At 27.6% G+C, this 51,595-nt stretch carries 32 protein-coding genes (1 of these 32 running past the window's edge); 24 read left to right on the top strand and 8 right to left on the bottom strand.

What is annotated here, in order from left to right:
• Nucleotides 1–52: 52 nt before the first annotated feature.
• The 7 genes from ACXYRP_RS01210 to metK form a co-directional block, all read right to left on the bottom strand.
• Nucleotides 53–1,072, bottom strand: coding sequence for an MFS transporter (locus ACXYRP_RS01210; protein WP_458615052.1), 1,020 nt, complete (start codon nt 1,070–1,072; stop codon nt 53–55).
• Between the two features lie 54 nt (nt 1,073–1,126).
• Nucleotides 1,127–3,241, bottom strand: a complete 2,115-nt coding sequence (gene dcm / locus ACXYRP_RS01205; protein WP_458615051.1) for a DNA (cytosine-5-)-methyltransferase — start codon at nt 3,239–3,241, stop codon at nt 1,127–1,129.
• A 93-nt stretch (nt 3,242–3,334) separates the two neighbouring features.
• The gene (locus ACXYRP_RS01200) at nt 3,335–15,634 is read right to left on the bottom strand and encodes a hypothetical protein (protein ID WP_458615050.1); all 12,300 of its coding nucleotides are present in this window, start codon (nt 15,632–15,634) and stop codon (nt 3,335–3,337) included.
• Nucleotides 15,635–15,994: 360 nt separating this feature from the next.
• Nucleotides 15,995–17,920 (bottom strand): ABC transporter ATP-binding protein, encoded by a 1,926-nt coding sequence (locus ACXYRP_RS01195; RefSeq protein WP_458615049.1) that lies wholly within the window; start codon nt 17,918–17,920, stop codon nt 15,995–15,997.
• An 8-nt stretch (nt 17,921–17,928) separates the two neighbouring features.
• Nucleotides 17,929–19,710, bottom strand: a complete 1,782-nt coding sequence (locus ACXYRP_RS01190; RefSeq protein ID WP_458615048.1) for an ABC transporter ATP-binding protein — start codon at nt 19,708–19,710, stop codon at nt 17,929–17,931.
• A 17-nt stretch (nt 19,711–19,727) separates the two neighbouring features.
• Entirely contained in the window at nt 19,728–20,993 is a 1,266-nt protein-coding gene (gene obgE / locus ACXYRP_RS01185; RefSeq protein ID WP_458597504.1) for a GTPase ObgE, read from the bottom strand.
• A 48-nt stretch (nt 20,994–21,041) separates the two neighbouring features.
• Nucleotides 21,042–22,166: a methionine adenosyltransferase gene (gene metK / locus ACXYRP_RS01180; protein WP_458597503.1), complete on the bottom strand. Its 1,125-nt coding sequence runs from the start codon at nt 22,164–22,166 to the stop codon at nt 21,042–21,044.
• A 385-nt stretch (nt 22,167–22,551) separates the two neighbouring features.
• Here metK and mnmG point away from each other — a divergent pair, with 385 nt between their 5' ends.
• The 15 genes from mnmG to ACXYRP_RS01105 all read left to right on the top strand — a co-directional run bounded on the left by mnmG (nt 22,552) and on the right by ACXYRP_RS01105 (nt 39,661).
• Nucleotides 22,552–24,372, top strand: a complete 1,821-nt coding sequence (gene mnmG / locus ACXYRP_RS01175) for a tRNA uridine-5-carboxymethylaminomethyl(34) synthesis enzyme MnmG (protein WP_458615047.1) — start codon at nt 22,552–22,554, stop codon at nt 24,370–24,372.
• A complete protein-coding gene (locus ACXYRP_RS01170; RefSeq protein WP_458607265.1) occupies nt 24,372–24,806 on the top strand; it encodes a 23S rRNA (pseudouridine(1915)-N(3))-methyltransferase RlmH in 435 nt (144 codons plus the stop codon). The genes mnmG and ACXYRP_RS01170 overlap by 1 nt, the downstream gene beginning before the upstream one ends.
• Before the next feature lie 144 nt (nt 24,807–24,950).
• Nucleotides 24,951–25,382, top strand: coding sequence for an LSm family protein (locus ACXYRP_RS01165; protein ID WP_435128526.1), 432 nt, complete (start codon nt 24,951–24,953; stop codon nt 25,380–25,382).
• Between the two features lie 7 nt (nt 25,383–25,389).
• The gene (locus ACXYRP_RS01160) at nt 25,390–27,150 is read left to right on the top strand and encodes a NusA N-terminal domain-containing protein (RefSeq protein WP_458615046.1); all 1,761 of its coding nucleotides are present in this window, start codon (nt 25,390–25,392) and stop codon (nt 27,148–27,150) included.
• Nucleotides 27,131–27,433, top strand: a complete 303-nt coding sequence (locus ACXYRP_RS01155) for a YlxR family protein (protein WP_458597499.1) — start codon at nt 27,131–27,133, stop codon at nt 27,431–27,433. Before ACXYRP_RS01160 ends, ACXYRP_RS01155 begins: the two co-directional genes overlap by 20 nt.
• A complete protein-coding gene (gene infB / locus ACXYRP_RS01150; RefSeq protein WP_458607263.1) occupies nt 27,408–29,213 on the top strand; it encodes a translation initiation factor IF-2 in 1,806 nt (601 codons plus the stop codon). Before ACXYRP_RS01155 ends, infB begins: the two co-directional genes overlap by 26 nt.
• A gap of 163 nt (nt 29,214–29,376) precedes the next feature.
• Nucleotides 29,377–29,673, top strand: coding sequence for a hypothetical protein (locus ACXYRP_RS01145; protein WP_458615045.1), 297 nt, complete (start codon nt 29,377–29,379; stop codon nt 29,671–29,673).
• A complete protein-coding gene (locus ACXYRP_RS01140; RefSeq protein WP_458615044.1) occupies nt 29,627–30,352 on the top strand; it encodes a hypothetical protein in 726 nt (241 codons plus the stop codon). The genes ACXYRP_RS01145 and ACXYRP_RS01140 overlap by 47 nt, the downstream gene beginning before the upstream one ends.
• A gap of 425 nt (nt 30,353–30,777) precedes the next feature.
• Nucleotides 30,778–30,924, top strand: a complete 147-nt coding sequence (locus tag ACXYRP_RS01135) for a hypothetical protein (protein WP_458615043.1) — start codon at nt 30,778–30,780, stop codon at nt 30,922–30,924.
• 228 nt (nt 30,925–31,152) lie between these two features.
• A complete protein-coding gene (locus ACXYRP_RS01130; RefSeq protein ID WP_458615042.1) occupies nt 31,153–32,034 on the top strand; it encodes a hypothetical protein in 882 nt (293 codons plus the stop codon).
• 97 nt (nt 32,035–32,131) lie between these two features.
• Entirely contained in the window at nt 32,132–33,307 is a 1,176-nt protein-coding gene (locus ACXYRP_RS01125; protein ID WP_458615041.1) for an IS256 family transposase, read from the top strand.
• A gap of 216 nt (nt 33,308–33,523) precedes the next feature.
• Nucleotides 33,524–34,648 carry a S8 family serine peptidase gene (locus ACXYRP_RS01120; RefSeq protein ID WP_458615053.1) on the top strand — a complete coding sequence of 375 codons (1,125 nt, stop codon included), beginning with the start codon at nt 33,524–33,526 and terminating at the stop codon, nt 34,646–34,648.
• A complete protein-coding gene (locus ACXYRP_RS01115) occupies nt 34,632–35,942 on the top strand; it encodes a hypothetical protein (protein ID WP_458615040.1) in 1,311 nt (436 codons plus the stop codon). The genes ACXYRP_RS01120 and ACXYRP_RS01115 overlap by 17 nt, the downstream gene beginning before the upstream one ends.
• A gap of 457 nt (nt 35,943–36,399) precedes the next feature.
• The gene (locus ACXYRP_RS01110) at nt 36,400–38,388 is read left to right on the top strand and encodes a S8 family serine peptidase (RefSeq protein WP_458615039.1); all 1,989 of its coding nucleotides are present in this window, start codon (nt 36,400–36,402) and stop codon (nt 38,386–38,388) included.
• On the top strand, nt 38,372–39,661 hold the full coding sequence (locus tag ACXYRP_RS01105) for a hypothetical protein (protein ID WP_458597488.1): 1,290 nt from the start codon (nt 38,372–38,374) through the stop codon (nt 39,659–39,661). The genes ACXYRP_RS01110 and ACXYRP_RS01105 overlap by 17 nt, the downstream gene beginning before the upstream one ends.
• Before the next feature lie 156 nt (nt 39,662–39,817).
• On the opposite strand, the gene ACXYRP_RS01100 is transcribed toward ACXYRP_RS01105, so the two are convergent.
• The gene (locus tag ACXYRP_RS01100) at nt 39,818–41,695 is read right to left on the bottom strand and encodes a ribonuclease J (RefSeq protein WP_458615038.1); all 1,878 of its coding nucleotides are present in this window, start codon (nt 41,693–41,695) and stop codon (nt 39,818–39,820) included.
• Nucleotides 41,696–41,884: 189 nt separating this feature from the next.
• On the opposite strand from ACXYRP_RS01100, the gene ACXYRP_RS01095 reads away from it, so the two are divergent.
• From ACXYRP_RS01095 to ACXYRP_RS01055, 9 genes are all read left to right on the top strand, one after another.
• Complete coding sequence (locus ACXYRP_RS01095; RefSeq protein WP_458614514.1) at nt 41,885–42,586, top strand: hypothetical protein; 702 nt, start codon at nt 41,885–41,887, stop codon at nt 42,584–42,586.
• 208 nt (nt 42,587–42,794) lie between these two features.
• A complete protein-coding gene (rpmF, locus tag ACXYRP_RS01090; protein ID WP_435128492.1) occupies nt 42,795–42,998 on the top strand; it encodes a 50S ribosomal protein L32 in 204 nt (67 codons plus the stop codon).
• Nucleotides 42,999–43,072: 74 nt separating this feature from the next.
• Nucleotides 43,073–43,666 carry a Holliday junction branch migration protein RuvA gene (gene ruvA / locus ACXYRP_RS01085; RefSeq protein WP_435128490.1) on the top strand — a complete coding sequence of 198 codons (594 nt, stop codon included), beginning with the start codon at nt 43,073–43,075 and terminating at the stop codon, nt 43,664–43,666.
• A complete protein-coding gene (gene ruvB / locus ACXYRP_RS01080) occupies nt 43,647–44,600 on the top strand; it encodes a Holliday junction branch migration DNA helicase RuvB (protein WP_458597482.1) in 954 nt (317 codons plus the stop codon). Before ruvA ends, ruvB begins: the two co-directional genes overlap by 20 nt.
• Before the next feature lie 114 nt (nt 44,601–44,714).
• Nucleotides 44,715–47,153: a protein translocase subunit SecDF gene (gene secDF, locus ACXYRP_RS01075; RefSeq protein WP_458615037.1), complete on the top strand. Its 2,439-nt coding sequence runs from the start codon at nt 44,715–44,717 to the stop codon at nt 47,151–47,153.
• 89 nt (nt 47,154–47,242) lie between these two features.
• The gene (locus ACXYRP_RS01070; RefSeq protein ID WP_458607252.1) at nt 47,243–48,268 is read left to right on the top strand and encodes a glycosyltransferase; all 1,026 of its coding nucleotides are present in this window, start codon (nt 47,243–47,245) and stop codon (nt 48,266–48,268) included.
• Nucleotides 48,268–48,921 carry an RDD family protein gene (locus ACXYRP_RS01065; protein WP_458615036.1) on the top strand — a complete coding sequence of 218 codons (654 nt, stop codon included), beginning with the start codon at nt 48,268–48,270 and terminating at the stop codon, nt 48,919–48,921. The genes ACXYRP_RS01070 and ACXYRP_RS01065 overlap by 1 nt, the downstream gene beginning before the upstream one ends.
• Before the next feature lie 9 nt (nt 48,922–48,930).
• On the top strand, nt 48,931–51,108 hold the full coding sequence (locus ACXYRP_RS01060; RefSeq protein ID WP_458607250.1) for an ATP-dependent helicase: 2,178 nt from the start codon (nt 48,931–48,933) through the stop codon (nt 51,106–51,108).
• A 1-nt stretch (nt 51,109) separates the two neighbouring features.
• Nucleotides 51,110–51,595 carry the 5' portion of an MHO_4530 family protein gene (locus tag ACXYRP_RS01055; RefSeq protein WP_458615035.1) on the top strand. Its footprint extends 1,128 nt past the window's final position, so the window shows 486 of its 1,614 coding nt (coding positions 1–486); the start codon lies at nt 51,110–51,112; the stop codon falls past the right edge of the window.

Raw genomic sequence — 51,595 nt, 5'->3', positions numbered from 1 at the left:
TTAATAAAACAAAAAGATTAACAGAATTAATTGTTAATCTTTTTGTCCTACTTTACAGTTTATATGTTTCATCATAATAATTCGGAAGCATAATACTAAAAAGAAATTGTTGAATTACATTTATGATAATATAGTAAATAGTAGATATAAATTTCGAAGATGATAAATCTACAAAAAATCAACTTAGATTAATTAAAGTCATTATCAAAATTAGCCAACTGGTATTGATATTTATTTTGACATTTTTATTATTAAGAATTATAAGGATTAGTCCTGTTACAAAAGCAACTCCAGACATTAGTATTGTTAAATAAAACATCCATTGTGAATAATCAAAATTAGTATACTTAAAGAAAGGAATTAAACCTGAATTCTTTGGATATAAAAATATTCCAATAAAAATTGATATTGATATGATATAAACCCATTTATATCATATCGGTTTTATATTTACATCAGTGTTTGTTTTTACAAATTCATAAGCTTTTTCGCTAGGTTTGCTTGAAATATAAAGAAATCCAGAAATTAAATAAGTAGATATGTTGAATAGGATTAATAAATAAAATTCCAGATACACAAAAAATAAAGAAAGTATTGGTGATATGAATATTCCAAGTGAAATAGCTATCGAAAATCCAGTATTAATGTTTCTTAACTCTTTTTGTGAACTCGCATAATGATATACAATATTTTTTAGATGAATAAATCGATATGAGTGAATTAAGGAAATTAATATATTAATAGAAAGTAATAAGTAAGAAAATCAAGGTGTATGTGCATTTTTGAATATAAAAAAGAAAGCAACAAAGGGAATGATAAGTGTTATAGCACTTAAAATATCTACCAAAAATAAAGCATTTTTATCTTTTAAAAATTTTATAATTTTATTAGCAAATAAATAAATAATTAAGGCAGGAAGTTGCATTAGAATATAAAGTAGAGACACAACCCAAAAATCACCAGTAAATTTAAAGATATATAATGAACTACTAAGTTTAAATGCTTCAGAACCGATAGAAGAAAGAGAGATAGCTAATATATATTTTAATAAGTTTGACTTAAAATATTTCATATCATCCTTTCTCGAAGTATTATAATATTATACTCCTTTTGTTGTTAAACATATTTATGTATTTTTAAAATCATTAATTATATGATTTCAAGCAATTTTATGCTCAGAATTTATCTCGTTGTTTTCTTTCATATTGTTAATATAATTTTCGATGAAATTTTCAGTATTATGCAAAAGTCTTAGATAATACTTTATCGATTCTAATACACCATTTACAACTACTTGACAACCGTGTTCAAGTTTGATTTTATTGATAAGTTGATTAATTCTTTCTGTTTCATCTTGCTTTACCGTAGAAAGCAAATAAAATCTTTGGATACTAGTGTTTTTAAACTTTATGTATGAATCGGCAAGTAATATATCATTAGCTTTTATATTAAATTTAACTTCAATTGCTTCAAATAGTGAACCATCCTTATTTTTGATGATTATATCAGCAACATTCTTGGAACTTTTATCACTACTGTAATGTGAACTAAGTGGATTTAAAATTTTGTCTTTATATCTATGATTTTCTTTTAGGATACATTGATAGATGCTATATAAAGCAATAACAGGTAGAATTGATGCGCCGCGTGATTTATAATTGTAATAAAAATGTTGATTTAAAAGATTAATAATATCATCAATTGTTATTTGTGTCTTATTAGTAATGGGATTTAAAATATTCACAGATTTTATCTCTTTTTGTTTAATACTTAATGCAAACAGAGATTTTAAATATAACCGTGGATCAATATTTAATTCTTGCACATCATATAAAATACTTAAAAATGCATTCTTGATATCTATGTTACTTATTTTACCTGGATAATCTAAATTATAAGCGAAATTTTGTTCTAAGGTTCTAGTTGTTCATCCTGATTCCTTCATTGCACCTAAAAACTGTTTTTGTTTTAAAAAAGGTGTAATATATTTTGCATCAAAACTTCTTCCACTATATCCATTTTTCATATTTGCTTGATGTAATCTAATGTCTTGGTGTGGATGTAGAATTTTATAGACTAAGGAAGTAACTAAAACTGTAAAAACCCCTTTATAACCTTCTTCGTGATCAACTATTATTTGAATATTATGTTTTTGTTTATTATTTAAATTTGTTTTGTCAACTGATGTGAAAGTCAAAGACTCTTTATAAATATTTTCTAAAAATGTTGTTATATCCATATTCTCCCTATTATCTCAAAACTGATGTATCATTTCATTAGCAATTTGCCTTATCATTGGTACACAAACACTATTGCCTATTCTTTCATATAATTTTGAAGTTGGTTCGATTTTCTTAAAGTAATCAGGGAAACCCATCAGCTTATAACACTCATTTAATGTTAATTTTCTGACTTTATTGTTATTATGAATAAAGTATCTTCCACTTTTTTCTTGCGATGTAATTGTTGGAACTAGTCCTTTTGAAGAATAAATCCGATTCACTTGTTTATGCACTCTTGATAGATGCATGGTTTCTTTATCAATGCCTTTATTACGAATCTTTTTATTTCGATATCCGATAAAAATTAATCCAGATTTTTGTATTTTTATTTGTGATTGATCTAATAATGTGTATTCATTTTGATTTAGATATTCGTTAGCATCTTTATCTAAAAATTCTTTCATTGAACTAACTGGATTGATTTTGATTTTATCAAAATCAAACACTTTCCCTTGGTTATTTCCTACGATTACAATTCTTGCTCGATTTTGAGCAACACCAAAATCTTTTGCATTTAAAACTTTGTATGAAACTGTATATCCTAATTCAGTTAATGTTTTTTGCATAATAAAGAAGGTATTTCCCTTATCGTGTTTTAATAAATTAGCAACATTTTCTAAGATGAATGCTTTTGGTTTCTTTTCCCTTAAGATTCTAATGATATCAAAAAATAAGGTTCCACGAATTGCATCGTTGAATCCTTTTTGCTTTCCTGATATCGAAAATGCTTGACAAGGAAACCCAGCACATAGGATATCAAAATCTGGAATATTCTTAGCATCCAGATTGCTAATATCGCAACTAGGATCATCACCAAAATTTGCTTGATACATTGTTGCTGCATGTGCATCAATTTCGCAAGCAAAAACACACTTGGTTATATTACTTTCTAAACCAAGTCGAAATCCACCTATACCAGCAAACAAATCAATAAATTTTATTTCTTGCTTTTTATCCATTATTTTTATTATATCATACCAAAACAAACAAAACAAAAATTTTTCTAAATCAGATGTAAAAAACTAACGCAAATTGCATTAGTTTTTTACATCTTATTTAATTTTATCAAAGTTCATATATACTCCACCATAACTTGTGTCAATACTATAAAGTTGTGGTCAAGCTGGATCAAGTCTTGAACCAGGTATATTGTTTCGAATTCAGTCTGTATCTTCATATTTTCAATAATGTGAAGCAGAATAGTTTGGCGAAATAGATGTTGGTAAGGTTGGATCATCTGCATTTACTTTTCTCAATACTGTTAAGATGTCATTTCTAGAAACGGATTTAGCCAATAAGTCTAAATATTTAACTTTTTGATTAAAGGCAAGTCGTTTTGATTCTACAATAACATTACGAGCAAACTTCTTAGCACGTGGGTTCATAACTTCTCCAATCATGAAGTTTGCTTGTTCTTTGGTAAATAAAGTAACTTGTGGTTGATTTGTAGTTTCCTTACCAGGTTGTGGTCTAGTTACATAGTGATATCATTTTAAAGCAAGTTCTTTGTAGTAATTTCCGATATGTGAATCACCTGTTTCTAAACCAGATATTTGGGTAGGGGCTCACTCTTTGATTTTTTTACTTACATCAAAAGTAATATCTGCAGTAAGTGGTTGTGGATTTACTTTAAAGAAGTTGTTTAATAGATATTCCTTAAAGACTTGGAATGAACGGTAGTCAAATAAAGAATTTAAGAATTTCTTTTGTGCAGCAATTTTTGCATCACCAGTCGAATTTGCAATTGCATTCGAAAGTTGTTTTTGTACATTATCAGGTAATCTAAATTGTTGTCATCCGAATAATGGATTTGATTTGGTATCAAAGAAATTACCATTAGCAACATTAGCGTCGTGATCACCTTGTTCACCAACATATGCATCAGTTTGTGAATTTGGTGAATATTTATCAATTTCATCCATAATTGCTTTAAATGCTTTATAAGTATTAGTAGAACTGCTGTTATTGATACGGTTGTTTCAATCAGCACGTTTATTATTATTATTATTAGCTGCTGTAGCATCACCAAGTTTTGCAGTAACTGCAGCAAGAGCTTCATGTCTTAATTTTTCAAGTCTGTCATTAACTATGTTTTGGAATTTGGATACTAATGAGTTATCTGTAGTAGAATCTGCTTGTGTAAGTAGTTGTGAATACATTGCATCACCATCTAAAGGAGCAATGATGTTTTTAAGTTGATTTCTTAGATTTTGAATTTGTTGTTTTTGATCATTAAATTGTGATTCATTGTATTTCTTGATGATCGCTTGATATCTAAATGTTGAATAATCGATATCTCTAATACTATTAAAAGAATCGATATATCCTTTGTAGTTATTATAAAATGATGGATCTTTTGTTTTAATTACCTCTAAGTCGTGAGATAAACGATCATTTATACCCATGAATATAGCATTAGCTTGTTTTTCAATGTCTGTTAATTTAGTGATTTTTTCATCTTGCGATAAAGTATTATCTTTTATTATTGATTCTCGCTTTTTATTTAAACTTTCAGCAAGATTTTTTAGTTCATCTGTATATATATTAGAATATCCACTATTAGAACCTAATAATCCATGATTATCAAATGCTTTTTGTGATTTGCTTACAGCATCATTATATCTTTTTTGTTCTTCTGCTTTGGCTTTATCAGCGATTTCTTTTTTCTTAGCATCAATTTCTTTTTTTATCTCTGCTAACTTAGCACTATCTCCATCAGATATTGCTTTTTCAATTTCTTTTTTCTTAGCATCATCAATTTGTAGGATATTTTTATATGTTTGATCTTTAGTTTCACCACTACCTTGTTGAATAATCTCAGATATTCCTAAAGCATCTTTAATATCATTAATGGTATTAGTATATGATGCTTGTGCTTTATCAATGATATCTTGCTTTTCTGTATCAGTTTTAGCTTTTGATAATTCATCTGCTAATTTGCTTTTACTTTGCTCATCGATTCCATCGAGACGTTTAATAATCGTATTAGCAATATTTTCCTTATTTTTTTGTTGAGCTATTGCTAAAGCCTTTTTATTTTCGATTGTTTGTTGTGTTACATTAGTAGCATCTAATCCATCCATTAAATTATTTGATTGAATAATTTCTTTTGGTAGTTTATTAATTTCTTTTAAAGCATCATCTTTAAGTTTATTAATTTCTGAATTTACATCAGTAACTACTTTTTGGTATTGGCTTTCGGTGGTATTATCTGAATTAACTAAATTCTTCAATGAATCATAGTTAGATACTTTGGTAGCACCAGTTGAACTAAGACGGTTAAGTTGATTTTGTGCTTCAGTTTTCTTTTGATTTAAATAATTTGAAACTTCTGCTTTTAAATTATTTAAAGTAGATGTATCACTATTATAAGTTGATTCATTGGTATAATCGTGATTATTTACTGCATTGTTTTTATTGGTAAAATCATTTTTCTTACTTTGATCACTTAGGCGATTTATCAATCCAGATATTTGATCTTTAAGTTCTTTTATTTCTTCACCACGTTTATACTTTTTAGCTTCATTAACAGCAGAATCTATACTATTTTTATCAGTTGCATTATATAATGAATTGTTAATTAAGTCATTTTTCTTAGATGCATATTTGCTGTCGTTTAAAATAGTATCAATTTGTGATTTAGCAGCATCAACTTGTTGTTTTAAAGTAATTGCATCATTTTTAATTTTTGTTGCAGTTGATGAATCCTTAGCATTTGATAATTTAGTTTTTAAATCAGTTTGGTTACCAGATTGTAATTTATTAATTTCACTTTGAGCTGCATCGATATCTTTTTTAAGTTGTACTGCTTTATTTTTGATTGTATTATATGAATCAATGCTTTGGGTACTATTATTTGTCAATTCACTCTGTAAGGTTGATTTTTGATTATTATCTAATTTATTTATTTCATTTAAAGCATCATTTTTAGCCTTAGCAACTAAGATTTTGTTTTTTAAAGTATCTAATGTACTTTCATCATGTGCATTACCTAGTTCAGTAGTAAATTGTGATACTTCATTATGTGGCAATCCAGCTGAATTTAATGTATTTTGTACATCAGTAACCTTAGCAGCAACCTTAGTAATTTTTGCTTTTAATGAATCTAGTTTTGTTTCGTTATCTCCGTTTGTTGAATTTACTTGATCTTTAAAGTAAGTTTTTTGAGCATTATTATTTGCAAATTGTGAATCGATATAAGAGCTAACATCATCTGATTTGGTTTTAATTCGTTTTGCTTCTTCTTTTAGATATAATAATTTTTGTCCGTCGTTGTTTTCTTGATTCTTTTTGCTTTCTAAATAAGATTTTTGTGAACTACCAAGTTTATTAATTTCAGTTTGTACATCATTACGAATAGTATTTAAAGCAGACTCTGCTTGTGTTTTTTTAGCGTTGACATCAGCTACTTTTGTAAGTGAATCAATTGAATAATTATTTCGTTGTGATACAGGAAGTTTATTTATTGCAGCTTTTGCAGCATCTTTAGCAGCTTTTAAAGAATTTTTAATTTCATTAAATTTATTATCAACTTCTTGCTTTATTTGATCAAGATTTGCATTTGGTTGTTTTGCTTGATTAATAAAGTTATTTTTATCAGTATCAGGGATAATGTTTTGATTATTCACCCCATCAGCATTTAATTTTTTATTATTAATATATGTAATAGTATCATCAACTTGTTTTTGTCTTTTGGCTTTATTTTCAATATCTACCAAAGTATTTTTAGTTAAATCAGTTGATTTAAGTTGATTTTCTAAATTGGTTTTTTCTTGCGATTGTGTTAGTGCATCAACTTGTGCTTTTACATCAGATTTTTTATTATTAAGTTTTTGATTTACTTGATTAATGATGTTATTTAAATCACTTTCGGTTGCTTGATCATTAATTTGATTATTGGTAATATATTTATTAAGTGCTTCTTTTAATTGATTATAATCGTTATTTTCAGAAGAATCATTTGTTGCGCTTGTATTAACTTTTAACTTCTCAACAGCAGCAGATGCGTTATCCTTAATTTTTGCTAATTCGTTTTTTAAAGCAGTAGTTGCATCGGTAATTGCTTTTTCATTATCAGCCGGATGTTGGTTTGTTACAAACACTGAATCTGTTGAATTAGCATCAAAACGGTTTTTAGTTTTGGTGAATTCATTATTTAGATTATTTAAAATAGTTTGTGCTTCTTGACCCTTTGCTTGTGCGACGGAAGGATCAGTTGCTGCATTTATTGCATTTTTTAATTCATTCTTTTTGTTATTTGTATCTGCTAATTTATTAACAATTTGCAATGCGTTACTTTTAGCACTAGCAAGTGCTTGGTCATGATTTTGTTGAGCAACAGCTTGCTTTTTGATTTCATTAGCTTGTGCAACTGATGCAACATTATTAAGTTGTGATTCTAACTTAGTTTTTTCAGAATTATTTGTAGCAATTTTATCTACTTCAGTTTTTGCTTGTTTTTTAGCTTCTTCAATAACTTGTTTCTTTAAATTATTTAAATCACTAATGGTGTCTTTACCAGTTGTAGAAAGACTTGAAGGATTTGAAGCAAGTTGATTGATTTCGTTTTGAACTTCGTTTTTCTTATTTGCAAGAGTTGTTGCAATAGTGTTTTCAACTGCTTTAATTTGATCTTCGGTGGTAGCATTTTGTAAGTTTTGTTGCGCTTGCACATGTGCTACGTCACCAGTAATTTTATTTAAATCATTAGTTGCTTTATCTTTAATAGTTTTTAAAGCATTTGTTGCAGCAGTTTTTTGATTATTTACATCATCAGATGTAGTAGCATTATTTATAGCATTAATAATAGTTTGTTTTTGAACATTAGAATCTGAAAGTTTATTTGCTTCGTTTAGTGCAGATTCTTTATCTTTTTGCAGTTGTATCTGAGTTTTTATTTCTTCGATTTTTGCTTTAGTAGGTGCTGAATCAATTTGTTGTTGTAATTTTGCTTTTTCAGAATTATTAGTGATACCATCCAAAGAAGCTTTGGTTTGGTTCTTAAGGTTGTTAAATTCTTGGTTTATTTTGTTAGTAAAATCTGTATATGCTTTTTCGGTATCGGTTGTTTTAGCAGTATTAAATTCTGAATTTTTTTCATTACCAAAGATTTTGTTTGCAACTTCAGCATTTGCTTTAATATCGTTAAATTTAGCTTCAATTTTTGCTTTTAAAGCATTATATTCAGATTCTTTGTGAGCACCTTTTAAATCATTTTCAAATTGCTTACGGTTAGCTCCGTTCTCATTCACTGGAATAAATTTATTTAGTAAATTATTAATTTCTTGTTGTTTAGAATTTAGATATTCAGTAACTTTATTTTCAGCATCTTTAATAGTTTGTGGATCACTGCTTCCTGCTTGGTTTTTAAATTCATTCTTTTTATCAGTCGATACATCAATTTTATCTACTTGTTGGTTAAATGCTTGTAAAGCAGACTGGATTGCAACGGTTTGTTCGCGATTTTTTGTAGTTACATCAGCAGATAATTGATTAAGTTCATTAAGTTTCTGATTCATATCTGCTTCAGATGTCGGATGAGTAGAAGTGATGCTAGTTAATCGAGTAGTATATGGACTTTGGTCTCTTGATAAAATGCTTGAAATACTTGTTTTAATTGGGTCGGCTTTTTCTTGAACCTTAGCAGCATATTCAAGTGATTTAATTTTTGCATATGTATCTGTTTTAGATGTATCCTTTAATTCTTTAATTAATTCTGCTTTATTAGATGCAGATGTAGCATTAATAGCATTTTCAGCATCAGTGCGAGCTTGTGATATTTTTTGTTCAACATTAGTTTTAAGTTGATTTAAAGCACTTTCTGTTTTAGATGTATCGTTGATAAGTTGATTATAGGTATTATAATCTGGAGAACCTTGTAGTTTATTTAGTTCAGCTAATGCAGCATTCTTAGCAGTTTCAACATCTTTAATCGCTTTATCTTTAACAGTTTTAACAGCATCTAAGGTAGTAGCATTTTGTAGCTCGTTATTATATTCATTTGCTTTGCTTGCTTTATCAATATATTGTTTAGCCTCGGTTTTAGCTTGAGCTAATTGAGTATCTTGATTGCGTTTAGCAGCTTGAACTTGCGATTCGATGTTGTTTAATTTATCTAAGGTAACATCGGTGGCGTTAACTTGATTTTGGTAATTATCTTTGTTTCATAATTGATTAATTTCTTTAGTAATTTGTTCTTGTTTGTATTTGATTTGTGCTTTGTTTTTGATGTTAGATAATTCAGTATATGTTTGTTTGCTGGTATCATTTACTTCACTTGTTAATGTGGTTTTAGTAGAATTATCTTCAACTTGATTAATCGCAGCAGTAACTTCATTTTTATAGTCATTTAAAACTTTGTTTGCTTCAGCTTGGATGGTATTGATGTTATTTAAATCATTACTTTGGTCAAGTCTTTGTTTTAAATTATCGTATCTGTTATTACCTTTTAATTTTTCAATTACTGCTGTTGCTGTAGTTTTAGCATCGGTAATTTCTTTTTCTACTTTTGTTTTTACATCATTTGCTTTAGTAGATGTATCTGCTAATTTTAATTCATTTTCTAATTCAGTCTTTTTAGCAGATTTAGCAGAATCATTAAGTGATGCATTAATTTGGTTAGTAATTTGTGCTTTCAGATTTTTTAAGTTAGTTTCTTCAAGTTGTCTTTGTGTTTGAATCTTGTCATAAACTTCTTTAATCTTTTCAAGTTTATTAACAAATACTGAACCGGTATTAGTTTGATTATATGCATCATTTAATTCTTTGGTAAATTCTGCTTTTTTGCTAGCATCTTCAACTTTATTGTTAAGGGTTTCTGCATTTTGTTTTAATTTATCTTGAGCTTGTTTTAGAACATCATCAATTTGGTTGACAGTAGATAAATCTTTGGTAGCAGGGGTAGTTGAACTGGTAGACCCACTTCCAGGTATTGTTGAACCACCTTGTGAACCCCCAGAACCTTGAGTTGCTGCAGTAGGAACAAATTTTTCAGCTGTTTGCAGTTTTGTATCAAATTCTTTTGCATCGGTTGCATCTAAACTGCTATCGATTTTACTTTTATATTGTGCAACAACTGATTTAAGGTAATCTGGGATAATAGTATTTTTAATTCTTAATAAATCTTCATCAGTTCGAGCATTTTTAACTTGTTCTTGAAGTTCGTTATACTTATTAAGATGACCTGGGTTTTCATTATTTCGATTAGTAGGTTGAATCTTTTGGGTAATTTCTTTTTGTACTTCATCGCGAATGCGTTTTAGTTCAGTATCAATTTTTTGTGAATCCTCTTTTAGTTTAAAGATTTGAGTTTGGTTATCAATAGTTTTTTCAATTTCGGTTCTTACACTATTAGAACTATTTAAAACATTTAATTTTTCTTTAACTTGCGCTTTTAAAGCAGTAACTTGATTACTTTGATTTGTAAGTTTACTATTAACTTCAGTTTCGACTTTTTGTAAACTTTCTGCATTTTGAGCTTGATTTAAATCATTTTGCAGTTTTGCTTTATCAGTACTTTCTTGAATTGTATCAATTAATTTTTGAATACCTTCACGAGTCTTTTGATTATTGATTTTAATGCGTTCTGCATCTAACTCTCCCATATTAGCAGCATTATCAATTGCTTTTAATGCAGCATCTTTAAAACTTTGATCACTTACCCCTGTTACACTTTGAACTTTTTGATTATTATCAGTATATGTATATCCATTTAATAGTTTTTTTAAATCAGCTTGTTCATCTGAGAAGATTTTAGCAGCTGCATCTTTAATTTGTTTATATCCACTTTCACTTTGGGTGCTATCAAGATTACCTTGCTCGGTTTCTCTAGATTGTCTACCAGTAAGTTTATCAACTTGAGTTTTTGCTTCAGCCTTTTTAGCATCTAAGAATGCTTTGATTTTAGCCATAACAGCAGCAACATCCTCGTTGCTTCGAGCATCATTGATTAATTGTGCATATTCATCTTTGGTTGCTTTTGATTCATCCAAGTCGATATTATTATTAGCAGCAGTTGCAGCATTAATTTGTGGTTGTAAAGCACGGTTATATACATCCTTGACTTCCAAGTCCTTGATTACTTGATTCAATGCATCTTCGCTTTGTGCTCCATTGATAGATACATTAAATGAAGTCTTTTGTTCAGGGAAAAGTTTTTTAGAATCTAAGGTTGCTAAAACTGCTTCTTTATGAATTTGTAATTGGATTGCAGTTTTAGCATCGTTTAAATCTTGAATGGTTGCTGCAGTATTAACCATTTGATTCAAGACGCTTTTTTGTTCGTTGTTTGTAACGGAAGAAAGTAATCCTAAATCATTTTGTTTTTGTCCTTCAAAAGCAGCATTCATTTCAGAAATATAGTCAAGAATTTGTTGTTCTTTAACTTTTGATGTATCCATAGCCGCTTTAATATCAGCATATTTTTTATGCATTGTATTATCACCGACTAATTTAGCGAGGGTAGCATCATATTCTGAAAGTCTAGAATTTATTTTATCTGAAACACGATCACGTTGTTGTTTTGAAATGGATTGGGTAGTTCAGTGTTCGGAAGTTATGATGTGATCAGCATCGGGGTTATTCAAACGGGCTACATCGGCTTTAGTATCAGCATTATAAGCAGCTAACTTAGCATCAATGTCATTATTTACTTGATTAATTTGTGTTTGATTATCAGCAGCAGCTAAAGCATCTTTTAATGCTTTATTATCAGCAGCAACAACATTAATTACTTCATCGATTCGATTCGATACTTGTGCCTTAGCATCGTTTAAACGAGTAATTGCGGTTTGTTTAGCTGCAGCAATAGCTGCTTGTGTTATTGCAGCATCAATATCACGGATAAGACCTTCGTTGTCGTTAAGTTTTAATGCTTGTGCTTTTGCATCATCTTTTAAAGATTGTAAATATGCATCAACTTCTTTAATAACACCATCAACAGCTACTTGAGATTGTGCAGCTTGGATTTTTTCTTTAAATTCATCAAGTTTTGGGCCTGCTAATAAACGAGCTTGTGTATCTTTACGAGCTTGTGTTTTTTTGTTAGCTAATTCATCTTGTTCTAAAGCAATGGTATTTTTGATGGTTTTAAGCATATCACGAGCATCTAATAAACCTAAGTCAGGTTTATTTGCACGTTTATTGAATAAGTCGATATTTTCTGGTTTATATAATTTCTTGATTTGTTCTTTAGTTTGTGCTACTAAATTAGCAATTTCATTGTGTTCAGATTCTATTTGTTGGTTAATTTTATCTAAAATTGCATTTGCACCTGGAGTATCTTCATTTGCTTTAGTTGCTTCTAGTTCCTTAGCTAATTCAGCAGCTTTTTGTGGATCTTGTACATTTTGTAGTTGTGCATCAGCAGCATCATGAGCGTGCTCATATGCAATAGATTTATTAATTTTATCTAAAACATTATTTAAGTCTTTAATGGTATTTGAATTAATGATATCTTGTGCATATTTAGCTTTTTTGTCAGTATCTTTAAGACCAGGATTTGCTGTGCTTCCATCTCCATCTAATGTATCAATAACTTTATCATGAACATCTGAGAATGCTTTGTTAGCTTGATCGATAACATTTTGGATAGCGGCTTCAACTTGTGATGCACCAAAAGAAGATTCTAAATTTTGCTTTAAATCTCCGTTATATTCAGTTAATCCACCTTCGGTGCGAGCAATAGCCTTTTTAGCTTGATCTTTAAGTTCGTTAATATATGAATCAACTTGATCAGAAATAGTTTTAATTTCTTGTGGTGTTTTAGCATTAGAAAGTTGGTTATATAAATCTAGTTTTTTTGGATTAGCATTCGATAATAAACCTAATTTATCTTTAGCAGCAGTTTTGGCAGTCGCTAGTGCTGCATCTTGGTCTGCTAAGGATTTATTAATTTGCTCTGCTAAAGCAGCACCAGCAGCAGCATCAGGTAGTGAATTTATTTTGTTTAAAAACTCTTGTTTTGTTTTTGGATCAATGATATTATCAGCTAGGTTGCTTAAATGTGATTGTTCGTTTTGTAATTTAATTTGATTATCAATCGAACCTAATAAATCGTTTGCAGCATTTGGATCGTTGACATCAACTAATTTATCACGAAAAGCAAGTTTTTTAGCAGGATCGCTAATTCGGTCGATTAAAGCACCAATTTGTTCTTTTTGTGAATCAAGTTGGTTTTGTGCATCAATACTATTAGTAATTTCATTACGGATTTTAGAAAGATTATCAAAAATGGTATTTTGATTATCAATTGTCTTTCCGTTTGAATCACTTGTAGCATTTTTAAGGTTATTTAATAATTCTGCTTTCTTCTTAGGATCTTTGATGTATTTATTAATAATATATTCAAGTTGTCCGTTGGTAAGTTTATTATCTGATTCAAGTTTGTGGTAGTTTTTAATATCTGAAATTAATCCTGCTAATTCAGCATTGTTAGTTACTTTTAATAAACGATCTTTAAATTCTGCTTTTTTAGTAGCATTTTCAATTTTATCGATTCCGTCTTGTGCTATTTTTTTGTTTTCTTGGAAGTTATAAATATCTTCGATTTTTTCCTTAGCATCTAAAACTGCTTTAAAGGCTTGATTAGTGGTTTTATCATTAGGATCAAAAAGTTTTTCAGGATCGAATTGTGCTGAATTTATAGTGTTATATTCTTTAGTAATTTTGGCTTTGTTTTCATCATCTAATTTATTGTAGTATTCATTAGCACGCTTTTTAGCTTCTTCATAGTTATCAACGGTGTTTGCTTTTTTAGATAAGTCTAAATAGTCTTTTGCTATAGCGTTTGGATTATTATTTAAATCAGTAAGTTTGCTTTGTAGTTCTTTTTTAAATTGACTAAATTCACCATTAGGATCGATTTTATTAATATCATCTTGGGTATTATCTTTAATTTTTTGGAAAATACGTTCTGCTTCTAATTCTAAATCAACTACATCTTTTTGTGTTTTAGCATCAACAAGTGCAACATCTAAACGGTTTTTATTATCATAATCACCATCTAGTAAACGAATTTTGGTTCTGGCTTCTTTTTTAGCAACATTTAACAAATCAAGTGCTTTTTGTCCTACCTTATTAATATCTTCTAAGGTATTAGCATTATTAAGTTCGTTTAAAAGTTCATTTCTAGGTGGATTATTCAGTGCTTCAATTTGAGCACGTGCAGCATTTCTAGCATCTTCAATTGCTAAAACACCTTTTAATTCAGTTTCGATGTTATCTAAATCTGATAAAAGGTTAGCATTATCGATATCATCGAGATATCTTTGTTTAATAATTTCAGGTAAATTTGATTTGTTAACTCTGTCTTTTAAAATTTTCTTTTTAGAATTTAACAATCCTTCAACCCCAGAAATTGCTCTAAGTTTATCTTCAATTTGTTTTTGAATCTCAACAAGTTCAGGGATGTTTCCAGCTTTATCAATTTTATCTGAAAAATCTTTTTTAGCAGCTTCATCATCAAGAGCATTATTTAACTCATGTACTTGCTTTCTTAAGTCTTCTAAATCACGATTTTCTTCTGAATTTAAGATTTCATCTACTTTTTTGTTAATGGTATCAAGTTGTCCACCAGGTAGTTCATCACCTGGAGCTAATGTAGTCATATCTTGATATACATCATCTCTTTGATAGATATTTTGAATTTCTTTTGCTTTATCAGCAACTAACTGAGTTTTATCTAATAAAGTAGATAACTCACGTAATTTTTCTTTATCATCATCTGCTCTAGCACGTAAATCTAAAAAGTTATCTTGTATTACTGCTGGAAGTTTAGCAATCTTAGCATCAACACTTTCTTTTAGTTTTGCTAACTCTTTTGCTTGTTTATCAATTAATTCTTTAAGACGATCAATTAAAGGTTCTACTTGCTCTGGTTTGGTTGCTTGTGCAGCCTGAGCAATAAGTTCATCCTTATCCTTAGAATCATTAAGTTTTGGAAGTAATTTATCGAATTCAAGTAATTTATCAAGAGCATCGTTGAATGTAATCAAATCATCAAGATTGGTAAAAGTAGTAACCTTAGAATCAAAATTCACAAGTTCATTTAACTTGTTATTTACTGAATTAACTGCTGCATCGGTGATTTTCTTATTTATTTCTGCAAGATATTCAAATTGTCTTGGGGTCTTATATGTAGTTGGTAATTTAGATAAATCTGCAAAAAGCAGCCTCTTAGTTTCATCAGAGATGTTTACCCTTTTTATATCATTTAAAGTTTTATTATATAAGGTTTTATATTGATCACTTGCTTGTTTGCGATCATATAAAATTCCTATTGTTAGTCCTGTGACAGTTGTAGCAGCAACTGCAGCAGATGAAACAAAAATTATTCCTTTTCTTTTGTTAGTCATAATTTCTTCCTTTATATTTTACTTATTTAATTTTGTAGTTTTTGTTATTTTTATATATATTGACTGTATAAAAATTGTATAACAAAAAAAACACACAATAAATTCATAGAATAAAATTATACTCTCTTATATATATATATATATATGGTAAAAAAATTTTTAGTGCTATAAATTCAAGTAAAAAGTTAATTTTTCAAGAATGTTAAAATCCAAAAATGCTTATGTTGTGTATTTTAAAAACAAGCAAAGATATTGATTTTACTTGTTAATAAAGTTGTTAATAAACATAAATTAACTCAGATAAATGATATCAAATTTTAGTATAAACAAACATTATTAAAAACACAACCATAGGTTGTATTAGTTACTAAATTGTGACCGATATAGATTATTATAAAAGCCTTTTGCATTTAGAAGTTCTTCATGTGTTCCACTTTCAATAATCTCTCCGTCATTTACTACTAATATCAAATCAGCATGTTTAATGGTGCTAAGTCGATGAGCAATAATAAATGAAGTTTTATATTGCATCAGATGCAGCATTGCTTTTTGAACAATCTGCTCAGTACTTGAATCAATATTAGATGTAGCTTCATCCAAAATTAAAATATTACGATTTGATAAAATTGCTCGCGACAAAGAAAGCAGTTGTCTTTGACCTTGTGAAATATTCATTCCATTATGTTCAATTTGTGTTTGATATCCTTTTTCCATATTTTGGATAAAGTGGTGTGCTTGTGTCATTTGGGTTGCTTGTTCAATTTGTTCCATACTTGCATTTGGATTGGTCATTTTAAGATTTGCTAAAATAGTTTCATTGAATAAAAATGAATCTTGTAGCACAATAGTTAAGATGTCTTTCAAGTCTTTTGAATTGATTTCTTTTAGCTCATTTCCATCGATTTTAATGCTTCCTTGTTGGTAATCATAGTATTTTGAAATTAAGTTAATAATTGTGGTTTTACCAGCACCAGTTGGTCCTACAATCGCAATCACTTTTCCTTGCTCAGCTTTAAAGGAAGCTCCTTTAAGTTGGTAATTAGAAGAATTTGGATTATATTTAAAGAAAACATTATCAAAAACAACTTCCCCTTTCACTGATGCATAACTAACGGTATTGTTTTGATTATATTTATATGCTGCAAACGCGTATGGATCATTTGTGTTAGTTTCAATGAATTTTTGCTCATTTTGATCAAATCTGATTTTAACAATGCGGATTTTTTCATTTTGATGCGATTCAATTGGTGCATCTAAAATGCGAATAACTCTGGTAGTTGCTGCAATTCCAACTTGTGCTTGAAATACAGTTCCTAATACCGCTTGAAAAGGTCCCATAAAGTTTCAATTCAATGATGTATAAGTAAAAATTAATGCAGCAGTTGCTTTTCCATCCACCCCTGCACCTAACCCAGGTACACCTAAAACAGGGACTGAAAATAAATAAAATACTGCTGAAATGGCTGTAATAATTAAGATAATTAAGTTTGAAATCACATAATAAATAGTTTCAAGACTCTTGGTAATTAAATCACCTCGAAAAGCAATTTGACGAATTTTTTTGGTTATCTTTTTTAACTCACTATTAATTAATTCTTGACGGTTAAATGCATTTGTAACCTTAGTATTTGCTAACATTTCTTCGACAAAAGAGTTAAGTTCTCCAAATGCTTCTTGAACTTTGATAAAGTATGGTTGTGAACGTCTAATTACAATTGCAACTGATGCAAACATCAAAAGTGAAAACGGAACAACAATTAATGTTAAATAAACAGATACCATTGACATAACAATAATAGCAATCGAGATGTTAAATATCGCATTAATAACTTGGGTTAGCCCTTGATAAAGCGATAAAGCGATGTTATTGCAATCAACAATTAAGCTTGAAATAAGGTTCCCGGTTTTATTATTATCATAATAACTAATTGGCATTTCTAACAGCGAATGCATTAATTTGTTTCTCACCCTTGCCGCTGCATAAAAGGCAACTTTAGCATAAATGCTATTTTCTAAATAACGAAAAATGGCATATATTAAATAACATCCACCTAATCCAGCAAGAGTCAAAGCAAACTGTGTGATAGAAATATTTTCAAAAGCGATATTACCTTTTGCTAGAGGTTCAAAAAAGTGGTTAATAACAAATCCTATTAAAAAACTGCCACCAATATAAGCCAATGCATTTAAAACAGAAAACAATAATGCTCAATAAATAATAGTTCTATCTTCTTTAATAAAAGAAATTCAAACCTTAAAAGCACGTCAATTTGAATGTTTAGTCATTATGCTCCTTATTGTTGTAATTGGTTAAAGTTAACATCAGCATATCATTGGCATGTTTGTAGGAGTTCATCGTGACTGCCTTGTCCAATGATTCTACCTTTGTCTAAAACGATAATTTTATCAGCATGCTTGATAGAATTAATTTTTTGTGAAATGATAATATTGGTGGTTTGATAATTTGTTGACAAATTATGAATAAGGTTTTTAGTAGTTATGTTATCTAAAGCACTGGTAGAATCATCTAAAATTAATATTTTTGGTTCAATTAATAAGGTTCGAGCAATCGAAAGACGTTGTTTTTGTCCACCTGATAAGTTTTTGCCACGTTGTCCTACAATATGATCAAGTTTATCTGCAAACGAATTAACAAATTCGTTTGCACATGAAGAATCGAGTGCTTTTTGAATTTGTAGTTCAGTAGCATCTTCTTTAGCAAAAAGTAGATTAGATTTAATGCTACCTGAATAAAGTAAAGCATCTTGGTATACAATCCCGACATCTTTACGGATTTGGTTGGTATCAAGGTTATTAACTTCTTGGTTATCGATTAAAATATTTCCGTCAGTATATTGCATATTTTTAATCAATAAGTTTGCTAAGGTAGATTTTCCAGCACCAGTTGGTCCGATGATTCCTAAGGTTTGACCTGCATCAATTTTAAAATTAATATCTTTTAATACATAATCTTCAGATGTTTGAAAATATTTAAAATTCAAGTTTTTAAATTCAATGCTGTAGCTGTTTTTATCGTTATTTGTATTAAGATGTGTTGGAAATAATTTATCTGAACTTTTGAAGTTATAGACATATGAAATTCTTTTAGCAGAAACACGAGCGCGGAAAAAAGTTCCTAAAAATTGACTAAAACTACTGATACCAAGTGCGATAATAAATTCATATTCAATAAATGTATTAATCTTAGCAATTAATTGTGGGATATTAGTATTTGGATTTTTTTGAATTGTCACAAATGCGACAGCATAAATAATAATAATTATTAAGTTAGTAATAAAGAAAAATGCAGGCATTGCTAATGAAAAGAGTGAAAAAATTCCACGTTCATTAACTTTTCATTTATTGGTTGCGCTTTGATATTTGCTATATTGTTGCTCTTGCAGGTTATATGCTTTAATAAATCTGATTCCTAGGATGTTTTCATCAGATTCTTTGGTAATTGCATCCAAGTTTTTACGGTTTTGCGCAATTAATGGTCGAACAAATTTAAAGATAAAATACATTACAAAAACTAGCAAAGGAATTACGGCAATAATCGCTCATGTTAAAGGAACATCAGTTAAAAATGCAAAAACTAAACCAGCAATGATATAAAAAGGAGCTTTAACTAAGGTAGTGCTTGCTCCAACTAAAAACTCTCAAAAGACTGCAACATCGTCGTTGATCCGAGTGATAAGACTTTCTGGTGTAATTTGTGCAATTTCTTTTAATGATAACTTTTGGTATTTAGCAAACAGTTTATCGCGATAAAAATTTGATGCTCTTTCTCCTGATCAGACAATGATTAAAAGACCCATCATTGATACAAAAGAAGAAAAAGCGATTAATCCTAAGGTAACACCTAAAAGTAGACCTAATGTATTAGAAAAATTTGTAGATTGATAAATTATATGATTGAAAAGTACTATGTGATATGTTCCACTTTTATTAATCAACAGAGGTAAAAATTGAGCAATAAAAATTGGAATAAACATTGTTATAATTACATTTAATAAGATTAAAGATACTCCAAATCAAATCCGATTCTTCAGATTTTTCGGGAGAATCTTAAACATAGATATCATATTACCCCCTATTCTTGGTCATCTCATTCGAACTCAAAACCATAAATTGCAACGATATCACCTTTTTGGATGTTGCGACGAATTAGTTCGTCTCATACACCGATTTTTTTAAGGATGTTATTAAAGCGAACTAAGTTATCATAAGTGTTAATAGGAATTTTATAATAAAGTTCTTCAACTTTCTTTCCATTAACATCAAAGTATCCTTTATAAGGATTTTTTACAATAAAATCTGGTTCATAAGTTATAACCTTTACTGAATCATTTTCTTCAGTAATTGTTTGAAATTGAGTAGTTGAAATAAGTTCTCATAAAGCAGCTTTAACAGCTTCTAAGTTATGATGAAAAATTGCAGATATCGAAATAACTTTAACATCAGGATATTTATTCTTAAATGCTTTTAAATGTGAATTAAAAGCATCTAAATCAGATTTATTGGCTATAACTAATTGTGGTTTTGATTCAAGTTTTAAATTATATGATTTTAGTTCATTATTAATAGTTTCATAGTCTAAAATCGGGTTTTTATCTTCTGAACCAAAATCAATAATATGTGCGATGACTTTACATCTTTCGATGTGTTTTAAAAATTGAATTCCAAGTCCTTTACCTAATGCGGCACCTTGAATTAAACCAGGTAAATCAGCAACGGTAAAAGAGTTTTGATGAAATTGCACCATTCCTAATTGTGGTACTAAGGTTGTAAATTCATATTCTGCAACTTTTGCATGTGCATTTGAAATAGAATTTAAAAATGTCGATTTTCCTGCTGAAGGCTTACCTACCACACCGACATCAGAAAGAATTTTTAAGACTATATGTGCTTGGTATTTTTCTCCAGGCATACCGTTTTCAGCAATTCTAGGTGCTGTGTTTTTAGCGGTTTTAAACTTGTTATTACCACGACCACCTTTTCCACCTTTTGCTACCAAATATGCTTGATCAGCTTTGATAACATCAGCAATTAATTTCGTCCCATTATATACCAAGGTTCCTATTGGAACTTTGACATAAGTGTCTTTAGCATTAGCACCGTAAAGATTTTTTGGGCCACCCTTGACACCATCTTCTGCTGTAATATGCTTGTTTTTGTAAAAACTAAGCAAGGTGTTTTTACCTAAATCACCAACAAAATAGATGTTTCCTCCACGACCTCCATCGCCTCCATCTGGGCCACCTTTATCAACATGCGCCTCGCGACGAAAAGAGATCATCCCATCTCCACCTTTACCAGCTTGCAATAATATGCTAACTTCATCGATAAACTTTGCCATAAAATCCTTTCTTAATATTATAGTCTTTTAAAGTGTCAACTTAGGTAATTATTTTAAATATTGTTTTAATTCTTCAACTTTATTAAGTCGCTCTCATGGTAGATCGATATCATTTCTACCAAAGTGTCCAAAATATGCTGTTTTTGCATAAATTGGTTTTCTTAATCCAAGTGCTTCGATAATTGCTTTTGGTGTGAGATTAAAGGTATTAATAATTGCATTTTCAATTTTTTCTTTAGCGATTTTTTCGCTCCCGAATGTCTCAACCATAACCGAAATAGGTTTTGCTATTCCAATAGAATAAGCAATTTGAATTTCAACTTTATCTGCTAAACCGGCTGCAACAACATTTTTTGCCACTCATCGAGCAGCATATGCAGCAGATCTGTCAACTTTGGTAGCATCCTTACCACTAAAAGCTCCGCCGCCATGTCGCGATGCTCCACCGTAGGTATCAACAATGATTTTACGTCCTGTTAAGCCAGTATCCCCGATAGGTCCACCGATAATAAATTGTCCGGTTGGGTTAATTAGGATGTGTTTTGGAGCATCTAAATTAAATTTTTGTAATGTTGGCAAAATGATTTTTTGCACTATATAATCTTTAAATTCGGATTCAACATACTTACTTGAATGTTGAATGCTTAATAAAACTGTATCAACACTTGTATGTTCAGGATCGCTGTAATCTAAGGTAACTTGCGATTTCATATCGGCTTTTGCTCATACAAAATCTCCACTAACTCTAAGTTTTTCAGCCACCCTGACAAGTTCATGTGCAACTGTAATCGCAAGTGGCATATAAACATCGGTTTCGTTAGTTGCATAACCAAACATTATCCCTTGATCGCCTGCTCCGATTTCATCACCTAATTCAACTCCCTGAGCGATGTCGGGACTTTGGTGTCGGATGTCTGTGATAAAACTTGTTTCGTTAGTGTAATATCCTAAGGATTTTAAGATATTTTTAGCAATTTCAATAACATCAATATCAGCAGTTGCTTTAACTTCCCCTGCTATAAAGATGTTGTGTCCACTCGCCATTGTTTCGACTGCAACTTTAGCATATGGATCTAAGGTTAAATAAGCATCCAAAATCGCATCTGAAATTTGATCACAGACTTTATCTGGATGTCCTCTTCCAACTGATTCGCTGGTAAATAATTTTCTCATATAAAAAAACTCCTTATTAGTTAAATAGGAGCATAAAGATGGTCATTTGCATGTTGGGATACATCCCCTGACTCTCCACCGTGTATTAAACCGGTTGGCAATGGTTTTCGTTGTCAACTACCATACTCTTTATGCTGACCATATAAAAATATATGGGTTATGCAATTATAGCAGAATTTTTAAGGAAAGAAATAATTTAACGATTTTTGTTTTGGATGCTATATAAAATAAATTTATTTTCTTTTTTATGTTATATATAGTAAAAAAAGAAAATAAAGGGATTTATACACAAAGATATTAAGATTTAATTCACAAGCAAAACAAATTAAAAATTTTGCTAAAAAAATACAACTTTTTTAATATAATAAAAAATAAAGAGGTAAATATGGAAAAAAGTTATCAAGCAATCGTTATTGGTGGTGGTCATGCAGGTGTGGAGGCTGCTTTTGCTCTAGGAAATAAAGGTCATCAAACTGCATTAATTTCATTTGATTTAAAGCGTTTAGCGATGATGCCTTGTAATCCGTCGATTGGGGGTCCTGCAAAAGGGATTATAACTCGTGAAATTGATGCATTAGGTGGAGTTCAGGGATATTTTTCAGATTTAGCGATGATTCAAATTAAGATGTTAAATGAATCAAAGGGTCCTGCTGTTAGGGCATTAAGGGCTCAAATAGACAAAGATAAATATTCTAATATTATTGCGAAAGCACTAAATGAGCATCTAAATATTGATTTAATTGAAGCGGTTGTTGAAGAAGTTTTAACAGATTCAGAAAAAAAAGTAGTTGGTGTTGTTTTATCAGATGGAAGTGTTATAAAAACAACTGTGTTAGTGATCACAACTGGAACATATATGAATTCAAGAATTTTACGTGGAGATGAAATTACTATATCCGGACCTGATAATCAAAAAACTACACCAAAACTTAGTTTATCACTACAAAAATTGGGTTTGCATCTTCAACGCCTTAAAACTGGTACACCTGCTCGAATTTATGCCGATTCAATAGATTTTTCACAAGTAGAAAAAGAAGACTTAGAAGATACTATATTGACTTTTTCAAACCGTTCTAACATCAAACTTGATAAACAAATTTCATGTTATCTTACCTATACAAATGATGCAACACACAAAATAATTGAAGAAAATATTGGTAAATCTGCTATGTATTCAGGTTTAATCGAAGGGGTGGGACCTAGATATTGTCCTAGCATAGAAGATAAAGTAATGCGTTTTCGAGATAAACATCGTCATCAAATCTTTTTTGAACCTGAAACAGCTGATGGAAGTATTATATATGTAAACGGGATGTCAACATCAATGCCAATAGATGTGCAAGATAGGATGTTAAGAACTATACCAGGATTACAAAATTGTCGCATCCAAAAATGAGGGTATGCAATTGAATATGATGCTTTAAATCCCTTACAAATCCAACCATCCTTAGAATCAAAAGTGATTAAAAATCTCTATACAGCAGGACAAATCAATGGAACAAGTGGATATGAAGAGGCAGCCGCACAAGGATTAATTGCAGGAATAAATGCTGCATTAAATCTAGAAAATAAAGAGCCATTAATTTTAAAGCGTGATGATGCATATATCGGAGTATTAATAGATGATTTGGTAACAAAAGGAACAAAAGAACCATATCGAATGTTAACATCTAGAGCTGAATATCGATTGTTATTGCGTAATGATAACCCTGACTTACGTTTATCTAAATATGGTTATCAAATCGGATTGGTTTCTAAACAAACATATGATTATGTACTAAAAAAATATCAAACCATAGATGCAAAAATAAAGCGACTGAGTGAAGAATTTTTATCTTCAAAATCACAATTAGCACAAAAATATGGAATAGAAAATGGAGTTTCAATGTTAAAAGTTTTAGCCCGTCCAGATGTTAAAACAGAAGAAGTACTAGGTGATTTCGAATTCAAAAATGAACTTACTACCATTATCCGTTTAGATGGTTATATTAAAAAACAACAAATCCAAGCACAAAAAATGTCGCGCTTAGATTCACTAAAAATACCAAAAGATATAGATTATCAGAAAGTGATGAATTTAGCAACAGAAGCTCGACAAAAACTTGAAGCAATTCGACCACAAACCATAGGTCAGGCATCTCGGATTTCCGGGATAAATCCTACTGATATACAAATGTTGATGTTTTATTTAGGTAGCAAAAAGTAATGAAATTGAATATTATCGCTGTTGGAAGTTTATCAAAAGAATACCAAGATATCTATAAACAATATATCAAGAAAATTATTTTTTTTGCAAAAATTAATTTAATAGAAATCAAAGAACAAAAAAATGATAATATTGACTTGAAAATAAAAAAAGAAACCCAATTAATCCTTGATAAGATACCTAAAAACTCAAAAGTATTTTATTTATCTACCAATGCAAAACAATATGATTCAATAGAATTCGGTAATTTGTTTTTAGATATTGATAATGTTACTTTTGTAATTGGAGGTTCAAACGGAGTTGATGAATCATATTTTGAAAATAAGATAAATTTTTCCAAAATGACTTTTCCACACGAATTATTTCGCATAATGCTTATTGAACAAATATATCGAAGTTTTACAATTAAAAATAATATAACTTATCATAAATAATTTTTTAATCTTATTAATATAAAATAAAAAATCTAAATTAATAATAAATTTTTATCATAAACTGCTATAATATAACAACTTCTCTTTTTTATGAATTATAAGGAGTTGTACGTCAGTGCAACTTTTCTTATTTTAAGGAGTCAAATGAACTATAAACAAATTTTAATTGAACAATTTGGTGATAATATTTTGGATGCAAAAATGGTTTCAAATGATTTTGGACAAACTTTAGAAATTACAAGTAAGTTTACTGACTTAAAGCAAGTTGAAGAATTATCCAAACAAGTTTCAATGTTTTTAAACACTCAAAATTGGTTTAAAGATGAATATAATTTAGAAGTTTTATCAAAGGGTTTAAAAACGGATTTAGATATCAATGATTTAACAAGTTATATAAATAAAGAAATAAAAATAAAAACAATTAAAAGTTATGAATCACATAATATCTTTGTAGTCACATTATTGGAAGTTTTTGATGATAAAATACTTGTTAGATGAAATAAAAAAGGGCAGATGCGAAAAGTATCATTTGAAAAAAATAATATTTCTTCAGTAGAGTTATATATTAAATTTTAAGGAACATATGGCAGAAAATAAAAATATTGTTATTGACAAAAGAAAAAATGAAAAAAATCAGTTATATCAAATGATTAACTCATATGCAGAATCTAAAAATTTTGACTTTGATACCATTTTAAATATCTTTAAAGAAGAAACATTAAAAGTTATAACAAAAGATATAGATCCTGATGCAGAAATTGATTTTATAGTTAATCACGAAGATAAGACTATCACATTAATCAAGCATAATATTATAGTAGTAGATGATTCAGATGAAATTGTTTTTGAAGAAATAAATGAGAAAAATAGTGAACCAGATTTACAGAGATTATTATTTATTCATATTAAAGAAGCGAAAATTTTAAATCCGAATATTCATTCAGGTGATACAGTTGATATAATTTGAGATTTTGGTTGAATCAGTAAAAAACATCGTGCTGCTATAGAAAACGGGTTTCGCAGTGAGTTAAAATTTGTTGATAAAGAACGTATAAGCAATATTTTTGTTAATAAAATTGGTCAAAAATTTCATGCTAAGGTTTTATCAACTATGGTTCGTGGTGGATTTTTAGTGGAAATCTTAGAAGATAATCGCTTATATAAAGCTTACTTATCGAAACATAAATTAAATCGTTCTGAACCGATACATCCTGGTTCAGATATACAGGTTACATTAGAAGGTATTAATTTAGAAAATAATCTCAATGTTTTAGAAGTTTCGATGATTGATCCAAACCAAGTCCAAGAAACTTTAAAAACTCAGATATCTGAAATAGGTAGCGGAGATATCGAAATTGTTAAGGTGCAAAGAATACCAGGAATTCGTTCTAAGGTTGCTGTAAGAGTTAATCCAAATCGTAACTTTAACTACGATATTGTTGGTTCAATTTTTGGTGAGGGAGCCAAACGCATCATTGCTGTATCTGATATTATTAAAGAAAAAATAGATATTATAAGGTGATCTGCAAATAAATTAGAATATGTTAAAAATGCATTATCGCCTGCTAAAGTAATTGATGTTGTTTTGCACAAGAAAACTCAAAAAGCCTATGCTGTAGTTGAAAAAGAAGAATTTAAATCAGCAATTGGTCGCAGTGCATTAAATATTGACTTAGCATCAAAATTAACTGAAACCAAAATAGAAGTTATTGATGTTGAAAAAGCGATGCAACTAAAAATACCATTTAAATTAAAAGAAGTTAAAAAGACATTTGTTCTAAGAGAAAAATCGTTATTTAACACAAATAAAAAACCAAGAAAATCAAAACCAAATCAATATCTTAAAGATATCAATATTTCAATGGATGATTTTGATAAAGATGTAGCAGACTTTTATAGTTCAATGCGTATGCAGACTAGCGATTCATTAATTGCTAAACAAAATACATCGGAAACTATTGATTCACAACAAAAAAATAAATTACAAAAAACAAATGATAAAATTAAACAATCTAGTGAAAGTATGTTTGATGATTTATTTGAAAAAGTTGATAACCAAATTCAATCTGATAGCGAGTTAAATAATTATGATTTTGTAGATGATATTAATTCATCATTTGATATTAACTTTGCAGCAGAAGAAGAAATAGAAGAATTTCAAAATAGTATGCAAAGTAGTGATAAACCAAAAGAATTTAATAATAAAAACCAAATTAAAAAAGAGAAAAAAGTTATTACTGAATACAAGAAGATTAAAGACTTTAAAGTTGATAATGATTTAATGAACTATGGTTTAGATACAGATATTAATTTTGATGATTTAGATGATGAATGAGAATCTTAAAAACTTTAATCGTAAATGTATCGCGACTAACCAAATAGTAAATGTTAAGGAAATGTTGCGTTTTGATTTTAATCGCAAAGCAAATACAGTTATTTTAGATAAAAATCAAAATATGAAAGGAAGAGGTGCTTATTTTATTCCATCTTTTGAAAATTGGAATAAAATAAGAAGAACTAAAGCATTAAATCGTACCTTTCGTACCAATGTCACTAATGAAACTTACGATGACTTGGAATCACAAATTCAGGAGGTGATCAATGTCAAAGAAAACACATCGGATTAGTAATGTTGCTGAAATAAAGCAACAACTACAAACAGCAAAAACTGAAGTAAAAGATGGAGTGTTTATTTTTACAGGTAAAATGACTATCGGAGATTTTGCTAAAATTACTCGTATTAATGCAAACGACATAATCAAAAAATTCTTTTTACAAGGTAAAATGTATAATCTTAATCACATTTTATCCGAAGAAGAAATTGGTGAAATTTGTTTAGAAAATAATTTAGACTTTCAAAAAGAAACAAATGTTGATGGATCAAACTTTTTAGATGAAGTAAATTTTGAAGATAAACCAGAAGATTTAATTCATCGTAGTCCAATTATTACAGTGATGGGTCATGTTGATCATGGAAAAACCACCCTAATAGATAAAATAAGACGATCGAATATTGTCGCAACCGAATCAAGTGGGATTACCCAACATACCGGAGCATATCAAATTGAACATAAGAATGCAAAAATAACTTTCTTAGATACTCCAGGGCATGAAGCATTTACTAAAATGCGTGCTCGTGGAGCGAAAATTACTGATATTATTATTTTAGTTGTTGCAGCAGACGATGGTGTAATGCCTCAAACCAAAGAAGCGATTCAACATGCAAAGGCAGCTAATGTTCCTATTATTGTTTTTGTCAATAAAATGGATAAGCCTAACAAGGATTTAGATCGTTTGAAGGGAGAGTTAGCAGATAATGAAGTTGTAATCAATGAATACGGTGGAGACACTCAAATAGTTTATGGATCAGCGATAAACGGTGATGGTTTAACTCAATTATTTGATGAAATAACCTTACTTGCTGAACTTTTAGATTTAAAAGCTAATCCAAAACGATATCCAATTGGAACAGTTATCGAATCACGTGTTGATAAAGGTGCTGGTGCAGTTTCTACAATAGTAATTGAAAATGGAACATTATATAAAGGTGACTTTATTGTTGCTGGCTCTAAATATGGAAGGATTCGTTCTTTAACTGATACAAACGGACACCCTATTAAAAAAGTTTATCCAGGTATGCCGGCAATTATAACAGGATTAAATTATGCCCCTGATGCTGGTGATAAATTTATTGGATTTAGTGATGAAAAATTTGCAAAGAAATTAGCTAACGAAAAGGCTTTTTCTGATAAAATGAATTTATTGCATGATAAATCATTAGTAAATGCAAATTCAGATGGTAAAAAAATAATAAATATTATAATTAAATCAGATGTTCACGGGACTTCTGAAGCTATCAAAGGACAAATAAATGGGCTTGAAAATGATGAAGCAATTATAAAGGTTATTGCTGCATCTGCAGGGTTTGTAAGCGGAAATGATTTATTACTAGCACAAGCATCAAATGCTATAATCTTCGTGTTTAACCTAAAAACACCATCAAATATGAAACAAAATGCTCAGGCACAAAATATTAGTATTATTGAGCATAATGTAATTTATAAGATAATTCAAGATTGTCAAAGTATTTTAGATGAATTAAAAGCACCAATTTATGAAGATTGCAAGATCGGTGAAGCACATATTATCAAGGTTTTCTTTTATTCAAAAGTAGGAAAGATTGCAGGATGTATGATGGATGCTGGTGTGGTTCGCGAAAAATGTAAGGTAAAAGTATATCGTAAAGGAAAAATAATTCACGAAGGACAACTAGAAACTTTACGTCGTGAATTAAATGATGCAAAAGAAGTTGTAAAAGGTAAAGACTTTGGTACACATATAAAAGATTTTAATGATATCCAAGAAGATGATGTTTTAGAATTCTATGAAGAAGTAAGAATTAAATAAAAATTGATTTAAAGTATAAATATGTGAAAAATTAACATATTTATTTTTTATCTAGAAATATTTATATACCAGAAAAATTATAAGAATGTTTGAATTGCTAAAAAAGACTATAATATAGATATATATCAATTATGGAGCAATGTTTAAAAAACATTAAATAATTATGAAAAAAAGTGTTAGAAAAATTTTGGTTTCAGGAGGTTCTTTATTGCCTTTAATAACAACATCGGCTGCTATTTCATGTAGTTATCGGAAAGTTAATGATGAAAAAATTAAGGTTGGTGGAACTGATAAACAAACCCCAAGTAAAAATGATAAAATTTCACCTGTTCAATCTGTATTAGATTTACAAAAGAAAATCAGAACTGAAAATAACGAATTCTTTAATAATAATCTTACAAAATATAAAGCATATGATAAAGCAAAAAAACGAAGGAAGAGATCAGTCTGATTTAGATAAAATTCTTTCTGCATCTGAAGTGAAAAGATTCGAAAGTTTAGTTCGTAATTTTTCGCAAGCAGTTAGATCACAAAGCAAAAAGAATTTTGATAATTTATCATTCTTTAATGAATATCATCCTGCAATTTATTTTCAAAAGGAAAATGAATATATATCACTTTTAAACAAAAATGAACTTAATAAAAAACACGATTTTTATCGTTTATCTACATCAAAAGATGAAGCAAGTGTTAATGAATACAAAAAATATGAAGCTATAAAAGAAAATTTTCAAAAAATTGGTACTCTTTCAAATATTGATGATATAGTTTTTAATAATTTAAATTCTTATCAAGTAGGTCGAATTAAAGAATATGCTCAATTAGTAGCAAATACAAGCTTAGAAAATTTACTGCATAATAACAATGTATATTATTATTTTACAGATAATTATGCAAGGAATATCGATGCTTATAGTTTTAATTTAGATAGTATTTTAAAGAAAGTATATCTTATTAATTGATTTATGCCTAACAGCGAAAATGTTCGTAATTCACATCGTCCAATTGCTTTGTTTATCAGTGTTCCTAAAAGCGAAAATTATCAATTGTTTGATAAAGATAATGAAATGGTTAGAAATAAAACATTTTTTGTTACCAACTGATCAAGGTATGATGAATTAACATCTGATAATTTATAGTTCATTAGCAAAAAAACCGAGAAGTAAAATTTCTTGGTTTTTTTTAATAACAAATATAAAAAATTTTGTAATTTCACTTTTTTATGTTATTATAATTATAGATAAGGTTAAAAAAGGATGAAATCTTATTAAGGTAAATAATTAAATATAATAAAACCTACCTTATCAATTTAAAATTAAAAAATGGAGTAAAATGGTTATTGAAAATAAACTGACATCAAAATTTATAAACAATTGAGATTATAAACCGAGGATATTAAAGTATCTAAATTTATATGATGTTAATAATAAATTATATTTATCAATATTTAATAAATTAATCAATGTTATAGTAAATAAGATTAAAAAAAGACTTAATAGATATAAACAAATCAACTCAATTTAAAAATTTAGTTGATGTTTTAGTATTAAAATATGTATTATAAATGAAAAAAAGCGATATATATCATTGAACCTATCCGTATCAAACCATTAAATATCAAACTAATAACAAAGAAGTTGTATTAGCAGAAATTTCAGATAGAATATTCAGTTTTAATTCAAGCAGGTTATATCTATATAATCTACATTAACTTGATGATATTAAATCAAATTTAATTTATGAAGTTATTCAAATACCAAAGGATTATAGTGTGGAATTTGAAGGTATATTAAACTTTAAAGAAACCAATGATTTTTTAGTAAAACAAAAATAATATTAAAAGAAATAATATATTAGGTGGAGTGGAATCTTGCCTTTATAAAAAATATATTAAATAAAATAGTTAAATAATGTTATCAATCAAAATAAAAGGAGTAAAATGAAAAATAGAAGAAAATTTTTATGAGCATTAGGTATAACATCGACTGTTGTCTTACCTATTGCAATCGTATCAACACCAAATACAAATAAAAACATCCAATGATATGAAAAAGCAAATGATCTAAAGATAGAAGTTAGAGATTCGTTTGGTAAAAATTATAATCTTAATTCAAGTGTTGAACAAATAAATAATGATTATGAGTTAAAAGTTTTATTAAATCATAAATATTTAACCAACTTACAAATTAAAGATGAAAAATATATAAAAGAACAAAACCAAAATTTTATTAATTATGTTAAAAAAATAGGATTAAAATTTCTGAGTTCTACTTCAAGCAGAATCTCACCGATAGTATGATTTTATTTTCAAAATGAAGATAATCGTAAAGAATTTATACATAAATTAAATAAAGATAATCAGGTTAATAGATTTATTCTTTATAAAAATGATATAACAAATATCAAAATACCTGTAAAAGAAATTTATGAATCTCCTGATAATTATTATTCATACAGAGATGATCTTTTCAGATATGAAATCAAAAATAAATATCAAATTTATAAAACAGTAAATTTTGAAAAACAAAATCAAAAAGATCTAAATAGTCATACCAGTTACAATCAAAATAATGTAGGTGTTATGGAATATAGAGGACAACTTAATTATTCGACTACATATAATTTTTTCAAAAATAATATGTACGTTTTGAATCAATATACAGAGACAAAAGAAGATGTAGATGATCACGGTATTATTGTTTCATCTATTGTAGGTGGCAAGGAAGGTTTTGATAAGAAAGCAAGTATTTATTTTACATCTTTTGATGGCAAAAATAGCGACTGACAAAAAGGGACCTTAAAAAAAGTTGTGTATTCATAACTGAGTTATTTTCACAAAAAAAGATTTTGAAAAAAAATATTAAAAAAAGAGTGAAACTCCTTTAAAATTGTAAGTGATATAAAACAAAGGAGAACACATGACAGATATTATATCAAAAAACTTATTAATTTCAGAAAAGATTAATGAAATAAAAGAAAATGGTTTTAAATTCGTAGCAGAATTTTCAAGAGATATCATTACTAATATAATGAATGCAATCTTAAAAGAAGAGTTTGATGAGAACTTAAAATTTGAATTTGAAAATTCTAAATATGAAAAGAAAAATACTCGGAATGGTTACTATACAAGAGCACTAGATACACCGATTGGAAAAGCATTATTAAATGTTCCAAGAGATAGAGCAGGAAGAATTAAAAGTAAATTATTTGCCAGATATAGCCGAAGAAGTGATGATCTTACTCAGATGATAATGTCCTTTTGCAAACTAGGTGGTTCTTATAAAGAAATCACTGATTTCATTGAGAATTCTACAGACATAAAAATGTCAAGACAAACAATTTCTAATATCTTTACTACTACAAAGGAAAAGGTAGATGAATTCCAAAATAGAAAGCTACCAAAGAAATTTCAAGCAATTTTTCTTGATTCTTCTTACTTTTCCATTAAACGAGGAAGTTATGCAAAAGAAGCTATAAATATCGTTATGGGAATTGACGAAAATGGCTATAAGCAAGTGCTAAACTTTGAAATTTGTCCAAATGAAAACAAAGGAATTTTTAGAGAATTATTACTAAAAATCAAGGAACAAGGTGTAGAAGAAGTTGAAATTTTTGTCTTTGACGGCTTACCTGGTTTAGAAAATGTTGTAAATGAAATTTTTCCAAAATCTAAGACTCAAAGATGTCTTGTACACATTCAAAGAAATATTGTGTCTAAAGTAAGGGTTTCAGATCGTAAAGAAATTTCTAATGATTTTATGTTAATTGCCAAACGAAGTAATAAAACTGAAGCACAAAAAGAACTAGAAAACTTTGTATCAAAATGAACCATAAAAGGTTACAAAAAAGAAGTCTCATATCTTTTGCAAATGCAAAATTTATTAACATTTTTTGATTTTCCACCTGAAAAGCGTAAATCTATTTATACAACAAATCCAATTGAATCCTTAAACTCGAATATGAAATTGATTTTAAAAAGAAAGGTTTCATTTCCTAATTCGGAAAGTTTATCACTGCTTTTAGCACATATTTTTGATAACTGAAATATTGACAGAAGTCTTAGAACAACAAACGGATTTAGAAATATTGGTTAAACTTCAATTTGGCATTGAAAAACCTGCAAAGTATAAAGCAAAAGAACAAAAGATTACTTTTGTTCACTTTATTTTGCGGGTTTTTCAAAAAAAATTTTTAAATTTTCTGATAAGATGCTATTATATATACAACTTACCTTTTTTATAGGATATAACTTAGATTTTTATTAAAATACACAACAATTTTTATAATGTCGACAAAAAAGACTTGAAGATTTAATTATAGATAAAGGTATTAGAGTTATTAACCATAGTTACGGAAGTGGTCTTAATTTAAGAGAAAAACTTTACGGTGAAGAAAGTTATATAGTTGATTATCTTTCTCGAAAATATGGTGTTGTAAATGTATTTTCTGCTGGAAATGGTAATGATGGCAGAGGAATGAATTGAATAAATAAATATTCATTATCTTACAATTCAATTGTTGTAGGTGCATTAAATAAGAATTTAGAAGCAAATATAAAAGACAACCGAATTGCATCATACTCGAATATATTAATTGACCCAAGTAATGGTGATGTTGCAAAACCATTTATAACTGCACCTGGAACGTTTGAATTATATGAAGAAAAAAATGGAACAAGTTTTTCTGCACCAGTTATAACTGGATTATTATCTACATTATTAAGAGAGAAAAAATTAATATTAGATAAAGATGAAACTAGAATACCTGCTTTAAAAAGTATCCTTAGTGCTTCTGCTATATCAACAAACGATCCGAAACAACTCAATAAATCTAATGGTTTTAGCAATTTATATGGATCAGGTATACCTGACTTTGAAAATATGAAAATAGCCGCAGATAATTTAAGTATATTAAAGATCAATTCATCCGATACTAATGATATTCTTAAAAGATCAAATTCGATTTATTTAAATTCAGGCCAAATATTAAAAGCATCGTTATCATGAATGTTTAATGCAGGTTTATTAAAGAATCTTGAAAATAAACCAAAATACAATTCAAATGTAAATTGATGGTGATTTTTAGGTCCAATCGGTGGTTTAATAGCTAACAAAGTAGAGTCAGATCGTGTAAAAAGAGAGACATCAGAATGAGAAAAAACCCACCACAAATCAGATTGATTAAAAACAGATGAAGTATTAAAAAAACAAAAAATGAAATTTTCAGATTATGATTTTATCTTAGAAAAGTATGAGTATAATAAAGGTTGAGTTGAAGTTGCAAGATCTGAATCTTCAACATCTAATGATGAATTAATTGAATATAAATCAGATGGTTCAGGAGAATATAGATTAGTAGTAAGGAAATATAAATCAGCTTTATTTGATAACTCAGTGGATGATATTTTAGCATATACATATGTTGTTCAAAAATAAACTATTTAAATTTATTTTCGGTACTACACCTATTATTACTATTATTGCATCTGCATGTTCAACTTCAAAACACGATAATAAAAATTCAGAAACTCAACAAACCGAACGTAACCTTGGATATTCAATAAATTTACTAAGATTAAAACAACAATCACAAGATATTAAACTAAATAATTCACAAATTTTTGACCAATTTATTCCTTACAAAAAAGATCAATGAAGTGCTGTTAATTATTTTAATCAACCACTTTTAATTAAAACAAAAGATGAGTTTATTAAGAATGTTGTAGGTAAGGTTAATGAACTTTACCAAAAATATAACTTAAATAAATCTATGAGTGATGAAGAAATAACAAAAACATTTGAAGATGATTTTTTAGATGCTAAAAACATAGATGATATATTAAAAACACAAAATATTTTAATTTATGAGCAAACCCCGTATCAAATCCCATCTTATCTAGATTATCTTGTTTATGATGCGGAAAATGATATGGGGAAAATCAAAATTTTTAAAATTCTACCTGGTTATTATTTAGATGTTAAACACCTTTATATTTATTATACAAGAAAGATATTTACAATCTTTAAGTTACCTAAAAACAAGGATTATGAAATTAAAGAATTTCCTAATGACCAAATAGATCAGTATATTAACAATTTATCTAATGAATTGCATTACAAAAAAGACGATTTTATTCTAGGGGACAAACAAATTGACATAAAGTTACTTATAAATAAAGCTCAAATTAGGCAAGATATAATATATAAACCTGTAGCATTTTTAGGTGATTTAACAAATGATATACTTGCTCTAATACCATCAACTACTGAGTATCTGAAAATAACTAATGAATCAGAATTTAACAATCAGTTTTTAGACAATATATATAATATTTCACAAAACTTACATCTTAATCTGTCTAAACAAGAAATTAAAAATATTTTTCAATCTCAATATTTAAAAGCAAAAGACCTTTCAGATATACTTACTAATAATAATTTATATATTCGTATTATAAAAGAAAAAGGTAATATATATCATTTTACTTATCCGTATCAAACAATTAAATATGATATTAATAGCAGAAATAAGGAAATGACATTAGCTAAAATATCAGAAAGAGTGTTTGAATTTAATTCAAGAAGAAGTGATGATCAAAATAAGGAAGCAAGTGATGTTAAAGTAAATCTTATTTTAGAAGTTTTTCAAGCACCAAAAGATTATAGTATTAAATTTAAAGGTGTGTTAAATTTTAAAGAAACTAATGACTTTTTGGTAAAGCAAAGATAAAATAACAAGAAAACCTTGTTATTTTAAATTTCATCATCTTCGTCATAGTCATCAGCGGAGCAAACATCAACAAAAATTTCTTATCCCAAATAATTAAGCATTTTTTGTGTTTTTTTGTTATTTTTAATGATTCCTGCTTTATTATCTCCTTTGCATTGTCTATTTTCATTTTTAGTGTTTGTGAAACTAATCCTGATTTTCTAAAACAAAACATTTTTTGTCAGCAAATGATCTAGGTATGATGAATTAACATCTGATAATTTATAGTTAAAAAGAATAAAAACAGGAAGCGAAATTTTCTTGGTTTTTTTAACGAATATAAAAAATTTTGTAATTTTACTTTTTATGCTAATATAATTATAGATAAGGTTAAAAAAGGATGAAAATCTTATATGGTATTTAATTGTTTTGTTATAAGAAAAAATGCCTTATCAATTTAAAATTAAAAAGGAGCATAATGAAACATAAAAGAAAGTTCTTATGTGTACTAGGTATAGCATCTACTGTTGTTTTTCCTATAACCATTGTATCAACACCAAGGAATGTAACTAATGTTCAATGATATGAAAATTCAACAAATCCAAAACTACAAATAAGAGAATCTTTTGCTAGAAATTATAGTATTAATTCTTCAACACCACAACCTGATAATCATTTTGAATTAAAGGTTCTATTAAATCATAATTACAAAAATCAAAATCAAATCAATGATGAAGATTTTATAAAAACAGAAAATCAAAAATTTCTTGAGCATATGAAAATGTTGAAAATAGATTTTTTAAATTCTGTTATTAGCAGAATATCACCTATTGTATGATTTTATTTCAAAAGCGAAACAGATCGCAAAGAATTTATTTCAAAAATAAAGGATAACAAACAAGTAAATAGATTTATATTGTATAAAAATAATCCAGAATCAAATATGATGCTGATGACAAAATTTAGTGAAATTGATACTAGAATATTAGGTGGTGGATCTTATTATAATCACCATAATTATGATATTAAGAATATAAATGATGTTTATAAAACCGTTAATTTTCTAAAACAAAACGAAAAAGATCTTAATAGTCATGGTGGATATAATTTAAATAAAATAGGTATTTTGGAAGCAAATAGAGCACTACAAAAATGAAAAACTAATAATTTCGACAAAAACAAAGTTGAAATACTTAACGAATATAATGTGAACAATGATCATGGTTTAATTTCGACAATAATAGCAGCAGGAAAAGAAGGTTTTGACAAAAAAGCTAGCATATATTTTTCATCATTTTATAATACAAATTCTGATTGACAAACAAGATTAGAAGAAATGGTAATTGACAAAAAAATAAAAATCATAAATCACAGTTACGGAAGTTTTAATGAAGAAAAATATAAGTATTATGATGAAGAAAGTTATATTCTTGATTATTTATCAAGAAAATATGGTGTATTGAATGTAATTTCAGCTGGAAATGGAAATGATAATCAGAAAATGATGAAGTGAATAAATCAATTTGGTTTATCATATAATTCAATAGTTGTTGGTGCACTAGATAAAAATTTAAACGATAACATAAAAGATAATAAAATAGCATCATATTCTAATGTTTTAATTGATTTGAGTCACGGTGATATAGCTAAGCCTTTTATAGCTGCACCAGGCTCATATACATTAGCTAACAGACAAACCTGACAAGGAACAAGTTTTTCATCTCCTGTTGTTGCGGGTATGCTATCAACATTATTACGAGAAAAACCTTTATTAGACAATGATTTATATAGAATACCAGCATTAAAAAGCATCCTTAGTGCATCTGCTGTTTCAACAAATGATAGTGATCAAAAAATAAAGACTAGCGGTTTTTCAAATAAATATGGAGCCGGAATTCCTGATTATGAAAATATGATAAAAGCATCAAATCATATTAATTATGCAATAGTTAAATATAATAATTCAGCTGGTGTAATAAAATCTACTAATTCTTTTTTTACTTCAAAAGGAAAAACAATAAAAGCATCTTTATCATGGATGTTTAATGCAGGTTTATTAAAAAACAAAGAAAATCAACCAGCATATAATCCTAATGTTAATTGATGATGATTTTTAGGACCTATTGGTGGAATAGTTGCTAATTCTATTGAAGTTGACAGATTAAATAAAGAAAGTGAAAAATGAAGCATTGAGCATCGTTCTAATGATTGATTAAAACATAAAGTGGTATTGAATAGACAATCAGAAAAGTTTTCTGATTATGATTTGTATTTAGAAAAATATGATAAAATTCAAGGTTGAATAACAGTAGCATCTTCTAAGTCTATTTCATCAAATGATGAATTAATAGAATATCATACAACAGAAGATGGTGAATATAGATTAGTAGTGAAGAAATGAAAATCAGCTTTGTTTGAAAATTCTGTTGATGATGTTTTAGCGTTTACATATGTCATTCAAGAGTAAATTATTAAAATCACTACTTATCTCTACACCAATATTCACTGCTATTGCAGTTTCATGTTCAAATAAAAAAGATTATTCAGAAACTGTTTCTACTGATACACCATATTTAATGGATTTGCTACGACTTAAGCAAGTTCAACAAGGAATTGTTATGAATAATTCTGAGCTTTTTGATCAATTTATAGATAAAAATAAGATTTCAACTACTCCGATTTATTTTAGCAAGCCTACATTAATTAAATCTAAATCCGAATTTAATGATACTGTTATAAATGTTATCAATCAAACATACCAAAAATTTCATATGCAAAAATTATTGTCGGACAATGATATTTTGCAAATTTTTGAAAAAGATTTTTTAAATAACCAAAGCTTAGAAAATGTATTAAATGATAATAATATCCTTATATATCAAGATGGTGATTTATTTGGCACTGAATATTTAGAATATCTAATTTTTGATCATATCAGCAGCAACAAAGTAAGTATACTAAAAACAACTACAGGTATGGATTTACCTGTTTGAACTGCTCTTTCACCTTACTTACCTATATTTACTGTGTTAAAAATACCAAAAAACAAAGATTACACAATAACTGAACTTGATAAAACACAACAAAAAGTGTTAAAAAAAAGATTGTATTATGAACTTAATTATAAATTTACAGATTTTATAGTTCGTGAATCGTTTGAAAGTTTAACAAATCTGATAAATAATATTCAGATAAAACAAAGTATAAATTCTAAAAAAATATTATTTTTAGGAGATTTAACAAATCGATCATTATCTAATATCGAGCAAACAAAGCAGCCATTGATAATTAACACAACAGAAGAATTTAATCAAAAAATTCTTCTACCACTATTAAATACAGCAAAAGAACAGTCATCTAATTTAACTCCATTAAATATAAAAAATAATTTTGAAGAATTATTTTTATCTGGGAAGAAAATAGAGAATGTTTTGAGAAAAAATAAACTCATAGTTCATATAAGTAAATCACTTGGTCAAATATTAAACTGAAATTTTCCTAATCATCTAGTGATAAATAAGGAGAAGAATAATAAAGTCCATATTTCATATGTAAGTCAACGAACCTTTAATTTCAATTTTTCAAAATATGATTTTTTTAGTATACCAAATGCTTCTGAACAAAAGGCAAGTCTAGTTTATGAAGTATTTTTTGTTCCAAAAGATAATGAAGTGCTATTTGATGGAGAAATGAATTATAAACAAGCAAATGATTTCCTAGTTTTACAAAAAAAATATTAATGTTAGAATAAATTAATCAAATATTTGATTTAAAAATTCTAAAAAATATAAAAATAAATATTGATAAACATAAAGAATTGCGAAAAAGATTAATATAATTGGTTATTAATCTTTTAGTCCAACTCCAAGATAAAATAACAAGAAAACCTTGTTATTTTAAATTTCATCATCTTCGTCATGATCATCATCTGCACAAACATCACCAAAAATTTCTTGCTTTAAATCATCAAGCATTTGTTTTTGTTTTTTGTTGTTTTTTATTATCTGTGTTTTGTTTTCGATATGGCAAAGTTGTGTATCTGATTTAGAATTAGTAAAATTAATTTTACATTCTTTTATCCTTTCATCAGCTGTTTCTTCGGTAAATATAATTGTAGGAATAATAATTGGTTTACGACGTTTTTCTTTATAAAACAAATTAGATAATCTATCGATAATAACTTTTTCTAAATCCTTGGTGGTTCAATTATTCGAGTTTTTGATTTGATGTAAGATTGCTCCGTGACTAATACGTCGAGCTTCATCTACTAATTCTTTGGATGTTTTAACAAAGAAACTTCCACGAGTGATAATATTAGGTCTACCAATAATCATATTTTTTTCTTTATCTATTAAAAATACTATATTTACAAAACCAGATTCTTTCAGCATCTCCCTTTGTTTAATAATATTTGCATTAATTGTTAATACTTTATTACCATCAATATAAACTGGTCCAAAATCAACTTTCTCATTGGTTTTATAGATATTTTGATTCAACATATGATATACATCACCTTTTTCTAAAATCAAAACATTCTTTGGATTTATACCATTTGATATGGCTGTTTTTCCATGTGCAACACACATTCGGTATTCACCATGATAAGGAAGAAAGTATTTGGGTTTAGTTAGTCTAAAAATTTTGTCATGCTCTCATTGATATGCATGACCAGACGTATGTAAATAACCATCAATACCATTTTCTTTGATTATTGCTCCTAGTTTATAAAGTCGGTTAATAAGTAATTCTACAACCATACGATTTCCAGGAATTGGACTTGAGGAAAATATAATTACATCACCTTTGGTTATTTTTATAGTAGCATGTTTACCATAACTCATCCTTGATAAAGCTGCTAATTGTTCTCCTTGTGATCCGGTGGTTAAAATTAGTAAATCCTTATTAGGTGTGCTTGCAAGTTGTTTTTTATCGATTAAAACATCATCGCTAACATTTATATAACCTAACTTGCGGCCAATTTTCACTCCTTGTATCATTGATCTTCCAAATGTAATGACCTTTCTACCTAACTTTTGAGCTAGTTCGATAATAACTTTAACTCTTGTAAGGTTTGATGCAAAAGTTGTAACAACAATTTTGTGTTTTGCATCAGTAATAATACGTTCAATGTCAGTCAAAATATCACTTTCACTTGGTGAGTGATTAGGACGCATTGCATTAGTAGAATCGGATAAAAGTGCTGTAAGTCCTTGTTTTCCGATTTCATCGAGGCGGGCAAAATCTGTGTAATTACCAATTGGAGTATAATCAAAACGAAAATCTCCAGTACACATTATTGAACCATTTGGAGTTGTAATTCTGATACCAAAAGCATCTGGAATTGAGTGTTGTGCAGTTCAAAAATCAACTTTACAATTATTATCAAAGTAATGTACATCTGATTTATTTATCTCGATAAATTCGATATTTTTATTAATTTTATGTTCATCAAATTTTAATTTTAAATATTGAATTGCAATTCTTGGGGCAAAGATTTTTTTAATATTAACTTGTTTTGCTAAATATACAACTCCACCAATATGATCTTCATGCCCATGAGTGATAAAAACACCTTCAATTATTTTATTAGATTGCTTTAAATATTCATATCTAGGTACAATCCCTTTGATACCAGTATTATAAGTATCAGCGAATTTAATTCCTGAATCAATGATAAAAATCTGATTTAAATGTTCTATTATAAGGGTAGATTTACCTATTTCAAGTAAACCACCTAAACCTAAAATTTTAGTAGGAATAGTATTGTTCATTTATGCTCCTGCATTAATTTGATAAGTTATTTTTAAGGAAATATTATAATTTTGTAAATAAGAATAATAATTATTAATATTTATATCATAAGATTTATAAAATAAAAGTAATTAGACTAAAAATATCAAAAATTTAGTGAATTTATATCAAATGATATAATTATAAAAACAAAAAGATTAAGGAAGAATATGATAGGTATAATTTATTCGATGATTTGATTTCTGATACCTTATAACAAATTTGTATCAGATTATATTAGTTTTAGTTTATATCGACTTAAGAATGCTAAAGCAAAGATTGATAACAAAGTTTTTGATTTCTTGTATCAAAGAATTAAATTATATATTAAAATTCTAATTTTTATAACAATAATCAGTGTAATTTCGTTTATTTCTATTTTGCTCTTATTTATACTGTTAAAACAAAAGATTAACACAAATTCATACGATACTTTTAATGCAGTTATGATAACTTTATTGGTGCTTTTTGGAATTGATTTGTTTTTATACACGAATTCATTTTTTACCTTTAAAAGAATGCGAAAAGACTTAAAAAAATATCGTGATTATAATAATAAATTAGGAAAGAGCAATCTTTTATATCATAAAATACTAGATAAAAGAGAGAACACACAACTTAATTTCCGAAGCAACGGAATATTTGTTTATGCAAAAGATTATGATATGCAGCAGAAAAAGTCAGATTATTTTTACAAGATACCATTATCTAGGCATTTTCATTATCCAGCCAAAATATTAACAAAAATCAAAGATATTCAAACCCGAAATTATGTGTTTATTTCACAAGATTATAAAACTTTATTTTATAAAAACCAACCCGTTGTCTCAGGGATGTTTTACGATTTATATCAAGATACATTAAAATACTAACTATAATTATCTTCCAGTTGTATTTTTACAACTGTAATATAGTTAAAAAAGTAAAAGTTAATGTTTTTGAAAGAATCTATTAAGTATAAATTTCATTAGATAAAAAACATAATTTTTTATTTCTATTTATAATCTTTTTTAATATAATTAAAAAGCTTTCAATTATTAAGATAATTTTTATTAAAAAAAACCACAAAGGAGGAAAACCATGGCTATTGTACCAAAACGTAAAACATCTAAACAACGTAAACACAAAAGACAAACACACAGTGCTTTAACATTACCTAATTTAGTAAAATGCAGTAACTGTTCAGAAGCAATTGAACAACATGTTGTATGCTGAAATTGTGGTTTTTACAAAGGTGTAAAAGTTAAACACTATGTTGCACAAAGTGACAGAATTCAGAAATAGTAGCATTTGCTATTTTTTTTCGCCTTTTTTAGTTTGTAATTAGTTCTTTTTTTATATATATTGTGGAGGAAAAAATGATACTTTATAAAATTGGTGAAATAGTTCACAAAAATAAAAATAACTTGATATTTGAAAACAAAGGAGATGGCTACATTGTAACTGTTCCAAGTATAAATCGCTTTGAATTAGGACAAAAATTGAAAATATACATTTATGAACATTCAACAGATTATCTACATAATTTCTATGGGTTTAAGGAATTTAAAGAAAGAATCCTATTTATGGATTTACTAAATGTAGATAAAGTAGGACCAAAAGTAGCGATTATCATCTTAGATAAAGGTTGAGAATTAATAGCAAATGCAATTGCACAAAATAATTGAGAAGAAATTGCAAAATGTCAATTTGTAAGTGAAAAAACAGCACGACTTATATGCTTAGAATTAGGTGATAAATGAAGAAAAATGGTTGATAAAAGCATTCAAACTAATTCTGAATCAACTGCAATGATTAATGAATTATCAAACACATTATCAACATTAGGATTCAAGAAAAAACAAATTGATTATGCGCTTTTAAATATTACTGAGAAAAAAGACTTTGATAAGATGCTTGAAGAAAGCATTGGTTTAATTACTGGAAATAAAGATGGAGAAATTAGAGCTTAGACCTCAAAATTTTGATGATTTTATAGGACAAAATCATTTAAAAAATACACTAAAAACAATTATAGAAAGTTCAAAAGTCCAAGACAAAGTACTTCCACATATACTTTTTTATGGTTCACCCGGTATGGGTAAAACAACATTAGCTACAATTATAGCAAATGAATATGGCAAAAGCATTCATTATGTTCAGGGAGCAAATATTGAGAAGAAATCTGATTTAATCAGTATGCTTTCTGTAATTAACGAAGGAGATATATTATTTATTGATGAAATCCATAGTATTAATAAAGCAGTGATTGAATTTTTATATAATGCAATGGAAGATTTTGTTTTTGACTTAATCATAGGTGTAGATGGTAATTCTCGATCGATGCGTATGAAGATAAAACCATTCACTTTGATTGGAGCAACTACTAAAATTAATGAAATAATCCAACCACTTAAGGATCGTTTTGGCTATATTGGTAGAATTATTAATTACACAAAAGATGATATTATACGAATTCTTGAGAATACATGTACCAAATTGAATATAAAAGTTGCAACTGAAATTTTAGAAATTTTATGTGAATATTCAAGGTTAACACCTAGAATTGCAAATCACATCATTCAACGTGTTCACGATTTTGCTATCTCTCATAATAATGGTATTATTGATAAAAAGATTACTAAGAAAACTTTAAGAAGTTTGGAAATTTATAAATACGGATTAACAAACGAACATATTCAGTATTTAGAAATTCTAAAGGATGGTTTTGATCAAAATAGTGTGTCATTAAACACTATTTCAGGTCTAACTATTCGAGAAAAAGGCGATATCCTAACTGAAATTGAACCGATTTTGCTTTATCTTAATTTAATTGAAAAAAGTTCACGAGGAAGGAGAATTACATCTAAAGGGATTGATTACTTAATTTCACAAAAAATATTATAACAAATACTAAATCTTACTAAAAAAAACCATAAATTGTGGTATATTATATTTATGAATAATATGAAAAAATTATTATTTTCAAACAAATTTTTTAGATCCATAATAAGTATTTTTATGCTCATTTCTGCAATTATTACGATTGTGTTTGGTAGCATTTTTTATATTGGTAAATCATCGAACACATCCATAGATTACACTAATGGGATTAAAACTGTTATATCGGTGAAATATAATGGTAATTTAGCAAATGCTTCTGAAACAGAGAAAGTTAATCTAGATATTGCAAAGAGAATTAGTGGTAGCAATGTTACAACATTATCCGATGGTTATTTGTTGGTAAATAAAAGCGGAAATTTTAACGATGATGAAAAATCAAAATTTGAACATCAATTGGTAGATAAACCAAGTTTATTAATTACGGATTCTGATTTAAGACCATTATTCTTAGAAGGTAAATATAATTCTAATCTTAGTTTAGATACTGCTGATTATGATAAATTATTCCCACCATTTAAAAAAGATGGTGCTAGTTATACACCTTCAAATTTTGATAATTCAAACTTTATATCTATTGCTGTTTCAGAAAATTCAGAATGGGCACAAGCAACTGAGGGTGTATTAAGATCGAAAGATAAACATATGCTTTTTTGACTTAATTATAAGGATTTAGAATTAATTGCAAAAAATGATGCATCAGGTTGACAAAAAGCAAACAAAAATCTTTGAAATTATGTACATGTTAATGAACGTGTTAGGGAACCAAATGCACAAAAAGATAACTTGATTAAAGAAAACCTTAAAAAATATTTTATCGGTAGTTTATTGATTAATCAAAACGGACAACCAATTCTTCTATCAAATAATTATACAAATAATCAAGCTACAGATTTGGCAAATGAGATTAATTTTGCACTTGATGATTATAAATTAGATCTTGTTTCAAGTGTATATGCTCATCAAGAAATTGATAATTCTACAATGTTTTATACAATGATTGCTGCAATTACTATTTTTGTAGTTCTTTCTATCTTTATGATAGTTAATTATGGTATTTTAGGAGCATTAAACACTATTTCTGCAGCGTTATATATTTTCCTAACATTATTAATCTTTACAGCATTACGAGGGGAATATTCACCATACACCTTTATTTTTGTTATTTCTAGTTATTGATTCTTTTTGGATACTAGTATTTTACTTTTTGATCGAATGAAGCATCGGATAAAAAAAGGAGATACTCAGAAAAAAGCAATCAAAAATTCATATCGCGATTCAGTTAGGTCAATTGTTGATACGAATATTTTAATCCTAATACTTGGTATATTTACCTATTTCCTTGGACAAAACACATTTAATATTGCTTCGGTAATATATGTAATCGCTTCAGTCTTTTTAGTTTTTGTTGTTTTAATATTTAATAAATATACTCTTGAATTTATAATAAATAATGGTTTTGAAAAAAAGAATTGAATTTATGGAATTTATCGAAAAACAGACACATTACCTAAATCAAACTTTTCAAAAGTTAATTGAATAAAAACATCTAATTACTTAATTATTTTTATTTTCATTATAATAGTAGTTGGATTAATTGTTTTTATTGCTTTATCTACAGTTTATAAAAATACATTAGCATCATTTAGCATTGATACAAATGCAGGTCGTGGAACAATGTTTTTTATTACTGATAATTATAATAATTCGCATTTAGGTTTATCCAACTCAATTGCAAAAGAATTAGTAAATAAACTAAATGAAAATTCAGAACTGAAATCTTATAACATAGTATATAACATAGCAAGAAATTCAAATTATGATTACTATAGCATCATTGCAACATCTAAGCAAAATTTATCGGGTCAAGAAATTATCCAGATTCAAAAAATAATAAAAGGTGCAACCGATATAAGTTTAAAAATTGATTTTATCAAACTTTCTAACAAAGAACTCAGCAAATCATTAGTTATTTCAATTATTTTATTTGCTATTTTCTCTGCATTAATTGTAATTTACTATATTATCCGAATAGGTATTACATATGCTGTAGCAGGTTTATTAGGATTTATCTTATTGTTTTTAAGTCTATATGCAATTTTATTCATTACTAGAGTACCATTAAATAATTATGTTCTAGTAGCATTCTTAATCTTGGAATCAATATATATTTATATTACAACTACTTTATTTGCCAACATCAAAGAAGTAATACGACATAGATACCATCAACACAGTTTGTCAAAAACGGATGTTAAATTAGTTATAAACGATGTAATTAGCAAATCGATTACTAAGTTTATTTATCTGCTCATAATAATAATGATCACTTTAATCATTTTAATAGCTCTTAATAAAACAACAAACCTATGATTTGGTGTCTTTATGTTGCTTGGATTATTAATATTACTTATATCAAGTTTATTTGTTACAACAAGATTTTTTGTATTCTTTGAACAAATACATCAAAGAATTAAAATCAATCGTGATGCAAGTGGTTATTGAGAAGTTAATAAAACAGAAGAGCAAGTCTTCAACGGGATTAACGATTATAAATAAAAATGACTTTTCACAGTTTGAAAGGTCATTTTTAATGAATTTATGCATAAATATGATAAAATTAATGTTATAGTAAATAAGGAGTTCAAATGAAGCTTTCATTGATTTCGCTTGATAATAAATATAAAAAAGATGTTAAAAAATATTTAAAAGATTTAGTTGAACAAGATAACCAGGATTTTGAGGTTATTTTATGCCTTAATCATAGCAATGAAGAAGCACAAGTTATGAAGGTAATTAGTGAATATTACGACTTCTTTAAAGAACGCTTAATTGTTATATATAACAGTAAAATTAATTCATATCAGTATAACTTACTTAGTGCTTTTAAACTCGCTAATGGCGATTTTATCGCTGTAATAAATAGCAAAAGTCATTTAAAGAAAAATTATGTTTCTGAAATAGTCAATCAAGCAAAATTTTATGATGTTGATATATTAGAACTTAAACCAAGAATAATTGGTTCTATTAGTTGAAAACCCAAACTTCGACAACAAATTGATAAGTCTGTTTTAATTAGCAAAAATAAATCAGTAATTGCATATGCTTTCCCTTTTATTTTTAATAAAATTTTCAAAAAACAACTAGTAAAAAAGGTAATAAATTATATTCCTGCAAACAATTATGATACTAAAATGTGTATTGAAATAAATTATATTTTATTATTAGAAGCAAAAACTTATATGTATTTAGATTACAGAATATATCGTGAATATTTTGATTCTGATATTTGATTTAATACCAAATATTTCCTTGGTAGTTTTAATGGAATAGAAAAATGAATGCTAAATAAACCAATTGAAGATAGATGTGCTGAAGAATTTATATATGCTAAATCCTATTTTATTAAGTTGCTTTTAACTGGATTTTTAACTGGTACTTCTTTAATGTATCGTACAATTTTCTTTAATGAAAGAAGTATAATTAAAGAAAAAAGAAGTAAATTTTTACTTGATAAACATTTTGAGTTATTAACGAAGTTAGAAAACCAATTTTGTGCAAATAATTACGATTCATCAAATCCATATATAAGAAAAACATCAACTGAAGCTTCACTGATTTTATCTGATAGCAAGAAACTTCGCAAAATACCTATTTTGTCAGCATTAGAATAATGTATCAAAATGTTAATTTTTTAAGAAGATTTACAATCGATTTAATAAATTTTATTATTTATGCAATAGTTATTTATTTAATCTTTTGAGGATTTTCACATAATTCAGTTATAAAAGAAAAAATAAATGCTTTAAATTACTATTTAGCATTTGTTATCGCAATATTTTGATCAAATTTATATTATTTCTTTTTCCCTTGACTAACAAAAGGAAAAATGTTCGGTGAATATATTTTTAAATGTAAAGTAATTGACACCGACAGTAAAGTATTTAAGATAAAAATGCTCTTAAAGAGAAATATTATTGCTGCATTTTTTATATCATTTATTTTTTTATTTTTTCTTGCGACTATTTATCCATCTGATATAAAAGTTACAGATAAAAAAATCCCACAACTCAATGAAAGTATCAAGAATGATATTGCTATTAAAGTTAGCACTACCTTATTTTCTATACTTGGTTTTACTAAATTTGCTAATTATTTTTTATTAGTTTTTTGAAAAAAAAGACTTTCATTAACTGATTTTTTAACTAACTCAAGAGTGGTTTTTAATAAACAAATTGAAGCAACTTCAAACAATCAATATATATTAGAACCATTTCGCTATCAATGAAGACAAATATATCGTAGTGATCAATTTAACTTACCATAAAGGAAGCATATGAATATAAATAAGAAGATTAATTTGCTTGCTGATCTTAATGAACATCAAGCACAGGCAGTTAAATATTTCGATACCCCTTTACGTATTATAGCAGGAGCCGGAACAGGGAAAACTAAGGTACTTACTCGAAAGGTATCCTATTTAATCAATGCATATGGAATTTCTCCAAGTAAAATCCTAGCTGTAACCTTTACTAACAAGGCTGCACAAGAGATGTCGGGTAGAATTCAAAAATACTGTAATGAAAGCAAAGATAAGCTTAACATTATGACATTTCACTCCTTTTGTGCTGGTATTTTGAAAAAAGAAATTCATTTATTAGGATACAAAAATAATTTTATTATTATCGATGAAGCTGATAAAGAACAAGTTCTAGCAAAAATATACAAAGAATTTGATATTACAACAAATGAAGTAAGTTATAAAAGTGCATTGCAACATATTTCTCACATAAAAAACTTTAATAAAAACATTTCTGATTTATATAAAGAAGAAGGTGAAAAAAGTATTTTAAACAAAATTTATGTACAATATACTAATTATTTAGCGCAAAATGGAGCATTAGATTTTGATGATTTAATTTTACAAACTAATAATTTATTTACATTACGTCCCGATGTTTTAATAAAATATAAGAATAAATATGATTATATTTTAATTGATGAGTTTCAGGATACATCGGTGCTGCAATATCAAATTATTAAGAGTATTATTACACCACATACACATATAACAATTGTAGGTGATCCAGATCAAACTATATATAATTGACGAGGAGCAGATGTTAATTTAATTTTAAATTTTAACAAAGATTTTCCAAATGCTAAAACAGTTGTTTTGGATGTTAATTATCGTTCTACAAAGAAGATTTTAGATGCTGCTAATAAGTTAATTAAGCATAATAAAATTCGTTTTAATAAAGATTTAGTTACTGATAATGAATCGGGAGTAAATATTAAATATATGCATAGTTTCAACGAAGAAGCAGAAGCTCGATGAGTTGTAAATGAGATAAACTTACTTAAAAAAGAGAAAAATCAACTTAAATCGATTGCTATTTTGTATCGTTCTAACTTTTATTCACGTGCTTTTGAACAAATCCTTATTGAAGAAGGAATTCCACATCGGATTATGAATGGGACTAAGTTTTATCAACGTAGTGAGGTCAAAGACACAGTTGCATTTTTAAGAGTAATCTTTAACGGTCATGAGTTATCAATGCAGCGGATTATTAATGTTCCAAATCGTGGTTTAGGTGAAAAAAATCTTCAAATCATTAAACATTTTGTTGATTCAACTAATGAAAACAGTACCTTAACAGCATTGATGAAAAACTGAAGTAGATTTATTAAGGAACATCGTTATGTTTCGGAAAAAATTAAAGGTTTTATCGGTTTAATTGCCAGATATCATAAAGCCTTGATTAAACCAAAAGCAAAAATTGCACAAGTCATTGAGTTTTTCTTAAAAGAAATACAATATTTTAAATTTATTGAAAAAAACAAAAATCTACGCGGAACTGCCGAAGAAAATGTTAATGAATTAATTAACTCAATTGCGATTTGGGAAAAGAAAAATCCAGATAAAACAATTGAAGATTATTTAAATTATATTAATTTCTTATCTGTAAATGATGATTCAGATGGTAATACCAATTTTGTTACTTTGATGACTATCCATTCAGCTAAAGGATTAGAATATGATAACATCTTTTTAGTCGGGCTTACTAAAGGAGTTTTTCCGACTCAAAGATTGTATGATAAAGATAACAAAATCCTTGATGAAGAGATGCTTGAAGAAGAACGCAGATTAGCATATGTTGCTGTAACAAGGGCAAAAAAGAAATTATTTATAAGTTCATCACGAGGCAAAATAATCGGAACAAATTTAGATAAGGAACCATCTCAGTTTGTAAATGAAATAGGAATTAATGTGCAAGATTCGTTGATTGCCGGCTCAAACTACGGATTAGATTTAAGCATTACAAACGAAGATGAAATCAAATCAATTAATTCAAAAATGATTATAGGGGATAAAATTTCGCATACAATGTTCGGTGAAGGTGAAGTAGTTGATTTAGGTGATAACAATGACGCTGTGATAAAATTTAAAGATGGAGAAACGCGAACGTTAAATAAAACCCATCATTCTATTCGGATTTTAAAAGAGAGATAAGATGCTGCTTTGAATTATTTTAGCTATTATTTGTGCAATTTTAATTTTAATTATCAAAGTTGTTTTTGCTTTGGCTATTTTTTATCTATATCGCCGAAGTGCATCTGGTGTTATTTTGTTTAAAATTGATTATAACAATAAGCGAGTAATACGATTAAATCCAAGGTTTTATTTTCTATCAACAATTTTTGATTCTAAAAAAAGTGATTTTAAAATGTATAAGTATATACCATTAAAAAAATTTTTAGAATATTTTGATTCAGAGAGTATAAGCGAGATAGAAGTTATCTTAGAAAATCAAAATAATAATTTTTCGTTGCAAGATTTACAGGTTTTTATAAATAATAAAATTCGTAATGACTTTAGTTTTATTGACAAACTTATTTTTAGATTTGATAGAAATTTTACTCACAAAAAACCTTATCATATGCAAGTTACAAACAACCAAAAAGGTGAATTTTTTTGTCAGATTAAATGAACAAATTTT

It is taken from the genome of Mycoplasma sp. 5912, assembly GCF_054353835.1.
The sequence above is the reverse complement of the archived record's forward strand: the minus strand, read 5'-3'. Positions and strand labels throughout refer to the sequence as shown.